Source organism: Massilia sp. ZL223, assembly GCF_018119395.1.
Taxonomy (GTDB): Bacteria; Pseudomonadota; Gammaproteobacteria; order Burkholderiales; family Burkholderiaceae_D; genus Telluria.
Genome location: NZ_JAGPWD010000043.1, coordinates 1 through 48,651, shown reverse-complemented (window position 1 = coordinate 48,651; position 48,651 = coordinate 1). Strand labels below are relative to the sequence as shown.

The 48,651-nt window shown below is 64.0% G+C and carries 36 protein-coding genes; 21 read left to right on the top strand and 15 right to left on the bottom strand.

All coding sequences use genetic code 11. The features are described from left to right. From KBW95_RS21230 to KBW95_RS21215, 4 genes are all read left to right on the top strand, one after another. A partial coding sequence (locus KBW95_RS21230; protein WP_211529288.1) for a TonB family protein occupies positions 1–444 on the top strand: 444 nt, incomplete at its 5' end. 231 nt (positions 445–675) lie between these two features. After that, complete coding sequence (locus KBW95_RS21225; RefSeq protein ID WP_229429926.1) at positions 676–1,797, top strand: polysaccharide biosynthesis/export family protein; 1,122 nt, start codon at positions 676–678, stop codon at positions 1,795–1,797. A 16-nt stretch (positions 1,798–1,813) separates the two neighbouring features. Then, a complete protein-coding gene (locus KBW95_RS21220) occupies positions 1,814–4,102 on the top strand; it encodes a polysaccharide biosynthesis tyrosine autokinase (protein WP_211529287.1) in 2,289 nt (762 codons plus the stop codon). 1,311 nt (positions 4,103–5,413) lie between these two features. Next, positions 5,414–6,448, top strand: a complete 1,035-nt coding sequence (locus tag KBW95_RS21215) for a choice-of-anchor Q domain-containing protein (protein ID WP_211529286.1) — start codon at positions 5,414–5,416, stop codon at positions 6,446–6,448. Positions 6,449–6,878: 430 nt separating this feature from the next. On the opposite strand, the gene KBW95_RS21210 is transcribed toward KBW95_RS21215, so the two are convergent. Continuing rightward, positions 6,879–8,087: an acyltransferase gene (locus tag KBW95_RS21210; protein ID WP_211529285.1), complete on the bottom strand. Its 1,209-nt coding sequence runs from the start codon at positions 8,085–8,087 to the stop codon at positions 6,879–6,881. 698 nt (positions 8,088–8,785) lie between these two features. Here KBW95_RS21210 and KBW95_RS21205 point away from each other — a divergent pair. From KBW95_RS21205 to KBW95_RS21180, 6 genes are all read left to right on the top strand, one after another. Further along, the gene (locus KBW95_RS21205; protein WP_211529284.1) at positions 8,786–10,099 is read left to right on the top strand and encodes an oligosaccharide flippase family protein; all 1,314 of its coding nucleotides are present in this window, start codon (positions 8,786–8,788) and stop codon (positions 10,097–10,099) included. A 3-nt stretch (positions 10,100–10,102) separates the two neighbouring features. Continuing rightward, positions 10,103–11,335 (top strand): O-antigen ligase family protein, encoded by a 1,233-nt coding sequence (locus KBW95_RS21200; RefSeq protein ID WP_211529283.1) that lies wholly within the window; start codon positions 10,103–10,105, stop codon positions 11,333–11,335. A gap of 9 nt (positions 11,336–11,344) precedes the next feature. Further along, positions 11,345–12,601, top strand: a complete 1,257-nt coding sequence (locus tag KBW95_RS21195) for a glycosyltransferase family 4 protein (RefSeq protein ID WP_211529282.1) — start codon at positions 11,345–11,347, stop codon at positions 12,599–12,601. Between the two features lie 251 nt (positions 12,602–12,852). Continuing rightward, positions 12,853–13,419, top strand: coding sequence for a sugar transferase (locus tag KBW95_RS21190; RefSeq protein WP_211529281.1), 567 nt, complete (start codon positions 12,853–12,855; stop codon positions 13,417–13,419). 7 nt (positions 13,420–13,426) lie between these two features. Next, positions 13,427–14,629: a DegT/DnrJ/EryC1/StrS aminotransferase family protein gene (locus tag KBW95_RS21185; RefSeq protein ID WP_211529280.1), complete on the top strand. Its 1,203-nt coding sequence runs from the start codon at positions 13,427–13,429 to the stop codon at positions 14,627–14,629. A 35-nt stretch (positions 14,630–14,664) separates the two neighbouring features. Then, positions 14,665–15,336: a hypothetical protein gene (locus KBW95_RS21180; protein ID WP_211529279.1), complete on the top strand. Its 672-nt coding sequence runs from the start codon at positions 14,665–14,667 to the stop codon at positions 15,334–15,336. 789 nt (positions 15,337–16,125) lie between these two features. On the opposite strand, the gene KBW95_RS21175 is transcribed toward KBW95_RS21180, so the two are convergent. The 11 genes from KBW95_RS21175 to KBW95_RS21125 form a co-directional block, all read right to left on the bottom strand. Continuing rightward, entirely contained in the window at positions 16,126–17,388 is a 1,263-nt protein-coding gene (locus tag KBW95_RS21175) for a right-handed parallel beta-helix repeat-containing protein (protein WP_211529278.1), read from the bottom strand. A 632-nt stretch (positions 17,389–18,020) separates the two neighbouring features. After that, positions 18,021–19,130: a non-hydrolyzing UDP-N-acetylglucosamine 2-epimerase gene (gene wecB, locus KBW95_RS21170; RefSeq protein ID WP_211529277.1), complete on the bottom strand. Its 1,110-nt coding sequence runs from the start codon at positions 19,128–19,130 to the stop codon at positions 18,021–18,023. Positions 19,131–19,298: 168 nt separating this feature from the next. Continuing rightward, positions 19,299–20,078: a hypothetical protein gene (locus tag KBW95_RS21165; protein ID WP_211529276.1), complete on the bottom strand. Its 780-nt coding sequence runs from the start codon at positions 20,076–20,078 to the stop codon at positions 19,299–19,301. Beyond that, positions 20,075–20,770: a hypothetical protein gene (locus tag KBW95_RS21160; RefSeq protein WP_211529275.1), complete on the bottom strand. Its 696-nt coding sequence runs from the start codon at positions 20,768–20,770 to the stop codon at positions 20,075–20,077. The genes KBW95_RS21165 and KBW95_RS21160 overlap by 4 nt, the downstream gene beginning before the upstream one ends. Next, entirely contained in the window at positions 20,742–21,872 is a 1,131-nt protein-coding gene (locus KBW95_RS21155; protein WP_211529274.1) for a glycosyltransferase family 4 protein, read from the bottom strand. Before KBW95_RS21155 ends, KBW95_RS21160 begins: the two co-directional genes overlap by 29 nt. A 448-nt stretch (positions 21,873–22,320) precedes the next feature. Next, on the bottom strand, positions 22,321–23,451 hold the full coding sequence (locus KBW95_RS21150) for a DegT/DnrJ/EryC1/StrS aminotransferase family protein (protein ID WP_211529273.1): 1,131 nt from the start codon (positions 23,449–23,451) through the stop codon (positions 22,321–22,323). Positions 23,452–23,454: 3 nt separating this feature from the next. Next, the gene (locus KBW95_RS21145) at positions 23,455–24,102 is read right to left on the bottom strand and encodes an acyltransferase (RefSeq protein ID WP_211529272.1); all 648 of its coding nucleotides are present in this window, start codon (positions 24,100–24,102) and stop codon (positions 23,455–23,457) included. A 2-nt stretch (positions 24,103–24,104) separates the two neighbouring features. Further along, on the bottom strand, positions 24,105–25,166 hold the full coding sequence (locus tag KBW95_RS21140) for a Gfo/Idh/MocA family protein (RefSeq protein WP_211529271.1): 1,062 nt from the start codon (positions 25,164–25,166) through the stop codon (positions 24,105–24,107). A gap of 17 nt (positions 25,167–25,183) precedes the next feature. Then, positions 25,184–26,512 (bottom strand): nucleotide sugar dehydrogenase, encoded by a 1,329-nt coding sequence (locus KBW95_RS21135; protein WP_211529270.1) that lies wholly within the window; start codon positions 26,510–26,512, stop codon positions 25,184–25,186. Positions 26,513–26,569: 57 nt separating this feature from the next. Further along, positions 26,570–28,267, bottom strand: a complete 1,698-nt coding sequence (locus KBW95_RS21130) for a nucleoside-diphosphate sugar epimerase/dehydratase (RefSeq protein ID WP_229429925.1) — start codon at positions 28,265–28,267, stop codon at positions 26,570–26,572. A 1,078-nt stretch (positions 28,268–29,345) separates the two neighbouring features. Then, entirely contained in the window at positions 29,346–30,293 is a 948-nt protein-coding gene (locus KBW95_RS21125; RefSeq protein ID WP_211529269.1) for an N-acetylmuramoyl-L-alanine amidase-like domain-containing protein, read from the bottom strand. Positions 30,294–30,574: 281 nt separating this feature from the next. Here KBW95_RS21125 and KBW95_RS21120 point away from each other — a divergent pair, with 281 nt between their 5' ends. The 7 genes from KBW95_RS21120 (at position 30,575) to KBW95_RS21090 (ending at position 37,405) form a co-directional block, all read left to right on the top strand. After that, positions 30,575–33,577 carry a TonB-dependent receptor gene (locus KBW95_RS21120; protein ID WP_229429924.1) on the top strand — a complete coding sequence of 1,001 codons (3,003 nt, stop codon included), beginning with the start codon at positions 30,575–30,577 and terminating at the stop codon, positions 33,575–33,577. 310 nt (positions 33,578–33,887) lie between these two features. Beyond that, on the top strand, positions 33,888–34,049 hold the full coding sequence (locus tag KBW95_RS21115; RefSeq protein ID WP_169444569.1) for a hypothetical protein: 162 nt from the start codon (positions 33,888–33,890) through the stop codon (positions 34,047–34,049). A gap of 72 nt (positions 34,050–34,121) precedes the next feature. Next, a complete protein-coding gene (locus tag KBW95_RS21110) occupies positions 34,122–34,295 on the top strand; it encodes a hypothetical protein (RefSeq protein ID WP_211523936.1) in 174 nt (57 codons plus the stop codon). A 226-nt stretch (positions 34,296–34,521) separates the two neighbouring features. Then, complete coding sequence (locus KBW95_RS21105; RefSeq protein WP_211523937.1) at positions 34,522–34,899, top strand: LiaI-LiaF-like domain-containing protein; 378 nt, start codon at positions 34,522–34,524, stop codon at positions 34,897–34,899. Beyond that, the gene (locus tag KBW95_RS21100) at positions 34,889–35,599 is read left to right on the top strand and encodes a LiaI-LiaF-like domain-containing protein (protein WP_211523938.1); all 711 of its coding nucleotides are present in this window, start codon (positions 34,889–34,891) and stop codon (positions 35,597–35,599) included. Before KBW95_RS21105 ends, KBW95_RS21100 begins: the two co-directional genes overlap by 11 nt. Continuing rightward, a complete protein-coding gene (locus KBW95_RS21095) occupies positions 35,599–36,663 on the top strand; it encodes a sensor histidine kinase (protein ID WP_211523939.1) in 1,065 nt (354 codons plus the stop codon). The genes KBW95_RS21100 and KBW95_RS21095 overlap by 1 nt, the downstream gene beginning before the upstream one ends. Before the next feature lie 13 nt (positions 36,664–36,676). Then, complete coding sequence (locus tag KBW95_RS21090; RefSeq protein ID WP_211529268.1) at positions 36,677–37,405, top strand: LytTR family DNA-binding domain-containing protein; 729 nt, start codon at positions 36,677–36,679, stop codon at positions 37,403–37,405. Here the strand turns inward: KBW95_RS21090 and KBW95_RS21085 are convergent. The 3 genes from KBW95_RS21085 to KBW95_RS21075 all read right to left on the bottom strand — a co-directional run bounded on the left by KBW95_RS21085 (position 37,402) and on the right by KBW95_RS21075 (position 42,082). Further along, positions 37,402–39,693 carry an ATP-dependent DNA helicase gene (locus KBW95_RS21085; RefSeq protein ID WP_211529267.1) on the bottom strand — a complete coding sequence of 764 codons (2,292 nt, stop codon included), beginning with the start codon at positions 39,691–39,693 and terminating at the stop codon, positions 37,402–37,404. The two genes, KBW95_RS21090 and KBW95_RS21085, sit on opposite strands and share 4 nt — an antisense overlap. Continuing rightward, complete coding sequence (locus KBW95_RS21080) at positions 39,675–41,321, bottom strand: VRR-NUC domain-containing protein (protein WP_211529266.1); 1,647 nt, start codon at positions 41,319–41,321, stop codon at positions 39,675–39,677. Before KBW95_RS21080 ends, KBW95_RS21085 begins: the two co-directional genes overlap by 19 nt. A 110-nt stretch (positions 41,322–41,431) precedes the next feature. After that, positions 41,432–42,082, bottom strand: a complete 651-nt coding sequence (locus KBW95_RS21075) for a hypothetical protein (RefSeq protein ID WP_211529265.1) — start codon at positions 42,080–42,082, stop codon at positions 41,432–41,434. Between the two features lie 59 nt (positions 42,083–42,141). Here KBW95_RS21075 and KBW95_RS21070 point away from each other — a divergent pair, with 59 nt between their 5' ends. The 4 genes from KBW95_RS21070 to KBW95_RS21055 all read left to right on the top strand — a co-directional run bounded on the left by KBW95_RS21070 (position 42,142) and on the right by KBW95_RS21055 (position 48,575). Next, positions 42,142–42,984: a M15 family metallopeptidase gene (locus KBW95_RS21070; protein ID WP_211529264.1), complete on the top strand. Its 843-nt coding sequence runs from the start codon at positions 42,142–42,144 to the stop codon at positions 42,982–42,984. Between the two features lie 115 nt (positions 42,985–43,099). Next, positions 43,100–46,870, top strand: a complete 3,771-nt coding sequence (gene tssM / locus KBW95_RS21065) for a type VI secretion system membrane subunit TssM (RefSeq protein WP_211529263.1) — start codon at positions 43,100–43,102, stop codon at positions 46,868–46,870. After that, positions 46,870–47,823, top strand: a complete 954-nt coding sequence (gene tagF / locus KBW95_RS21060; protein ID WP_211529262.1) for a type VI secretion system-associated protein TagF — start codon at positions 46,870–46,872, stop codon at positions 47,821–47,823. Before tssM ends, tagF begins: the two co-directional genes overlap by 1 nt. Then, entirely contained in the window at positions 47,820–48,575 is a 756-nt protein-coding gene (locus KBW95_RS21055; protein WP_211529261.1) for an OmpA family protein, read from the top strand. The genes tagF and KBW95_RS21055 overlap by 4 nt, the downstream gene beginning before the upstream one ends. Positions 48,576–48,651: the final 76 nt, after the last annotated feature.

Sequence of the window (48,651 nt, the reverse complement as noted above, 5' to 3'; positions counted from 1 at the left end):
GGCAGCCGCGCCCGCGAACTGCTGCGCGGCGTGACCATCCCGAGCGTGACGCCGCCGGCCCAGCCGGCCGCTATGACGCTAGAGGCGCGCCGCGTGGTGGCCGACGGCGCGGAGCGCGACGTGCCCCTGCGCCTCTATGTCGACAGCGTGCGCCAGAAACTCGAACGCAATGCCGTGCCGGGCGGCGCCCGCTTCTCGCCGCGCGAAGTGCGCATCGATCCCCTGGTCAGCGTGTCGCTGCGCAGCGACGGCAGCATCGACGACGTGACCATCCTGCGCTCCACCGGCCGCCCGGACATGGACGAGGCGGTACGCCGCTTCGTGCGCCTGAACGCACGCTACTCGGCCTTCCCGCCCAACGTGGCGGCGCGCTTCGACGTCATCGAGATCCGCCGCGTGTGGGCTTTTGCCGACGGTCTGAAGCTGATGGAAGAGATGCGCTAGACGCCTGTCCGCACTCCCGCGCCCTCCAACCCTTATCTTTGACGCGCGGCAAAGCCGGGCCTGATAGACGCCGTACGCTGAGTTGAACGACTCAAGTAATGCGTCTATTTTTGATAGGCAACAATCATGGCTGCGTTTTGTTCAGTTGCAATATCGGGTTGCGGAAACGCCTGGTGCACGTCCCGGCTGTCCATGCCGCTGCTGCGGCCACTTGCCCGGCTACTGCCCCGCTTGCTTACCCGGCGCCCGGCACTGCTGCCCTGTCTTGTCATCTCCTGCCTGTTGCTGCCCTTCCTGTCAGGCTGCGCCACCGGGCTTGGTTTCGCGTCCCATGCGGGTCCGGCCGGCGGCGGCGCCGCTCCACCTACCGAGCTCATAACTGAACAACTCATCCAGGCCGAGCAGCAGGCGAAAGCCGGCGCCGCGCGCCAGGATCTCACCCCCCTGTTCGTGGCGCAGCCGCCGCCGTACACCATCGGCCGCGGCGACATCCTGGCCATCGTGGTCTGGGACCATCCCGAGCTGGCCGCGGGTGGCATGAACACGGCCACTGCGCTGGCCGACGGCGGCGGGGCGGCGTCGAACGCGGCGCCGCCGGGCTTCGCCGTCGACCACCTGGGGCGCATCCAGTTCCCCCTGATCGGCCTCCTGAAGCTGGAGGGCCTGACCGAAGAGCGGGCGCGCGACCTGCTCACCCGGAAGCTCGCCCGCTACATCGCCCATCCCAACCTGACGCTGCGGGTCCAGGCCTATCGCAGCAAGCGCGTCTATATCGACGGCGAGGTGCGCACACCGGGCCTGCACCCGATCGACGACATTCCCATGACCCTGGTCGAGGCGCTCAACCGTGCCGGCGGCATGAACCCGACGGCCGACCAGAGCCGCATCGTCCTCGAGCGCGGCGAGCAGCGCTACACGGTCAACCTGCGCGAGCTGGTCCAGAAGGGCGTCAATCCCGGCGCCATCCTGCTCGAGCACGGCGACGTGGTGCGCGTCCATTCCCGCGACGAGAGCAAGGTGTTCGTCTCGGGCGAGGTGATCACGCCGCGGGCGCTGACCATGCACGACGGCCGCCTGACCCTCAACGAGGCGCTGGGCGAGACGGGCGGCATCAGCCCCCTGAGCGGCGATGCGCGCCAGGTCTACGTGGTGCGCAAGACGCCGGAGCGTACCCGCGTGTTCCGGCTCGACGCCCGGGCCAGCGGAGCGCTGGCGATGGCGGAATCCTTCGAGCTGCGCCCCAAGGATGTGGTGTACGTCGCCGCCTCGCCGCTGGCGAACTGGAACCGCCATCTCAGCCTGCTGTTCCCGGGCGCGCTGACCTCGGCCGTCGGCGTCACCACCCGGCCCTGAACGGAGGAGCCTCGCCATGACCACGCCGCACGACCCGCATCCTCGCCCCTTGAGCCACATCTACCACAGCCCGCCGGTACTCTCGGTGCCCTTCGATCCGCGCCCGCCCGAGCCAGTGCCAGAAGAGTCGAGCGTCGACCTCAAGGGCTATCTGAACACCCTGTACGACAGCCGCTGGCTGATCGGCACCATCACCGCCATCATCACCGTGGTCGCGGTCCTGTACGCGCTGGTGGCCAAGCCGGTTTACGAAGCGAACCTGATGATCCACGTCGAGGAAGAGAGCCCCACCGCATCCAAGAACATCCTGAGCGAAGCCTCGTCGCTGTTCGAGACCAAAAAAGCGGCGATCGCCGAAATGGAGCTGCTGCGTTCGCGCATGGTGGTGTCGCGCGCGGTCGACAACCTGCAGCTCTACATCCAGGTGCAACCCGTGTACTTTCCCGTGGCCGGCTCCTGGTTCGCCGACCAGAACGGCGGGGCGCTGTCGCGGCCGGGCCTGTTCGGGCATGGCGGATTCGTCTGGGGAGGCGAGAAGGCGGAGGTGTCGGTGTTCGAGGTGCCGGACAGCTGGCTGAACCGCGAATTCATCATCACCGCGCGCCCCGGCAACCGCTACCATTTCTCCGGCGGCGGGCAAAGGATCGCCTTCGACGCCACGGTCGGGCACCGGTACCGCGTGCGCACGCCCGACGGCCTGGTCGAGATCAAGGTCGACCGGCTGTACGCCAATCCCGGCGCGCGCTTTCGCATCAAGCGCAGTTCGCGCCTGGGCACCATCCAGGCGATCCAGAACGCGATGGTGATCACGGAGCAGGGCAAACAGTCGGGCGTCATCGAAGTCAAGCTGCAGGGCGAACACGCCGAGCGCATCCATGCCCTGCTCAGCGAGATCGGCCGCGAATACATGCGCCAGAACCTGGCCCGCAAGACCGAGGAGGCCGAGAAGTCGCTGGCCTTCCTCAACCAGCAGCTGCCCATCCTGAAGCGCCAGCTGGAACAGTCCGAAGACCGCTACAACCAGTTCCGCAATGCCCACGGCACGGTCGACCTGCGCGAGGAAGCCCGCATGAGCCTGACCCAGGCGGCGGCTGCGCGCACCCGGCGCATGGAGCTGATGCAGAAGAAAACGGAATTGCTGGCCCGCTTCACCGAAGACCACCCGGTCGTGGCGGCCATCAACCGCCAGCGCAAGGAAGTCGACGAAGAAATCGACGCCATCGACAGCCGTATCCGCAAGCTGCCGGTGATGGAACAGGACGAGGCGCGCCTGACGCGCGACATCAAGGTCAAGACCGACCTGTACACCGCGCTCTCCAACACGGCCCAGCAGCTGCGCCTGATTTCGGTGGGCCGCGTCAGCAACGTGCGGCTGGTGGACGCGCCGATGGCGCCCGAGCGGCCCATCAAGCCGAACCGCCCGCTGATCGTGGCGCTTGCGGTGATCACCGGCCTGTTCCTTGGCACCCTGATCGCCTTCACCCGCAAGGCCATGCGTGGCGGCATCGACGATCCCGCCAAGGTCGAGCGCCTGCTGCGCGCCAAGGTGGTCTATGCTTCGATTCCGCACAGCGTCAACGAAGACAAGCTGATGCGCAAGGTGAGGAACGACGGCGTGCTGCCGCTGCTGGCGCAGATCCTGCCGGAAGACCCCGCGGTGGAGAGTCTGCGCAGCTTCCGTGCGGCCTTGCAGTTCTCGATGCCGCACTTCAGGAATAACATCGTGATGTTCGCCGGCCCGACTCGCCGGGTGGGCAAGTCCTTCGTGACGGTCAACTTCGCCGCCGTGATGGCGGCGAGCGGCAAGCGCGTGCTGTTGATCGACGCGGACTTCCGCAGCGGACGCTTGCATCGCTATTTCGCCATCAGCCGCGACCACGGTTTATCGAAGGCGATCAACGGGTCGGCAGCGGTGGAAGATGTCATCCACCATCATGTGATCGACAACCTGGACCTGATCCCCACGGGCTCGATGCCGCCGAACCGTTCCGACTTCCTGCTGCACGCAAACTTCGGCGCCTTGCTCGACAAAGTCAGCGCCAACTACGACCTGGTCCTCATCGACACCTCGCCGCTCTTGCTGGCTGCGGATGCTCTTGTGGTCGGGGCGCGCGCCGGCGCCGTCTTCCTGCTCGCACGGGCGCGGGTGACGACCGATGCGGAGATCACCGAATCCGTCAAGCGGATGAACCACGCAGGCTTGTCTCCACAAGGCGTGCTGTTCAATAACATTACCTATGGCATCGGCCGGTCGCATACGCAGTTCCAGGCTGGGCCCATTGGCCAGCTGAAGTATGCGGAGTAGGGAATAGGCCGGTTTACGGCTGCCGGACCTGTGGTCCCCGGCGTGAAGGCCGGCGCTCGTCTGGGGGCGGGACAGTGTGCAGCCGCTTGGCTGCGACGCTACGGGCTTTTCATGGGCGGAGGAGCCCGAAGAAGAGCGCATGACAAGCTGCATGAACCATGCATCCACCAGCTTGCTGCGTCAGGCAGTATGTGGCGGCAGCCAGGCTATTCAAAGGCAATCTCCTCCGCTCATTCGGCCAGCTTGAGGAAGCGGCGATGTCGCAGCGCACGCTCATCCAGCCGCGCCCTTACCCTCATCCAGCCGCGCCGTCCCCACATCCGTGCATCCCGCGGCCCTATCCCACGTACCTCCGTCCAGAAAGCTGTCTGGTTGCGAGGGTCCCATACACGCCTACCATGCAAGCCTCAGGGCAGTCGTCCCCAATCCCAATGCATGTCAGTCATGAGAAGCCGAGGGCCGACGCTAGTTGGCCGGGACTGCAACATCGCCCTTGTCGAGCCGAGGCACAAGCAAGGACCACGCCCTTGGGTTTCTGGCTCTGGCTCGCGCCCGAACTGCCTCCAAAGCGCCAAAGATGGCCGCGCTGCCTGATCACGTTCGATCCCATCAGTTGAGGGCAGCTTAGCCAATCCGGACTAGTCCTGGAATCTCGGTGCCTCCTTCGTTGCAGGGCCGCCGATACAAAGGACAAACTATTCCAAGGGCAATCTCCCCAAGGCAAGTTCTATTTGTAATTAAATACTCCTGAAAAATTTTTCTGTAAATCCATTGAACTTAGGAAGTTTCCGCAGCTCAAAGCTACTCCTTTACAACATTGGAGCTGTAAAAAAGTCGAAAACGATTCTTTGGGGAAATAAATCTTTCATGTTCGTTATTGCAGGAAATTTTTCCGCAGATCTATTGAACTTTAGAAGTTTCCCTCGCTCAAAGCTACTCCTTGCAACGTCAGGTAGTCAGTAAGCAGGAAGGAAATTCCTCAAAGAAACAGTTCTTTCAAGTTCAATACGTTAAGAAATTTTTCTTCGAAACTATTGAACTTTGGAAGTTTCCCATACTCAAAGCTATTCCTTCACGCAGCATTGATGCAGAGGAACATTCCCGATTGGGAACGACGCTTTGCAGTTCAATATCGCAGGAAATAATTCCTGCAATCTATTGAACTTGGGAAGTTTCTAGTACTTAAAGCTACTCCAACCATTATTAAGGCAGTTTGAAATGCAAAAAGCAGCTAAGTTTGTCCCGAATGTCCGTTTTATCCTGAAGTCGAGCGCCAGCGCAGCAGTTTTGTTCGCTGCATGCGGTAGCGCCATGGCTGCCCATATCTACGTGTCGACCACCGGTTCCGATTCCAACCCGGGCACCCAGACCCGTCCGGTCAAGACGATCACGCGCGCTGACTACCTGGCAACCCCAGGCTCCGTCGTCCACGTGGCCTCCGGCACTTACTATGTCTCGGCGCCGTCGGCCGGTAGCGTGGGCATTCGAACCAGCAAGAGCGGCACTGCAACTGCCCGCATCAAATTCATCTCCGACGTGAAGTGGGGCGCCAAGATCATCGTCTCGGGCACCGGCATCACCTGGGATTCGCGCGGCAGCTATGTCGACATCGAAGGCTTCGACATCTCGGGCAGCGGCCGTCACGGCATCCTGGCTGCAGGCAGCAACCTGAGCTTCCGTCACAACTTCATCCACGACCTGACCGTCAGCGGCGGCTGCACCGGCGGCGGCGGCGCGGCAATCGACACCTACGGCCCGGTCGGCAACGTCGTCATCGACCGCAACATCGTGCGTAACATCGGCTACCGCATGATCGGCACCTGCAACACCGTGCAAGGCATCTATATCGCCAACGCCAACAACGTCGTGACCAACAACATCGTGTCGGGCGTGGCCGCAGTCGGTATCCAGCAATGGCACGGTGCGACGGCGTCGACGATCGTCAACAACACCACCTTCCACAACAAGATCGGCATCTTGCTGGGCCAGGGCGATTCGGGCACCACCACCGGTTCGGCCAACAACTATGTTGCCAACAACATCGTCTACGACAACAAGACCTACGGCATCATCGAAGGCGGGAAGATGGGTGGCAACAACCGCTACGCCAACAACCTGGTTGCTCGCAGCGGCACCAACGTCAAGGTAAGCGGCACCGTCAGCGGCACGGTCCTGGCGGAACCGCTGTTCGTGAACTACCAGCCGACCGGCACCGGCAACTACAAGGTTTACAGCGGCTCGCCGGCCATCGACCGCGGCACCTCGCTGAAGGCGCCGATCATCGACTTCGCAGGCGTAGCCCGTCCGCGTGGCGCTGCATTGGATATCGGCGCTTACGAGTACTAATCCGAGCGGCTCGATCCGTAGCGGACCGGCTGCGTCTCCACCAGGCGCCGCCACGTCCGCGGTTTTCCGTTTAGCAGCCCAACTGGCTCAGCCGCGAATCGACATTGCCGGCCAAAACGGCCAGCACAAGTCACACCCAGGCGGCCAAGTAGCCGGCGGCCAGAACCGCATCGATACGTCGATGCGGTTTTTTTTCGTACGGTGGCTGCCAGAACACGGCGGCCAGTGCGTTTCCTCCCCCTCGTGCCATTCCCCCTTGCGTCGCCGGCAGTGCTCGCTCGATGCTCGCGGCGGATCCAGCCAGGCCGAAGCCGCGCACCAGGTGGGCAATCCATGCGGCATCGTCGTCCGGTGTCGATCATCACACAGGCCAAATCTTGGCCGGAAAAGGCGGCATGCGACGGCCTCTCGCCGACTGCTCGCCGATTCTTCAGCGCTCGAGTTCCGTCGACAAGACACTCCCGTCCGGTCGCGAGGCAGGACGGCGCAAAATTCTTTTCTTGAGCCCATTCCGTATGCGGTAAGTCCTGGACTCGAACAGCAGATACGACAAGTAGGCTGCGACGATCAGCGTCGCGAGCATCCCGAAGTAGACCGCAGTGTGCTGGGGCGAGGCGGGTGACAGCTGGCGCAAGCCGAGATGGGTCGTGCTCCAGTGCTGCATCAAGCCAATCAGGGGCACGTGCGAGACGTAGAGGCTGAAGGAGAACTCGGCAAAAAACTTGCCGGTCTTGCGCACGTGATGCGCGACGCGGGCGCCCGGCGCGGCCTGGAACTGCAGGCTGGATAACAAGACGAGGTAGAGGACGCTGCAGATCAGGTCCTGCCCAAGGGTAGTCAGTTCGAATTCGTCCAGTTCTCCCGTCAACCTGAAATACCCGGCGCCTGCGAGAACGAGCAGGAACCAGCCCCAGCGCGCCCGGTCGCCGCATTCGATCCGGATGCGGGAGAATCCGACGCCCAGCAGCCAGACCAGAAAATAGCCGGTGATCGAGGTCGGCAGGAAGTAGGCGACCAGGAAGAGGGCCGCGGCGCATGACAGGCGGGCCGTCTTGTTTGGCGTCGTGCACGCCCCGGCCAGCAAGGGGAACAGCAGGTAGTACCAGGTTTCGTTAGCAAGGCTCCATAGCGGGAAGTTCCCCCCAAAGACAGGCACCAGCACGCGTTGCAAGCCGACCAGGTTGCCGGCGAAGGTCGTGACCGAATAGGGGTTGGAAGCCGATAGATCGATGGTCCGCAGGCTGGCAGCGCCGATGCCGAGTGCGAAAAGCAGGGTCAGCAAGAAGGTCGGGATCAGCACAGTCCACAGGCGTGTCAGCCGGTCGATCGCGTAGCCGGCGATCGCATGTGCCTCCCCAAGACGGTTCAACAGGCTGCCCCCCACGAGCCAGCCACTGATGACGAAGAAAACAAGCACTGCCTGATGCGCAAAGCCGCTGACAAATGCGAGTCCCTGAAACCACAGCGGGGGATCGGCCACGTCCCGGACTGCCGGATACATTGCCGCACGCAAGTGGGCGGTAGCGACGATGAATGCCGCCAGGCCGCGGAGTAGGGAGATGAGTATCGAGTGCCAGCTTGCTTCGTCAAATTGGCCGTGACGCTGGAATGCCACCCTGGGCATGTTAGGCAAGTGCATTGTGTCTCCTGGCTTGAATAAGCCGCCAGTCATCCCCTGCGGAGGGGAAACCGGGCCGCTGACGGCAGCGGCGAACATTCGCACGCCGGACAAGCGCGAAGGGCGCTTTCCAGCTGAAATGCTCGCTGCTTATTCGCGTAATCAGGCCGAATAAATCGAGGATTCGGGTTCAAAGTACAGTTTCGACCTTAACAAACCAGTACTGCCACGTTTTGAATCGACTCAAATCGAAGGAAAGAAAGCGGTCGATGCCCGGCGAATGCCGGAGAATGAATAAGGCGGGGAACATATTCAACGATGTTTAAAGCGGGGATTTTCCGAGCAGGAAATTGCATTAATTCACTGTATTTTCATTCGGAAAAAATGTTGTGGCTGGGACAGAGTTTGCCAGCCCGTTAATCCGCGCAACCAGGGGGCTGGCCTTCTCGATTGAGGCTAATCAATCCTGTAATTTGGCAGCCAGAACATAATCATGACGAAAGGCGATCGGTGGGCATGTCAAGGCGAATGCCAAATTCTCGAGATTATTATCCGTAGAAATAGAGGCGGCGAAATAGCGAAAAGAATGCTTGCTGTTTTTCGATCCGCGAAAAGCCAGATCTCGCACTATTCGACTGGTCTTCACTTATCTCATCATCGGTTTAATTTATGTTCACATGCGCTCGAGGATACATAGTTCGAAACCATGGCAGTCAACCATGAATCTATCCCTGCCTGTCTTCTGGAAGCACGCTACAACAGTTCTGACCGGCACGGTCGTGGCCCAGGCCGTCCCGCTACTGGTGGCTCCGCTGATCACCCGTTTGTGTACACCAGCGGATCTGGGAGAATTCAGCGTGTGGCTGGGCGTGATCGCAATCGCTTCCACAATCGGAACACTCCGGCTCGAGGCAGCGATGATCCTCGATCACGATTCCGACGAGCAGCAAACCTGTTTCAGCGTGGTGGCCTATTTCTCGACCTTGCTGGCAGTTTTCATTACTTGCGCCTTGATCTTTGCGCGCCTCACCGGCATTCCACAGGCGCAGAAAATATCCTGGTTCGGCTTGATGACCATCGGAGTGGGCGCGTGGCTGACGGCGTATAACCAGACGGTGCTCGCTTACGCGACGTCTTACCGCGCCTTCGGCAAGGCGGCAATGGCCAAAGTGTGCGGCGCTGGGACCATCGCGCTGGGGCAACTGGCCTTTTTGCTGATTGGCGCGGGAGGAACTGCCTTGTTAGGCGGGCAAATCCTTGGCCTGTGCATCGGTCTGGCGGCTGCGATATATCTCCTGTCTCCGCCGCTTCCGAGGTTTTTCCTGGTGCCGACACGCTCCCAGCTCGGGTATCTCAAGAAGCATGAATCGTTTTGGCGCTTTTCCTTGCCTGCGGGTCTGTTGAATACTGCGGCCGGTAAATTCCCATTGTTCCTGGTCGGCGCAAAATATGGACTGTTCGCTGCAGGCTTGTTTGCCCTGACTGAAAGGATACTAACCGCACCTGTTTCCCTGATCGCAGCGTCGGTGCTGGAGGTCTTCAAACGGCAGTCGGTCCATGAATTTCAAACACTGGGCAACTGCAAGGCGGCCTTTCTCAGCACCTTCAAAGCACTTGTACTGCTCGGATGCGTACCAGCCCTCGTCATCTTTGCCTTTGCGCCGGACCTGTGTGCCTGGGTGTTCGGCGAACCTTGGCGCGAAGCCGGCGAATTTGCGCGGATTCTGGCCCCCCTGTATTTCCTGAACTTCGTCGCCAGTCCACTGAGTTATGTATTTTTTGTCGCCGGCAAACAAAAAGTCGAGCTCTTATGGCAGATCGCCTTGTTCATCACGACGATTAGTATCTTCATTGCCCCGATCCCTCTCCGGGAGGTGCTTCTGCATTACACCATTGCCTATTCGATTCTGTACATCATTTATCTACACCTGTCCTATCGGTTCTCGAAGAACGCACCTGCGGGAACGGCAAGCTTTCGCGGACCCGCGCCCGGCCCTGCTGAGGCCGATAGCAGGCATAAAACCGGCAGATGAACCATGGAAGCAACTGGTATTGCGACAAGCCGGCGGAAGAGGAGGATCAGCCCGACCTTCGTGGCGCATTCCGCCTTCCTGTTGTTGTTTCCCGGCTTTTTCTTCTACCAGACCTTGCTCGGTATCGGCGCCATTCCCGCCTTCCTGGGCGGCTACTTCACCCTGGTGGCGATGGTGTTGCTGCTGCCGCTGGCAGCAGCCTTGTTCTGTGCGGTAAAGCGGGACAGGGCGTATGCGACGTCCCTGGACCTGTGCCTGGTTCTTCTTGCCCTCTACTACCTCCTCGTTCTCGCGGCAAACTTCGCCTCGGGCGCTACGACGATCATTGTCGAACGATATGTCGCGAGCGTCCTCTTTTGCTTCGAGACCTACGTGATCTTCAGGATGATCGACTTTACCGACAAGAACTTCTTGAAAATCATCGTCGTCTCGCTGCTCGTCATGTCGGTCATTACCTACTATTTTTCCGTCGGCGGCTTCTTCTTCCTGCAGGCCTTGGGAGAGGCCAAGGATCCGGCCAGCTTGGCGACCTACCAGGGCTTCGCACGTTCCTACATCTACACTTATCTGATAGTCGCCTCGATCACCAGGTCGATGGCCTTGCGCTACCTGCTGTACGCGGTGGCAACCAGCGCCTTGTTCCTGAATGGAGCTCGCAGCGAATTCTCGGCCGTCATGTTCCTGATTCCGGTAGTCGAACTGTATTACGCGAAGCAGCGCCTGTATGCCATCTTCGCGCTGCTGCTGCTGTCCATCGTTCTGGTCGGCGGCGTCGAAACGATCGTCACCGCGCTGCCGGAAAACAGGATACTGCAGCTGCTCGACCTCTCTCATTCGAGTTCGGCAATCACCAGACAGCGGTTTACAAGCGATGCCTTGCGCACGATCTGGACGAATCCCGTGTTCGGCGACTTCGCCAGCTATCCCGATGGCCACTATGCCCACAACGTGCTGACGACCTGGGTCGACTTCGGCTTGTTCGGTTTTGTCTTCTTTTGCTCGCTGCTGGTGTGGCACGCCGCCTGGCTGTTCTTCAATGGATTCTTTTCAAAGACAAAGAGCGGCGATTTCGTCCTGGCCGGGTCCTTCGTTTGCGCGGTGATCCTGTGGGCTGTCACAGCGAAAAACATGCCTGACATGAGCGTGGGCGCGGCCCTGGGAGCCTTCGCCCGATACCGCTACAAGCAAAAGCACCCGCTTAATACCCAAATCGTATCGTTCGCCATCGGGAGATAAGGCCTGCTCATGCGGATTCTCTACATAAATCATTACGCCGGCTCGCCGCGCCACGGCATGGAATACCGTCCTTATTACCTGGCGCGGGAATGGGTGCGCTCCGGTCATGAAGTCAGCATCGTCGCTGCGGACCACTCGCATCTTCGCGTTCAGCAGCCGGAGCTCGAGGGACGCATCCGCCTGGAAGAATCTATCGAAGGTGTCCGGTATACCTGGCTCAAGACGCTTCCCTACCACGGTAATGGCATCGCCAGGGTACGCAATATCGGCGCGTTTCTATATCGCCTGTACCAGGAGGGCAGCCGTCTTGCAGCGGAGGTCAAGCCGGATGTGGTCATCGCGTCCAGCACCTATCCAATGGACATTTGGCCGGCCCATCGGATTGCCAGGCTGGCAGGCGCGCGGCTTGTATTCGAAATCCACGATCTCTGGCCCCTGACGCCGATGGAACTGGGCGGGATGTCGAGATGGCACCCATTCATCATGGCCGCGCAGGCGGCCGAGAACTATGTCTACCGGAATGCAAGCACGGTGGTTTCCATGCTTCCGAGAGTGCATGCCCACGTTGCAGCGCGTGGCTTGACAATGGAGAGACTGCATATTGTCCCGAACGGCATCGATCCCGGTGAGTGGCCTGCCAGCATTCCGGAACTGGGAAAAGAAGCGGCGGCCACGCTGGCGCGGATAGCCGGCACGGGAAACGCCATCGTGGGCTACGCCGGTAATCACGGCATCTCGAATTCGCTCGATACGCTGGTCGACGCGGCGAACAGCATGCGCGACGAGAATGTCTCCTTCGTGCTCGTGGGCGGCGGCCCGGAAAAGGAGGCGTTAAAACGCCGGGCGCAGTCGGCGCAATTGAACAATGTCCATTTTGTCGACCCGGTGCCCAAGTCGCAGGTACCGGCCCTGCTCCAATGGTTTGACGTCGCCTTTATCGGCTGGAAGCGGCAACCGTTGTACCGGTTTGGGATCGCGCCGAACAAGCTCATGGATTACATGATGGCGGCCCGCCCTGTGGTACATGCGGTCGAAGCGGGAAACGATCCGGTGGGAGAGGCCGGCTGCGGATTGACCGTTGCGCCGGAAAGCCCCGAGGCAGTCGCACATGGCATTCGCTCCCTGGTCGGCTTGAGCGAGGCCGAGCGCCTAGCCATGGGCGCGCGTGGCAGGGAATGCGTCATGCGCCACTTTACCTACCCAGTCCTGAGCAAGCGTTTCCTCGAGGCCTGCGGAGGTTCAGAGCGCCTGACAGCACCGCCATGACTGCGTTGTAGCACAACGCCGTACGCAGACCTGTCTTCGGCGCGCGCGTGCCCTGACGGTTTTGTCAGGCGCTTCAAGCGCCCCGTCCCGCATCTCGGTGGTGGGCGGCGCACGATTGCAACCGAGTGCTGTTTGCAGTGACGCCATGTCTTGGGGCTGTTGAAATATGTCTGCCCACTTGTGCAAAACCGTCTTTCTATTGAACGTCCTGGGTGAATGCAATGTCACGCACAGATAGCTTAATCAAGCGAATGTTCGATATCGTCACGTCTTTGCTTGGTTTGGTATTGGCCATGCCAGTCATCGGCATTTGTTGGATTGTCGCGGCGATAGAAACAAGGAGTAATGGATTTTTCATCCAAAAGCGCATCGGACGACATGGGCGCCCAATACGTGTCTGCAAAATCAAGACCATGTATTCGAGCCAAAGCAAAAGGAGCCAAATCGCCTCTGATAATATTTCTTCCGTCACCCGTTCTGGCGCATTCTTCAGAAAATATAAGCTCGATGAATTGCCGCAACTGTTCAACGTACTCCTTGGGAACATGAGCATTGTCGGCCCACGACCCGACGTGCCTGGCTATGCCGATACGCTCACAGGAAGCGACAGGATCATCCTGTCATTGCGGCCTGGTATTACCGGCCCAGCGTCAATCAAATATAAGAATGAGGAAACGGTGCTGGCTGGTGTCGATGATCCGGCTTTTTATAACGATCGCATCATCTGGCCCGACAAGGTCAGGATTAACAAGGAATACGCCCAAAATTATTCCTTTTGGCGCGACATGAAATACATCTTGCAGACGATTTTCTCGTGAGGCGTACATGAAAACCTTATGCACCACCTGGCCCAGTTTCTCCGAGGAAGAGGCCCTGGCTGTCAAGAATGTCATCCTGTCGAACAAAGTGAATTATTGGACCGGTACCGAATGCCGGGAATTCGAAAGAGAATTCGCGGCATGGGTGGGGACGGAGTTTGCGGTGTCGCTTGCCAACGGGACGCTGGCGCTCGACTGCGCGCTCAAGGCGCTGGGCATCTCGGCGGGCGACGAGGTGATCGTGACGCCCAGGACCTTCCTAGCATCGGCAAGCTGCATCGTCAATGCCGGCGCCATCCCTGTGTTCGCCGATGTCGACCGGGACAGCCAGAACATCACCGCCGAGACCATCAGGGCCGTGCTCACGCCTCGCACCAAGGCAGTTATCTGCGTTCATCTGGCCGGGTGGCCATGCGACATGGACCCGATCATGGAGCTCGCCGAGGCGCATGGCCTGTTCGTCATCGAGGATTGCGCACAGGCGCACGGAGCGCGCTACAAAGGCCGGATGGTCGGAAGCATCGGGCATATAGCCGCATGGTCCTTCTGTCAGGACAAGATCATGACGACAGGGGGAGAAGGGGGCATGGTCACCACGAACTCCCGCGAATGGTGGAAGACCATGTGGTCGTACAAGGATCATGGGAAGTCATGGGATGCCATGTACGAGAGACAGCATCCGTCCGGGTACCGGTGGGTCCACGAGTCTTTCGGTACGAACTGGCGGATGCTGGAGGTGCAGGCCGCCATCGGGCGCATTCAGCTGCAGCGGATGCCCTTGTGGATGGCGCAACGAAAAGCGAACGCACTCAAGATCGCTCAGGTATGCCGGCAGATTCCTGCGTTGAGAATGCCCGTCGTCCCCGCCAATGTGGAGCATGCGTTTTATAAGTTTTACGTGTTTGTCGAGCCGGAGATGCTGGCGGAAGGATGGACCCGGGACCGGATCATGGACGAGATCTCCGTCAGGGGCGTCTCATGTACCCAAGGAAGCTGTTCGGAACTGTATCTGGAAAAATCCTTCGATAACACGGCGTTTCGTCCGAAGTCCCGCCTCAAGGTTGCGAAAGAGCTTGGCGAGACCAGCTTGATGTTCCTCGTGCACCCTAGCTTGGCGAGCGCCGATCTGGACCTGACCTGCCGGGTCATCATGGAAGTGTTTGCAAGGGCCGGGAAGCAAGCCTGGAGCTCCGTCTTCCTGCCGCATTGAGCAGGTCGGAGCTTCTGTCGATGGAGATGCCTGCCATGATTCCCTGGATGTCCATCGTCGATCTAGGCCATACGGCGGTCATGATCCCGGCAGCAGGGGCGGTTCTCGCCTGGCTTATCGTGGGAAGGGCATGGAAGCTGGCGCTGTGGTGGAGTCTGATCCTCGCCGTTGGGCTGAGCGTGGTTGCCTGGTCGAAGATGGCGTTTCTCGGCTGGGGATTGGAGATACGCCCTATCGGTTTCCAGGCGCTGAGCGGCCATGCCTGGCGGGCGACAGCCATTCTTCCGGTGTTGTTCTTCGTTGTGCTGGACCGGGCGCCGTTCGCGTGGCGGATCAGGGGAGCGCTGTTTGGCGGCGCCCTCGGCTTGGCCCTGGGCGTCTTGCTCGTGATTTTCACATTCCACATGGCCTCTGAAGTAATTGCCAGCAGCTTGCTCGGATGTGCCGCCGCCTTCGTCATGATCCGCGTCGCCACGACATCGCCGCCGCCGAGGATCACACCGTGGGCCGCGCCGGTGACTATGCTGGCATTCGTGGCGATTGCCGGCCTGAAGCCGTCTTCGCTCAATCACCGTTTGGTCGATGTGGCCCTCTACGTTTCCGGACGCGACGAGCCTTACCGATGGTCGCGCCAGATCGACCCCTCTGCATCGCAAGCAGGCGACAGGAAGACGCTGAAAACGTGTGAGGCACGCATCGTGCGTTAAGTGCACCAGTCCGAGAGAAACATGGCAAGCTATTGGTCTGGAAAGCCCGGAGCAAGCTAGCGGTTTGGCAGGCACGCGGCGCGCTCGCTGTTTGGGAGCCACGCGGCAAGCTATCGGTCTGGGAGAGGCGCGGCAAGCCCTCGGTCTGTGAGGTACGCAGCGAGCGATCGGGATGAGAGGTACGCGGTAAGCTGTCGGACTGGGCGCCCCGTGGCAAGCTCTCGGCTTAGGAAGTACGCGGCAAGCTATCGGTCTGGGAGGTACGCGACAAGCTACTGGACTGGGCGGCCCGTGGCGAGCTCTCGGTCTGGGATGCACACGGCAAGCTATCGGTCTAAGAGGTACGCGGCAAGCCATCGGTCTGGGATGCACACGGCGAGCCATCGATCTAAGAGGTACGCGGCAAGCCATCGGTCTGGGATGCGCACGGCGAGCCATCGATCTAAGAGGTACGCGGCCAGCCATCGGTCTGGGATGCACACGGCGAGCTATCGGTCTAAGAGGTACGCGGCAAGCTATTGGTCTGGGCGGCACGCGGCGAGCTATTGGTCTGAGAGGTACGCGGCAAACTATTGGCCCCGGGTAGCCCGCGGCGAGCTCTCGGCTTGGGGGCACGGGGCAAGCTTTCGGTTTGGGAGGTACGCAGCAAACCATCGGTCTGAGGCGCACGCGTCATGCCATCGGTCGGAGAGCCACGCCGCCCGCCATTGCTCGGCGCTCTGTTGTGGAATAAGAAAAGCCAGAGCGATTCTGAATAATGGATATGTCGCGACTATCCAACGTCTTCCTCTACTGCGCAACGGGTCCGTTTTGGTAAGCACCGAGCCGGGGCGGCATCTTTTCTGCAGAATGCGAAGCGTGGGCCGGACCGGCGAGCGCAGGATCGCCTCGCAGAGCTGGTGAACCTGGCTTCAGACGGTAGTCACCTGTCCCGTCCTTTTGGTAGTCGAGGAACTGAGGCTCGGTGAGCATCGTGCCGCTCACTTGGCCGCCCACGCGGATAGCGGTTCCGCTGGAATGGATCAGGTTGTCGGTATAACGGTTATTTGCGCCCACCTTGCCGCCCTCGACGATGCCGTAAGTGATATTGTCATAGACGATGTTGTTCGCGACCACGTTGTTTTGTGAGCCATGGGGCAAGACCCCAGCGTCGCCGCCTCCGATCAGTATGCCGACTTTGCATCGGAACACGGTGTTGTTGACGATCGTTGAATCGGTTGCGCCGTGCCACTGCTGGATCCCTGCTGCCGCGACGCCGGAGACAATATTATTGACGACAGTATTGTTCGGATTCGCGATATAGATTCCCTGCACGGTATTGCACCTTCCGATCATTGCATGGCCGATGTTCCTGATGACGTTGCCCTGGATGAGCACGTTTCCAGGGCCCCCATTCGTATCGATCGCCGCGCCGCCGCTGCCGGTGCACCCGCCGCTGATGGTCAAGTCATGAACGAAATTGTTTGTGATTTTCAAGTCGGCTCCGTCGGCCAGGATGCCATGCCTGCCGCTTCCGCTGATGTCGAAACCGTCGATATCGATGTGATTGCCTTTCGCGCGCCACGCGATACCCGTGCCGGAGACAAGGATTTTCGCGGCCCACTTGGTATCGGAAACGAACCTGATTCGGGCCGCAGCGGTACCGCTACGAGTGGTGAGGATGCCGGCGCTGTGCGGGCTTGGCGCCGACACCAGGTAGGCGCCGGGGGCGACGTGAATGGTATAGCCGGGAGCCGCGGCGGCGTCCGCGCGTGCGATGGTCAGGAAGGGAGAGGTTTTCGTGCCTGGGTTGCTGTCGGCCCCGTGCGGGGCTACGTAGAGGTGCGGGCTCGGCGTGCACGCGACAAGTAAGGAGCTCAGGCCGGCGTAGCACAGGAAGTGGCCAAGCCGCCGGCACCTGGGGGAGCGGCCGCATGGGATTAGCGTAAATGCGACTGCAGTGCGTGCCGGGCCCGCATGCAGCCGCGCTTCGACAGGGCCAGGCGAGTTGCGGAGGCTGCCAGGATTTGCCGGCATGGCGCTTCGGGGGATCAATAGGGTTGTCATGTTCATCTACATCCGATCAGTGCGTCGCTTGAATCGAAAAGGCTGTCTGTGGTCCTGGAGCAGCGAATCAGTGCATCGCTTGAATCGAAAGCCGTCTGTAGTCCTGAAACATCGAATCAGTGCATCGCTTAAATCGAAAAAGCTGCCTGTGGCCCAGAAACATAGAATCAGTGCATCGCTTGAATCGAAAAGGCTGTTCGTAGCCCTGGAATATCCCATCACTGCATGGCCGGGAATCGAAAATCTGCGTGACGGGCCGGACAAGGCAGGAGGAAGGGCTGTTTCAAGAAACCCACTGCCGAGGTGGTGCACGGCCATGAAGAAGAAGTCGAAAAGCATGAAGCTTGTCGAGGACTTGGCGTTTGATCGTGCTTCTAATGTTGATGAGGCTGAGTTGATCTCCTTAAAACATGATGAGGACCGGGGCATTGCTGATATCCCCCAAACTGCGGCATCCAGGGAGACTGGCGCCTCAGGAGAGATGTCCCGTCACGCTGTTAAGAGCGCCACAGCGGAAATGCTTCAGCGTGAGCAACTGCTAGGCTTCGGCGAACACCAAAGGAACAGCAACCGAATGCCGAAGGCGGAGCGGAAGCCGTCCATGGCGGCAATCAGGCGGGGCTCGACGGCAGGACGGACTAGTGCAGGTCGCGCAGCAGCCGCGCCACGATGCGCTTGGCGGCGTCACCGGCGCCGTAAGCGTCCAGCTCCGCTCCCTTGCTGCCGAGACTGGCATGCAGGCTGGACAGCAGGGTGGCGGCCTCGGCGGGCGGCGCCAGCCGGTTCCAGCCTGCGTCGAGCAGCTCCACCCATTCTGTCTCATCGCGAAAGGTGACACAGGGAACACGGTAAAAATACGCTTCCTTTTGCACGCCGCCGGAGTCGGTCGCGATGAGAGCGGCGTACTTTTCCAGCTGCACCATGGCCAGGTAGGACTGCGGTTCCATCAGAATGACTGCCCGCTCGAGCGCATCGAGCCGGCCCTGCTGCGCAAGGACACTGCGGGTGCGTGGATGCAAGGGCAGCACCACCTTGATCTCCTTCGAAAAATGGGTGAGCGCTTCGACGATGGCAGTCAATCGCGCGGGATGATCGGTATTCTCGGCCCGGTGTATCGTGGCGAGGCAATAGGCGCCAGGCCGCAGGCCGTATATCCGTCTCAATTCGCCGAGCACACCACCATGCTCGTCGACGCGCGCGCCATGGTGCAGGGCCACGTCGAACATGACGTCACCCACCTGATCGATGTGATCCGCCCTGGAACCCTCGTGCCGCAGGTTCGCGCCCGCCGCGTTCGTCGGTGTGAATAGCCAGCGCGAGACCCGGTCGGTCAGGATACGATTCACTTCCTCCGGCGAACGCACGTTGAACGAGCGCAGGCCCGCCTCGACATGCGCGACCGGTATATGCAGTTTGACTGCCGCCACGGCGCCCGCGAGGGTCGAGTTGGTGTCACCATAGACCAGCACGGCGTCAGGCTGCTCGGCGAGCAGCACCTTCTCGATGTCGACCAGCATCCGCCCCGTCATCTCGCCGTGAGAACCGCCGTGGACGGCGCATTGATGGGCGGGCGGCGCCATGCCCAGCTCCTCGAAGAACACGTCAGACATGTTCGTATCGAAGTGCTGCCCGGTATGGACGACGACTTCACGCATGCGCTCGTCCTGGCGCAGCAGCGCAGACACGGCGCTGGCCTTGATGAACTGGGGACGGGCGCCGATCACAGTGACGATTTTCTTCGGGGGCATGAGTGGTTCCGCTGATGTTCAGGATTGGAGTAGGGGCCTGGCCCGCAGCGCCTGGCAGCACCATCATGGATGCAGTGCGCCGCATCGTGCTGCGACAGCACTGAAGTCGAGGATGCGTTCTACCACTGCGGCGCTTGCCCTGAAGGTGTTGTCGGACACTCATGGCATCTACCAGGTCACCGCTTCGTAAAAACGGAAAAGATTGGCCTTGGTGTTTTCCTTCCAGTTGGTCTCGACCTGGCGCGGATGCGTCACCAGGCAGATCCGGTCATGCTTGCCGATGACGTCGAATGGCGAGGCAGGGCAGTAATACTGCGGAGGGGGGCGATCGGCGATGTACATGTCGATATGGTCCAGGAGGGCCGCGTCATAGGCTTCGCATTCGATGCCGCAGTCTTTGCGCAGCTGTCCATCCGTGAGGATTTCTGCGTTGTTCAGCTTGAGGCGGCGATTGGCGAAATCACCATGGCTCGCGACCGTCCTGATCTTTTTGCCGAGCTTTTTTTCGATCCAGTCGAAGTTCTTGCGGAACTCTTCGCGGATCTCCGGGAGACGGCTTCGGACCAGGGCGGGATCCTTGATCTTGTGCTTCTTTGCGAAGGCGGCCAGTTCCTCGTAGTGGTAACTTGCCTCGCCACCGTACTCTTCGATTTCATGCATCAGGTCGAAGTCGAGCGTCGACAGCCGGAAGTAGTAGGTGGACTTGATGCCGTGCTTCTTTTCGATCTGGAGCAGCTTCCTGGTGGTGCGCAGGTCCGTGTCGATATCGTGCCGGTGCACGATGAACTTGTTCGCGGCGCACTGACCGGCCTTGGTGATGTCGAAGAAATCGCGCACCGAGGTCTGGACGAAGCCGGCGTCGCGCCCTGAACGAATCAAGCGCTCGTGCATCGCCAGCCGGGAAGGCATGCCGTAGTCGCTGTAGAGGCGCCTTAGTAGGGCTTTCATTGGAGTGAATATTTCACGCGGTAAGGTTCGAAACCGAGCATCTTTTTGAAAGTCTGTAGCCCAGGACTTGCACCAAAAAAGGTGTCGTACATCAGATAAGAATAATTGCCGCTCTCAATCATTTGGCTGACGATCTCGGTGACCATCAAATGCATCATGCCGTCGTTGTTGCGCACGCCGAGCACGCGATCGAAAGCCACGAAATTGCCGTAGCAGCCGAGGTTGCTATAGGCCATCAGCTTTCCTGCAGCACTTAGCACACCAAAATACTTGTAGTTTTTCTCGCGCGGGTAGTGGGTCTCTTTGCGCATGTAGACCTGATCCATCGGCCGGCCCTGGCGCGTATCGAGTGAGGTATTGATATCGTGGAGGTCGTCAACGAAATCGTTTCTGTCGATCTCCATGACCACATATCCGCGTGATTTCGCCTTCCTAGCATGATGCTCACCCGAGTTGCGGCCCTTGATCTTCCCCATATAATCATCGCGGCTGCCGAAGCGCTTCAGGTCGACCAGCGCGGCACCCAATGATTTATTCTGGAAGAGCTTGTATTTGGGATGGGGCTTGGTGAAATGGGCATGCATGCGCCTGACGTCATCCGGATTCATGGCCAAACGGAATTCCAGGTTCGCAACCGGAAGCTTGGTGACGGTGACGGCGAGGTCAAACAGCTGCGACAGTTTGCCTGACATGGGATAGCGCTCCGTAGAAGTCGGTTAGCCTGTTCGCCTGAACAGTCCAGTTGTAGTGGTCCAGCACGGCCTGGCGGCCTTTCTGCCCCATCGATCTGGCGATCTCCGGATGGGTCACCAGGTAGTCGATCGCCTCCGCGATCGCTCGCGGGTCTGCCGGGTCGACGCACAGTCCGCAGCCAGCTCTTTCGATAGTCTCGCGCCACAAGGGAAAATTCGAGGCAATGACGGGGATACCGGCGGACATGTACTCGAACATCTTGGTCGGCAGGGAGTCGAGATGATTGGGCAGGCGGTGGAAGGTCACGATCCCGGCAAGGGAACGCTGCATCACCTTGCGCACGCCGGTGCGGTCGAGGAAGCCGGACGGGGTCACCCGGTGCCATCCAGGGTGTGCCTGCAGCTCAGCTTCAAGCTGAGGTTCGGAGAACTTGCCGACCAGGTTGATCCGTGCCGACGAGCGTAGGTACTGGCCCGCATGGACTAGTTCACGGATGCCCCGTATTTCGCCGATCCCGCCGACGTAGCACACTTCGTTGTGTTTGTCGGCCCAGGGTGTTGCACTGTCGAGCTCACCGATCATCGGGAAATTGTTGACGTCCAGCGTAACCGGGTGAATGCCGAGGAATTTTTCACGGATGAAGGGCGTGGCCGCGATGATGCCGTCGAAGCGGGCGCAGGCGTAGCGCTCGACAAGGGAAAACGTCGCCGAAATGAGCTTGCCTGATAAGGGACCGAGATAGGGTTTGCTCAGCAGCTGGCGCGGGACATCCTCGTGGGAATCGAAAATGACGGTCTTGCCGCGCCGTTTGAGCGCCAGGCCAGTGGGGAGCAGTTCGGGATCGTGGAGCTGGTAGATGTCGGCGTCGAGACTCAATGCCTTGTCGCGCACCCGCCGCGTGGTCGAGAAGATACGCCTCATCCGGCCTGACAGGCGGCCGACGTCGACGATGCGTACCCCATCGCGTCGCTCGTCACCCTGGCCGTCGGCGACGACCAGGGTGACATCGTACCCATGCGCGGCCAGGGTTCGGCACTGCTTGATGAAGATGCGTGTGTCGTTGCGCGGATGAGCTGATGTGAGATGAACGATCTTTTGCATGAGAGAACCTCGAAATGATCACGCGACCCTGGCGCAAGCGAAGGGCGCGGGCCACACCCACCAGCCGCTTGCAACTGCCACCGGCGACCAGTCACCAGCGACCAGCCGCCACCTACCGGACACCAGCAATTGGCCACCAGCGGTCAGCCACCAGTCACCACTCACCACTCACCAATCACCAGTCACCAGCCACCTGTTATCTCGGTCTAGCCGACGGTTAGAGGGCTGGAATGGCGGCTACCGCACACCAGCGCTCGCGCTCCGTCAAGCGGACTCTGTGAACCGCATGGCACATGGTGCATGTCGCCCGTCGCCCGCCGATAGCTGCATGGCGCAAGTATTCCGGCAGATGGTGCGGAAGGTCTGGCGCGTTGCCGGCACAGGTGAGCCCACCGGCCACGACGAAAGCTCGGCGCACGGAAAGCAGACAGTGGAGCTGTGGCCGAATCTACTTCGACATGGCTTCAGCCTCCACCTCGCCTGCTTGCCGAAGCCCGACGGCACGCAGCAACGTATTCGCCACTTGCTGAGCCTCGGTCGCCGATAAGTAGGGGCCCATCGGCAAACTGAGTACGCGCGCCGCCATGTCTTCCGACACCGGATAGCATTCCCCAGCGGCGAGATGGGCGTAAGCGGGTTGCTGGTGGATCGGCACCGGGTAATGCACTGCGGTCGGGATGCCGGCGGTATCCAGCACGGCGCGTACGCGATCGCGCTCTTCGACCAGCACGGTGTACTGCGCGTAAACACTGGTTCGATCAGCCTGGCAGGCCATTACCGGCACGTGCGGATGCAGCATTTCGTCATAGGCGGCAGCCACGCGGCGGCGCTGCTTGATTTCCCAAGCGAAGCGCTCGAGCTTGGCTAGCACGATCGCGCATTGCAGCGTGTCCATACGCCCACCGACGCCCAGGCGCGTATGCACATAGCGGCGGGATTGGCCGTGGACCCGAATTTCGCGCATCGCGGTGGCGAGTGCGTCGTCGCTGGTGAACAGGGCGCCGCCGTCGCCATAGCAACCGAGCGGTTTGCTGGGGAAGAAGCTGGTGCAGCCGATGGTGGAGAGGTCTCCGCTCTGGCGCCCGCGGTAGGTCGCGCCGAAGCTTTGGGCGCCGTCCTCGATCACGGCCAGCGAATGACGGGCAGCGACCTGGTTAATGGCGTCCATATCGGCCGGCTGGCCATACAGGGAGACCGAGATGATGGCGCGCGTCGCCGGCGTGATTTTTTCTTCGATCAGGCGCGGGTCGATGTTGCAGGTCTCACGCTCCACATCCACGAAGACAGGACGGGCGCCCACCAGCAGCACCGCTTCGGCGGTGGCGATGAAGGAAAATGGTGTGGTGATCACTTCGTGGCCAGGGCCCACGCCCAGCGCCATCAGCGCGATCACCAGGGCTTCGGTGCCGGACGAGACGGTGACGCAGTGCCGCGCGCCGGTATAGTCGGCCAGGCGCTGTTCGAGCTCGGCCACCTCGGGACCCATGATGTATTGCCCGTGGTCGAGAACGGCCTGGATACGGCTGTTGATCAGGTCGCGCGAGGCCTTGTATTGCGATTTGAGATCGATAAATTCCATGAATTATCCTTGTTCGGGAGGGAGCGCCTGTGTCGGGGCGCGGTCTTGGATACGGCCTGGTACTGGTTCCCGGGCCTCGGCGGGGCGGCAGACGCCGGCGCGCAGGATGTAGGCCTCGCCGGTATGCGGGCAGCGGGCCTCGCCGTCGCCCCGCAGGGGAAGTGCGAGCCGTTCGCCGTAGCGGCTGATCCAGCCGATCTGGCGCGCAGGCACGCCGGCCACCAGGGCGAAGGCGGGGACGTCGCGGTTGACGACCGCGCCGGCGGCGACGAAGGCGAACTCGCCGATCGTCACCCCGCACACGACGGTGGCGTTGGCTCCGATGCTGGCGCCGCGCCGCACTAGGGTGCGCCGGTACTCGTGCTTGCGCGGCACGGCGGCGCGCGGGTTGTAGACGTTGGTGAAGACCATGCTCGGTCCGCAGAACACCTCGTCCTCGAGCGTGACCGCGTCGTAGATCGAGACATTGTTCTGGACCTTCACCTGGTCGCCCAGCCGCACGTCGTTGCCGACGTAGACATTCTGGCCGAGCGAGCAATGAGCGCCGATGCGCGCGCCGGCGCAGACATGGGCGAAATGCCAGACCCGGGTGGCTTCGCCCAGGACGGCGCCTTCGTCGACGATGGCGCTGGGGTGGATGAGTGCGTCCATGCTCAGTACTCCAGGGGGAGGGCGACGCGCTTGCCGTCGCGCGCCGAACGGTAGGCCGCCACCAGGATCTCCAGCGACTTCAGGCCTTCGCGTCCATCGGTTTCGGGTTCGGCGTCGCCGCGCAGCACCCGGATCACGTTGTCGTAGTAGAGCGGATGGCCGAAGCCATAAACCGAGGTGGTCTGGTAGCTGGCGTCCTTGATGGCGGCGTCGTCCGGGTCGGGGCTGGCGAATTCCCACTGCTCGACCTGGTTGACCGCCACCCCGGCGATGCGTGCGGTGCCGCGTTCGCCCAGGATGGTGATCGAGCCTTCCATGTTGTGCGGGTAGGTGAGCATGGTGACGTTCATCGAGCCTAGGGCGCCATTGCGCCAGCGCAGGCTGATGACGCCGGTGTCCTCGACCTCGATGTCGCGCGCCAGCGTCGCGGTGTAGGCCTGCAGGCTCTCCACCGGACCGACGATCCAGTCGAGCAGGTCGACATAGTGGCTGGCCTGGTTCATGAAGGCGCCGCCGTCGAATTCCCAGGTGCCACGCCAGCGCGCCGAGTTGTAGTACTCGTCGGGCCGAGTCCAGAACACGTTCAGGTTCACCATGTAGATGCGGCCGAAACGCTTCTTGTCGACGGCGCGCTTGAGCAGCTGCAGGGTGGCGTTGCGGCGATTCTGCTTGACGACGAACAGGCGCACCCCGGCCTCGTCGGCGGCGGCGACCATGCGCTTGCCATCCTCCCAGCGCGTGGCCATCGGCTTTTCGGTCACCACATGGCGTCCGCTGCGCGCGATGTGGACCGCCTGCGCCGGATGGAGGCCGGAGGGCGTGGCGATCACGACCGCATCCGCCTCGCAGTGCGCCAGCATCGTGTCCAGGCTCGCATAGGGGCGGGCGCCGGTCTGGGCCGCGGCTTCTTCGAGCGCGCGCGGGTCGATGTCGCACACGCCGGCCAGTTCGCAGCGTTCGTGGTGGGTGCGGATGGCGTTGATATGGTTCTTCGCGATGCGTCCGCAGCCGACCAGGGCGAAGCGGATCTTGCGGTCGAGGATGGCAGGTGGGTAGTTGCGCATGGGATCTCCGGACGGAATCAGGCTTTGACGACGTGGGGCAGGCGGTCGAGATAGACGCCGCGGGTATCGACGATCAGGTTGGCGTACTGGCGGATCAGCGCGTAGTCGAAGGCGCTGTGGGCGGTCGCCACCAGCACCACGTCATAGGACGCGATCGCGTTGGGCGTCAGGTCGACGCTGGCCAGGTCGAAGCGGTGCTCGCGCATGGGTGGGAAGACCGGGACGTGGGGATCGGAATAGTCCACCTGAGCACCTTTGTCGCGCAGCAGTTCCATCAGCGCGACCGAGGGGGATTCGCGCATGTCCTCGACATCCTTCTTGTAGGCGATCCCGAGCACCAGTACGCGGCTTCCCATGATCGAGCGCCCGCGTGCGTTGAGCGCGTCGGCCAGCTTGCCGATCACCCAGTGCGGCATGTCGCTGTTGATCTCGCCGGCCAGTTCGATAAAGCGGGTATGCAAGCCGTACTGGCGGGCCTTCCAGGTGAGGTAGAAGGGATCGATGGGGATGCAGTGGCCGCCCAGGCCGGGGCCCGGATAATAGGGCGTGAAGCCGAAGGGCTTGGTGGCGGCCGCGCGGATCACCTCGTGGATGTCGATGCCCATGCGGTCGGCGATGATCTTCATTTCGTTGACCAGGCCGATGTTGACGGCGCGGTGGATGTTTTCCAGCAGCTTGGTCAGTTCGGCCGCGCGCGTGGAGCTGACCGGGACCACCGTATCGATCGCCTGGCGGTACAAGGCCAGGCCGGCGTCCAGGCAGGCTCCCGTGGAGCCGCCGCAGACCTTGGGAATGGTGCGGGTGTGGAAATCGGGATTGCCGGGGTCCTCGCGCTCGGGGGAGAACACCAGGAAGACGTCCTGGCCAACCGTGAAGCCGCGGGCTTCCAGGCGCGGGCGCAGCTCTTCCTCGGTGGTGCCGGGGTAGGTGGTGCTCTCCAGCGACAGGATCTGGCCTGCGCGCATGTGCGGCAGCAGGGCGTCGGCCGTGCCCAGCACATAGGACAGGTCGGGCTCGCGGTAGGGGCTCAGGGGCGTGGGGACGCAGATGATCAGCGCGTCGGCCTCGCTCGCGCGGGCGAATTCGGTGCTGGCGCTGAAGCCGTGGGCGCGCGCGGACTGGATGGTGTCCGCCTGGATGTGGGCGATATGGCTGGCCCCGCGGTTGAGTGTCGCCACCTTGGCGGCGTCGATGTCGATGCCGAGAACCCGGAAGCCTTCGGCGGCATAGCGCAGCGCGAGCGGCAGGCCGACATAGCCGAGGCCCACGATGCCGATCACGGCGCTACGGTCTTGCAGCCGGGCCAGCAGCTGCTTCAGGTGGTCTGATTGGTTCTCGTCTCGCATGGATATCCTCGCCGGTGGCTTCAGAGTGATGGGTGGTCAGGTGTCGATCGCTTGCGCTCAGATGCGCTCGATTCGGAAAGGCACGAATTTTCTGTTCAGGCCGGCGCTCTCGGCGGTATGTTCCTCGGCCTCCGGGGCCGCTTGCGGGGCCTGGGGCACGTATTCGGCCACGATGGCCTTGACCATCGATTCGATGGTGCCGCGCTCGTGGGTTTCGCAAGCCATCATCAGGCAGGTGATGCAGGTCTCGAGCACGCTGGGACGCAGCGCGCTTTCCTTCATGCGCATGATGCGCGGATGCTCGCTGGGGAAGACCACGCCGTCGGTCAGCAGCTCCTCGTGCAGTTTCTCGCCCGGGAACAGGCCGACGAACTGGATCTCGATGTCGCCGCGCGGAATCTGCGGGTTGCGCTCGGTCAGGCCATGCATGGCAATCATGGTGCGGGCCAGGTCGACGATGCGCACCGGTTCGCCCATGTCCAGTACGAACACGTCGCCGCCCTTGGCCATGGCGCCGGCCTGGATCACGAGCTGGGCGGCTTCCGCGATCAGCATGAAATAGCGCGATACCTCGGGATGGGTGATCGTGACCGGGCCGCCGCGCGCGATCTGGCGCTGGAACAGCGGGATCACCGAGCCGGACGAACCGAGCACATTGCCGAAGCGGACCATGCAGAAGGTGGTGCCGGCGCCGCCGCGGGCCGCGGCGGCCTGGAAGATCAGCTCGGCGATGCGCTTGCTGGCCCCCATGATGTTGGTCGGACGCACCGCCTTGTCGCTGGAGATCAGCACGCAGGTGCGCACGGCATGGCGGGCGGCGCTGGCCGCGATCACCTGGGCGCCCAGCACGTTGTTGCGCAGCCCTTCGACGATGTTGGCTTCCACCAGGGGCACGTGCTTGTAGGCGGCTGCATGGTAGATGGTGTCGACCTTGCCCTCGCGCAGGATGCGGTCGACCAGGTCGGCATTGCAGACCGAGCCCAGGTGGGCCTGGATGGGCAGCTCGGGAAAGCGCGTGGCGAGCTCCTGGCGGATGGTGTACAGGGCGAATTCGGAGTGGTCCAGCAGGTGCAGGCGCGCCGGAGTCAGGGTGACGATCTGGCGGCACAGCTCGCTGCCGATGGAGCCGCCCGCGCCCGTCACCAGCACGCTCTTGCCGCGCACGCAGCGGGCGAACAGGTCCATCCGCGGCGGCACCGGCGGCCGGCCGAGGAGGTCTTCGAATTTCAGTTCGCGGATGGCTTCGCGCGGCGCGGCCTTGTCGCCGTCGAGGTCGACCAGCCGGCCGAGGATCTTGGCCGGCACGCCAGCCTGGCCGAGCCGCTGCATGATGTCGCGCACGCGTTCCGGGGCCGCCGTCGGCAGGGCAATGACGGTCGTGCGGATGCCCAGCTCGGGCGCCATCGCGGCCAGGCGGCCGGTCGGGAACACGCGCAGGCCGGCGATGGTGCGCTCATGCAGAGTGCGCTTGTCGTCGAAGAAGCACAGCGCGCGGTAGTCGTCGCTGTCGCGCAGGGCCTGGGCCAGCCGGGCCCCGGCCTCGCCGGCGCCGTAGATCGCCACCGGCACCGCCGTGCCGTTGCGGCTGCGGTAGGTCCGCAGCAGATTACGCAGGCCAATGCGGGAAACCACGACATATGAAAAGGCGATAAACCAGTAAATCGTGAGCGCACTGCGCGGAAAACTGATTTCGTTCAACGCCAGCAAGGCCAGGTAGGCGCAGAAAATCGCGATGGCCAGCGATAATCCGGACATGGTTAATAAGCGATGGTCGATAAAACGAATTACGGCCCGGTATAAATCGGCCATGGAAAAGGCAAGAACAGTCAGGGCGGCAATCAGGAAATAGGAGCCTGGCCCAAATTCCATAGCCAGTTTTAAATCCCCACCGCGCAATATCATGGCGATAAGAAAACAGAGCGGCAGCATTACCAGGTCTGCCGCGACCATCAGCGTCATCTTGGCCCTGCGGTTCATCTGTACCAGGCGCGCGCACAGCACGCTGAAAACTTTGCGGCTTTGAATGGACATGGTTATGGCTTTTCAGGTGAGTGAGCATGGCGCGCGCAATACGCTGCCTGCGTAATGCCCGCATTTACTCAAGGCTTTTCCTGATAAAAATAATGCCTCGATTAGACTTGACGTTTATTTGTAAGTTTATTATCTCGCTCGAATTGGACGCTGAGTTTGAGTTCACTCAACCGGGCCGGAGGAAATTCCCCGAATGTCTTCCAATTGGAAATAGGAAATTGGGAATTGGAAATATCTCAGAATAAGATTTCTAGTTGTTTATTTCTTATGGGAAGAAATTAAAAAGCTCGGGGAATGGAAGAGCTGGACGCGGAGCCGGACCAGTGGGGGAGAAATTGGAAAGGCAGTGGTTGCGGCCGAGGGGAGGGCCGCCGTACAGGCGGCTCGGGCTGCGAGGCTGCGGGAGTACAGGACTACAGGACTACAGGACTACAGGACTACAGGACTACAGGACTACAGGACTACAGGACTACAGGACTACAGGACTACAGGACTACAGTACAGGACTGCGGGACTGTGGCGTTGCGGGGGCTGCGGGGGGCACCGGGGCTTGGGACGCTGCAAGCCTACCCTGGTCGTGACTCGCGCTGCAATGGAAGCCGGCCGCAACCGCCAGGCGGATCGGCAATGTGGGCGCACGCGCCGGGAGTGTCCGGATGCAGGCCAGTGGGCCCGGCGGCCGGAATGCGGCGCGCCGGCAGACGCCCAGGTGCAGGTGCCAGTCCCGGCGGCCACCGACGCCCGGGCGCCAGCGATACGCCGCAACCCAGGCGGCGTCGCGCCGGCGCCCAATGTGCGGCGCCTAAGCCCCGCCGCTGCGCCCCGGACGCGGCTGCGGCGCCATCGGCGGCACATCGATCCGTTCGTTCAGGCGCAGGAACTTGAAGCCCGCCAGCACCTGGCCGCGCTTGCCTTCCCTGGCGTTGCGCGCCTCGCGCTCGGCCGCGCGCGCCATGAAGGCGCCGAAGCTTTCTTCGCGCACCATCGGTTCCGCCGAATGCAGGAAGCGCCGCTCGCCGTCCGGGCCGAGCACCACCAGGCCCACGTGGGAGGCCCAGTACTCGCCGTCGCGGGTCGAGATCACATTCACGAAATCGCCTTCCTGCAGCTGGGCGGCGACGGTCGCCACCTGGTCCTTCGGCACGTAGGCCTGGCGGCTGGTCTCGACCGGGATCTCGCGCACCGTGTTGTGGCGGGTGCGCAGGAAGCGCGCGCGGTCCACCTGCATGTCGTAGGTGGGACCGCCAGCGCCGGCCAGCTCGGCGCTGATGTCGGTGAGCAGCCAGCGGTTGGCCACGTTCCAGTCCATCTCGGTGTAGTGGTTGCGGGTGGCGACGCCGATCACGCCGTCGCGGTAGCGGATGCGCTGCAGCATCCAGAAGAATTCCTCCCACGATTGCGACAGCGCCATCGCATACGTGTGCTCGGCGAACACCACGCAATCGCTCTGCGCCAGGCTGAACAGCGGCAGCTGGTCGTGGATCTCGTAAGGAAATTCGCCCAGCAGGTGCAGGGAGTAGGGCTGGCCGATGTTCTTGCGGCCGATCGCCGCGATGCGCTTGCGCAGGTCCGGTTCGGCCTCGTGGATGTGGGCGATGTAGCGCCCCGCCTCCATCGGGCTCATCTGATAGATCTGCTTCTGCAGGATCTCCGCCAGGGACGGGGGAGCCGCAGGCGCGCTCGGAGTAAGGGGAGGGGAGGCGCAGCCGGCCAGGGCCGCGGCGGCAAGGAGCAGGGAGGCGAAACGCATGGCGAGGTCCCAAAGTGTGGTGAAAAAACATCACGCTACCCCTTCAAAAGGGATCGTAGGTAATGATTTTTTAGCATGTTCCCATAACTAGTGGAATGGTAGCGGTATGCAAGCGGTCTGCACAGGGGCTTGCAGCCAGGAAGCCGAATATGTACATTCCTCCAAGTTATATAACCGTTAACACAAGTCATTATTCCCTCATTGACGGATCATCAATACTCCAATGAGGGCAGCCTGTCGTCTGCCTTTGCAAGATCTATAGCACCCTTTCCAGGAGAGAGATGATGTTCAAACAGAAGCCGCTCGCCGCGGCGGTGTCGATGGCTGTGTGGAGCCTGGCGACGCTACCGGCCATGGCGCAGGAGATTCCGGCCGGAACCCAGATCCAGACGGTCGAAGTGACCGGTATCCGCGCATCGATGGCCAAGTCGCTGGCCGTGAAAAAAGATGCCTCCGCCAACGTCGAGGTGATCACCGCCGAAGACGTGGGCAAGATGCCGGACAAGAACCTGGCCGACTCGCTGCAGCGCCTGGCCGGCGTGGCGGTGCGCACCGACTACGACGAAGCCGAGAAGGTGTCGATGCGCGGCACCAACCCGGACATGTCCCTGATCATCTTCAACGGCCACGCCGTCTCCAGCGCCGACTGGTATGTCGCCGACCAGGCTTCGAGCTCGCGCTCGACCAGCCTGTCGCTGATGCCTTCGCACGTGCTGAACCAGGCCGTGGTCTACAAGACCTCGCAGGCCAACATCGTCGACGGCGGCCTGGCGGGCACCATCAACGTCACCACCCGCAAGCCGCTGTCGCAAAAAGAACGCGTCTCGGGCGTGGTCAGCGTGGGCGGAAGCTACGTCGACCTGGCCGACCGCTATGCGCCGGACCTGAACGGCTCCGTCACCTGGAAGAACGAAGCCAGTACCTTCGGCGTGATCGCCTCGCTGTTCGCCGAAAAGCGCTTCGTGCGCCGCGATTCCGTCTCGCGCTTCGCCTACGGCACCAGCAGCGGCTGGGACGTGATCAACACCGCGACCATGCTGGGCATCACCGACGCCTCGCTGGCCGGTACCGGCTACAAGGCCTCCGACCTGAACGGCGTGCGCATGCCGGGTTCGATGAGCTCGGAATTCGTGGAATCGGTGCGCGACCGCAAGGGCGGCATGATCGCGCTGCAGTTCAAGCCGAACAACGACCTCGAAGTGAACGTCACCGGCTTCCACTCCTCGCTGGACGCGGACAACCACGGCCGCCTGACCTCGAGCGCCATCTACTCGATGCTGCTGGGTAAGAACCACCCGCTGGGCGGCACCGGCGCCTCCGCGATCAACACCAATTCCAACGGCCAGCGCGTCTACGCCCAGATCCGCAATCCGGTGATCGTCAACGAGACCACGGTCTACGGCCACCAGCTGCGCGTGCTGAAGGCGGCCGACATCGTCTACCCGGACGGCACCACGCCCCAGTACGTCGGCAACTCGGAAGGCTTCTTCCGCGACGGCGCCAACGCCACCAGCTCCTTCCTCGACCTGGACGCCAAGTACCGCGTCAACGACGACCTGACCGTCAAGACCCTGCTGTCGGCCACCCGCGGCGTCGGCAAGACCGAACTCGACCAGGGCCTGACCCTGGCCCGCTACGGCACCGGCATCTCGTACGCGCTGGGCGGCCTGCACGATGCGCCTTACGTCAAGTACCACGGCGCAGGCAACAACCAGCCGGGCCTGAACCCGGACGGCAGCGGCTACCGCATCGTCGACCGCGCCGCGTCCGGTATCCGTACCGAGGACAAGGAGTGGAGCGCCCAGATCGACGCCGAGCACAAGCTGAACTTCGGCTGGATGCAGTCGCTCGAGACCGGCGTGCGCATGTCCGAACACAAGCGCACCAGCGGCCGCTGGGGCCCGGCCTTCCGCGCCAGCCTGGTCAACGGCACCACCGGCGCGCTGATCGGCAATCCGGTGACCCCGACCGAGGGCTGGCAGCCGTATCCGGGCGACTTCGGCGCGGACCTGGGCGGCGGCTTCTGGGACAACACCGGCTTCACCTATACCCGTGACGCGACCAAGGACTACATCGCCGCCAACACCAAGGAGACGACGCCGGAGTGGGAGCGCCGCGTCGGTTCCGAGATCGACATGAAGGAGCGCCAGGCAGCCGTCTACTGGATGGCGAACCTGGAGGCGGACCGCTGGTCGGGCAACGTCGGCCTGCGCTTCGTGCGCACCAACGTCAAGGCCAATATCGCCACCCCGGTCAATCCGCGCAGCGCCTGCCTGCGCTCGGCGCCGGGCACGCCGGCCACCACCTGCGCCGCCTTCCCGGGCGCGATCACGAACGCGGGCGACGCCGTGGGCATCCCGGACGGCGCGCCGTTCGATCCCCTGAGCGGCACGATGTACTACAAGACGCCGACCGACCGCCACTTCGACAACTGGCTGCCGAGCCTGAACCTGCGTTACGAGATCACCAAGGACATGATCGGCCGCTTCGGCGCCAGCCGCACCATCGGCCGCCAGAACTACAACGTGCTGGGCAGCGGTTTCGGCACCCCGACCTGCGACGCCCAGGGCTGCCGCGTGACCGGCCCGAATCCGGACATGGAGCCGCTGACCTCGGATAACGTCGACCTGTCCTGGGGCTGGTACTTCGCACCGCGTTCGGCCGTGTCGGTGAGCGTGTTCCACTCGAAGATCAACGGCTATCCGAAGACCGGCGCCACCGGCACCTCGACCATCGAGCTGACCGACCCGCGCGACAACGCCGTCAAGACCTTCGCGATCAACACCGCCTCGCAGCAGGGCGCGAAGATCCACGGCATCGAGGTCTCGTACGAGCAGCCGTTCGGCAAGACCAACTTCGGCTTCACCTCGAACGTCAGCCGCGCCAAGACCAAGGTCGACGACGGCCGTCCGATGGTCGGCGCCTCGGAATGGGCCGGCAACATCGGCCTGTACTACGAGGACGACAAGCTGTCGACCCGCCTGGTGGCCAACTACCGCGGCGAGTACGTGAACAGCAGCACCGCGCCGTCGCCGACCGCGAACAGCCAGGGCCTGTCGACCATCAACGGCATCCTGATGCCGACCGCGCCGACCTATGCCGACGGTGTGACCACGCTTGCATTCAACGCGAACTACTACATCGCGCCGAACCTGGAACTCGCGTTCAGCGCGACCAACCTGACCAACGCCAAGCGCGCTCAGTACCGTTACAGCACGGAAGAGCAGCAGAAGCTGGACGTCAGTGGCCGCCAGTACTTCCTGAACCTGCGTTACAAGTTCTGATCGCCTGACGCGGCGCCGCAACGAGAGGGGAGCTTCGGCTCCCCTTTTTTCATTCTCCTGATCTGTTGCCTCGACGTTAAATCCGCTGTCATGCGGACGGCGTGTCGTCTGACAAACAAGTGTGCGCCACCTAACGGTCACGCAGCCGCTGCGCCATTATCATGAAGCCGTGTGAGTGAGGGACGTGCGATTCGGTTCTGCGTGTCCCGACACCTCAGCAGGTTAGCCGGTCGCCTCGAGGACCGGCACCAGAATTCGGGCCGGCGCGGCCACCAGGATGCGCCGGCCCTACAACGAAGCGGAGGTCGCCATGTCCGACGTGAAGCACCCACCGAAGCATCTGGTTCGCGAATACCTCGAGCGCCGCTCGCGCGATCCGAAACCGCCCCCAACCCCGGAGGAAATCCGGCGCCAGCTTGGCTGGGGCATGCTGATGCCTGCGGACCTCAAGATGGGCACCAACCGCTCGTAACATGCACGGCACGGTGGCGCGCAGCGAAGCGCCCATGGCCGGCACTCTATTCCGCATACCATAGGAGGCATCATGACCCACAAGATCGGCAACAAGAACGAAGCCCAGCACCGCGGCAAGAAGGAAAGGCTCGAGATCAAGCGCGCGAACGTCGCACGCGAAGCCGTGCGCCAGGCCGAGGCCCGCGCCAAGTACCGCAACCAGCCCAAGGGGCAGGCTGCACGCGAGGCTGCCGCCTCCGCCTGATTCATCTTCGGTTCCGAAAAGCCCGCCCAGATGAGGCGGGCTTTTTTTGCCTGCTCTTTACCCGCAGCGCATACTCCTCGCCGCCGTTCGCCGCCTTCCCTTCGCGGCCGGCCGAATTCTTCGCCATTCGCCGCCCGCCGCCCGCCATTCGCCGAAAACCGCTTCCGCTCCCGTCCGGGCATCCGGTATCGTGCATCCAGTTCGATCACACACAGGGAGCAAGAACATGAATTCGGAAGACGCGTATCGGTTGCGCAAGCAGGTCGTATGGGGCCTGCTCCTGATCCTGGTGGGCGGCGCCGTGCTGCTCGACCGCATGGGCTACATGGACATCGAGTCGCTGTGGCGCTATTGGCCGCTGCTGCTGGTCGTCATCGGCATCAACCAGACCATCGGCTATCCGAGCCCGAAGGAATTCGGCGGGGGCCTGTGGCTGGTCTTCATCGGCCTGTGGCTGTTCGCCGTGTTCGAGAACCTGTTCGGCCTGACCTTCCGTAACAGCTGGCCGCTGTTCATCCTTGCCTGGGGCGTGAAGCTGGTGTTCCAGCCCTTCATCGCCCGCCGCTTCGCCAACAACCAATCGGGGAACCGTCATGAAAGATAATATCCAGCCGCGCAGCGGCATGACCAGCCAGGTGGTCCTGGGCTTCCTGGTGATCGCGATGGGACTGCTGTTCCTGCTCGATAACCTCGGCATCCTCGACATGCACCAGGCGGTCTCGTTCTGGCCCACGCTCTTCATCGTGGTCGGCACCGTCAAGCTGTGCGACACCGCCACGCCGGGCGGACGGCTGGTGGGCGGGATCCTGGTCGGCATCGGCGTGCTGCTCACCCTGGACCGCATGGACATCATCGACTTCAGCTGGCGCGCGGTGTGGCCGCTGGCCCTGATCGGCCTGGGCGCCCTGATGCTGGTGAAGGCGGCGCGCGGACGGCGCCTGGTGGCCGAAGGCGCGAAGGACGGCATCGCCGACGATATCATCGACAGCACCGCGATCATGGGCGGCTTCGAGCGCCGCGTCAGCAGCCAGGCGTTCCGCGGCGGCGAGATCACGGCGGTGATGGGCGGCTGCTCGCTCGACATGCGCGGCTGTGCGATCCAGCCCCAGGGGGAGGCGGTGATCAATGTCTTTGCCTTCTGGGGTGGAGTGACCATCAAGTGTCCGCCCGACTGGACCGTCATCCTGCAAGGCACCCCGATCCTGGGCGGCTTCGAGGACAAGACCATCCAGCCGCCGGACGGCGCCAGGCGCCTGGTCATTCGCGGCTACGCAATCATGGGTGGCGTGGAAGTGCGCAACTGATGGGCGAAGGCTTCTGGGCGCGGCGCAGCGCCGCGCTCTACCTGCTGGCCTGGCTGATGCTGGGCCTGCTGCTTTCCGGCCTGATCAAGGCGACCACCGGCGCGAGCATGCTCGCCAGCCTGCTGTTCGCGGTGCCCTTGAGCATGGTCTACGCCAGCGCCTGCGGCTTCTCGGCGTATTACCTGTGCCGCGCTTTTCCGCTGGCCGGCAAGCCGCTGGGATCGGTGCTGGCCGTGTTCTCGATCAGCGCGGTCACGGCTTCGGTGCTGTGGTGCGCGGCGGGCGCGGCCTGGGCGGGGGTGTGGCAGGCGCTGGCGCCGGACTGGGAAGCGGTGAGGATGTCGCGGCCCTTCGCGGCGGTGATGTTCGGGGTCGGCGTGCTGCTCTACGGGATGGCTGGCGCGGCGCACTATCTGGCGCTGGAATTCGAACGCGCCCGGCGCGCCGAGACGCGCGAGCTGGAACTCAAGCTGCTGGCCCAGGACGCGGAACTGCGCATGCTGCGCACCCAGATCGATCCGCACTTCCTGTTCAACAGCCTGAACTCCATCAGCGCGCTGACCGCCATCGATTCAAGCCGCGCCCGCGACATGACCCTGAAACTGGCGGGCTTCTTTCGCCATACCCTGGGACTGGAAGCGCACCGCAAGGTGGCGCTGGCGGACGAAGTAGCCCTGGTCGAGCAGTTCCTGGCGATCGAACAGGTGCGCTTCGGTCCGCGCCTCGGCTTCGCGAGCGAGATCGGTCCGGAGGCCGCGCGCTGCCTGCTGCCGCCGATGATCCTGCAGCCGCTGGTGGAGAACGCGGTCAAGCACGGCATCGGCCAGCGGCTGGAAGGCGGCGTCATCACCGTGAGCGCGCAACGGGCCGGCTCGCTGCTGCGCATCCGGGTCGAGAACGATGCCGACGACGATGCCAGGAACGCGGCCGGGACCGGCATCGGCCTGGTCAATGTGCGCCAGCGCCTGGCGGCGGCCTATGGCAGCGAAGCCAGCGTACACTGGGCGCGGGAACAACAATTATTCCGGGTAGACCTGGTGCTGCCCGCCGAAGCAGGCGACTGAGGGAGAGTGAGGAATGCGGGTATTGATCGTCGACGATGAACAGCTGGCGCGCATGCTGCTGCGCGAATTCCTGGCCGAGCACGCGGACATCGAGATCGTGGGCGAATGCGCGAACGGCTTCGAGGCCGTCAAGGCGATCGCCGAGCACGATCCGGACCTGGTCTTCCTCGACATCCAGATGCCCAAGCTGGACGGCTTCGAAGTGGTAGAGCTGGCCGGCAGCAAGCCGCACTATATCTTCGCCACGGCCTACGACCAGTTCGCGCTGCGCGCCTTCGAAGTCCACGCGATCGATTACCTGCTCAAGCCGTTTTCGCGCGAGCGCCTGGCCCAGGCGCTGGCCCATGTCCGGGCGCGCGCGCCGCAGGCGGCCCAGGTAGAGGCTGTGGTGGCCGAGGCGGCCCAGCGCCACGCGCCGCTGGAACGCATCCTGATCCGCGACGGCGCCCGGGTGCACGTGGTGGCGGCGGCAAGCATCGACTACATCGAGGCCCAGGACGACTATGTGCAGATCGCTGCGGAAGGAAAGCACTGGCTGAAGAACCAGCGCCTGTCGGAGCTGGAGGGCCAGCTGGATTCGGCTGCTTTCGTGCGCATCCACCGCTCCTACATCGTCAAGGTCGGCGCGATCGCGCGCATCGAGGCGGTCAGCAAGGACAACCACTGTGCCGTCCTGCACAGCGGGGCGCGCCTGCCGATCAGCCGCGGCAGCTACCCTAAAGTGCGCGAACGGCTCGGCTAGGCCGGCGCATCCAGTTCCCACCAGGCCGGCATCAGCGCGCGGATGCCCGGCTGGGCGAAGCGGTCGTCGATCAGCCAGACCACGCCGCGGTCGCTCTCGGTGCGGATCACGCGGCCAGCCGCCTGCACCACCTTCTGGATGCCGGGATAGAGATAGGTGTAGTCGTAGCCGGCGCCAAACAGCTTCTGCATGCGTTCGCGCAGCTGCTCGTTGACCGGGTTCACCTGCGGCAGCCCGAGGGTGGCGACAAAGGCGCCGATCAGGCGGTTTCCCGGCAGGTCCACGCCCTCGCCGAAGGCGCCGCCCAATACCGCGAAACCCACGCCTGCGCCGCCGGGCGCGAAGCGGTCCAGGAAAGCCTGGCGCTCGGCCTCGCTCATGCGCCGTTCCTGGCGCCAGGCCGGGACCTCCGGATGCTTGTCGGCCAGCTCGGCCGCCACCTGGTCGAGGTAATCGAAGCTGCTGAAGAAAGCCAGGTAATTGCCGGCCTGTTCGCGGTACTGGCGCGCGATCAGGTCGGCGATGGGGCCGACGGAGGCCTTGCGGTGCTGGTAGCGCGTCGAGATCGTGCTGGCGAAGTGGACCTGGAGCTGGTGGGCCTGGAAGGGCGATTCGACGTCGACCCAGGCGGTGTCCGCTGGCATGCCGAGCAGGTCGCAGAAGTAATGCCAGGGGCTGAGGGTGGCCGAGAACAGGGTGGTCGAGTGGGCGAAGGCGAAGCGCGGGCCGAGGAAGGGTGCGGGCACCACGTTGCGGATGCAGATCGTCGAATCCCGCAGTGTCGAACCAGCGCCGTCGCGCGCCAGGTCGCACAGCGAATGCTCGCCGAAGGATTCGGCCAGGCGCACGAAGGCGAGGGCGTCGAAGTGGAAGCGCTGCAGGTCGGGGTCGAGCGGTCCGGGGAATTCGGCCAGGTAGTCGTTGACGGCGCTGCCGGCGTTCTGCAGGGCGTTGACCAGCTTTTCCGGTACGCCGTCCAGCACCTGGTAGGGCGCGGCGGCGCCGCGATCGACATCGGTCCAGGCGCGGCCGACCTTTTCCAGCGCTTTCTTGAGCACCGGCGGCGCGCCGGCGCGGGCGCTGCGCAGCAGGCCGCGGCTGATCTCGGCCGTGTACATGGAGCGTGCGCGCGACACCATGTTATGCGCCTCGTCGACCAGGACGCTGAGCTTCCAGCCGTTGTTCAGGCCCAGCGCGTACAGCATGGCGCCGCCGTCGAAGTAGTAGTTGTAGTCGCCGACCAGCAGGTCGGACCAGCGCGCCATTTCGCTGCCCAGGTAGTAGGGACAGACTTCGTGGCGCGCGGCCACCTCGCGCAGCGCCTGCTGGTCCAGCATCGGCACGGTGGCGGCATCGGCGCGCGCGGCCGGCAGGCGGTCGTAGAAGCCCTTGGCCAGCGGGCAGGAATCGCCGTGGCAGGCCTTGTCGGGATGCTCGCACAGCTTGTCGCGCGCGGTCAGCTCCAGCACCCGCAAGGGCAGGCCCCCTGGCCCGGCGCCCAGACTGGCGGCGGCGTGCAGGGCCAGCTGGCGTCCGGGCGTCTTGGCGGCCAGGAAGAAGGCCTTGTCGATGCCTTGCTGCGGCATCGCTTTCAGTACCGGGAACAGGCTGCCCACGGTCTTGCCGATGCCGGTCGGGGCCTGGGCCAGCAGGCAGCGCTTGCCGGCGTTGGCGCGGTAGACGCTTTCGGCAAGCTGGCGCTGGCCGGGACGGAAGTCGGCATGCGGAAAGCGCAGCTCGCCCAGGGCGGTGTCGCGTGCGGTTCGGTGTTCCGCTTCGCTGGCGGCCCAGCTCGAAAAGCGTTCGCACAGCTGCTCGAAGTGCTCGCGCAGCCAGTCCGCGTCGCGGCTTTCGCGCAGCACGGTCTCGATCCCGCTGCCGATGTCGTAGTAGACCAGGGCCAGGTTCACGCGCTCCATGCCCAGCTCGACGCAGATCAGGTGGCCGTAGACGCGCAGCTGGGCCCAGTGCAGGTGGCGGTGGTTGTCGGGGATGGAATCGACCTTCCCGCGGTGGGTCTTGACCTCTTCGACCAGGTTTTCGTCCGGATCGTAGCCGTCGGCGCGGCCGCGCACGGTCAGCTCTTTCCACTGGCCGGACAGCGCGACCTCGCTGCGGTAATTGCCGCCGCGCCGGGACGCGACCACCGCATGGCCGGCGATGCCTTCCTGGGCGCTGGGGGAGGGCGTGAAGCGCAGGTCGAGGTCACCCTGCTTGGCGGTGAACTCGCACAGGGCGCGCACCGCGACCGCGTAGTTGGCGACACCGGTCAAGCGGCCTGCTCCCATTGCAGGTAGCACACCGCCACCGGCATGTCGTGGGCCGCGCAGTAGTCGATCCAGCGCAGCTGGTTGTCCTGCAGGCGGTCGCCCGGGCCCTTCACCTCGATCATCGTATAGCGGCCTTCGCGCGGCCAGAACTGGATCAGGTCCGGAAAGCCGCTGCGGTTGGTCTTGACGTCGGCCAGGATGCGCTCGCACCAGCGGCGCAGATGGCTGGCCGGGATGCAGGCCAGGGCCAGGTCGAGCAGTTCCGGCGTGAGCGCGTCCCAGTACACGAAGGGCGTGCTGATGCCGAACTTCTCGGCGTAGTTGCGGCGAATCGTGTCCTGGTAGCGTCCGTCCTCGAGTTCGGCCAGGCAGGCCGCGAATTCGCTTGCCCGGCGCTGGTGGAAGTCCAGGCTGTGCAGGTCCGCCGGGCCGCGGTGGAAGGGGTGGAAAAAGGCGCCGGGAATGGCCGCGAACACGGCGCGCCAGCACAGCAGGCCGAACAGGGAATTGGCGAGCGCGTTCTCGACATAGAACACGGGCGCCTCCTCGAGCGCCAGATGGTCGCGCACCACGCCTTCGACCCACCAGTCATCAAGGGGGAGAGGCAGGCACAGGTCGATGCGCCTGACCGCCTGGCTGCGGCGTGGCGCAAGCTTGGCGTGGCCCAGCTTGCGCGCCAGGCGCGGGGCGATGCGCGCCAGCTGCTGGCGCTCGGCCTCGCTCTCGGGCGCGGCCTGGGCAGCCGAGAGGAGCTCGTAGGCCAGGTCGAAGCGCTCGTGCTTTTCCAGCACACGGATGGCGCGGCCGCGCGCGCCCGGGAAGCGGCAGCGCGCATACACGCCGTAGGCCTTGTCCCAGTCCTTCAGCTTTTCGTAGTGCTGGCCGATCTGGAACAGGAGCTTTTCGCGGCGGCTGTCCAGCCAGTCGTTGTCGAAGGCGTGCCAGGGCAGGTCTTCCACCACGTCGTCGAGCGGCTCGCCTGCCGCGAATCGCTCCTTGCAGGCATGGAGCTGCAGGTAATGGTCGACGTCGCGGCGCTGGCGGAAGCCGCGCGAATCCGGCGAGAACTCGACCTGCTCGTAGCGGAACAGGCCGAGGTCGGATAGCACGAATTCGGTCCAGTCCTGGTGCAGGTTGCCGAAGAAGATCAGGCGCAGGCGGTCGCACAGGGGCTTGACCAGGATGCGCAGCGCCAGGTCGGGGCAATCCTTGTACCAGTGCGAGAAAGGCAGGCTGTCGGCGCAGGCTTCGCGCAAGGCCTCGAGCTGTTCGGCCTTGCGCGCGTTCTTCACGCGCAGCCGGGACCCGAAGGCTTCGAGGATCTCGGGCTTGGACAGCAGGTCGAACAGCTCGTCGAGGGTGAGCTCGGGATCGGCCACGACCCAGCCCGTGCCCAGCAAATGACCGGCGGCCTCGACCGGGCAGCCGATCTCGACGTAGTTCAGCTTACTGGCGCGGAACAGCTCGCCCTTGCGCATGACCATGCGCACGAACAGCGCGCGCGCATTGCGCGGCAAGACGGGGAAAGCGGCCAGGAAAGCGTGCTCGTCCTCGTCCAGCAGATCGCCATAGCGTTCGCCGATCCAGTCGAGGACGCGCTGGAAGTTGTCCAGATAATAAAACTCGTTTTCCAGAACCCTGATCATGACGGAACGCCTTACTGTGCTTATGTACAGTATAACGTTCCGCGCAGCGAAGACCCAGCAGTTTCGCCCTGTTAAGACCAGGACGCGGGCTTTTTACCACGCACCGGGGCTCAATCCCGGGCGCGGGCTTCCTCCTCGCGTGCTTCCGCGTGGCCGTTGGCGTGCACGATGACGGCCGAGATCAGGGCGACGTCGCTGTCCACCGGCGCCTCGGCCTGTTTTGGCGGCGCTGCCGTGCGTGCGGGACGCGTTGCCGGACGCGCGGCGGGCGGGCGCGGCTTTGCCGCCGCCACCGCCTTCGGCCGCGCAGCCTGGATCGCGAGGGCAGCCTTCGGCGCAGGGAGACGCTGTTCCGGAGCCGGTTCCGGCGGAGGCGCGGCCATTCGCGGGCCCTCCAGCAGGCGCAGCGGCGGCGGCGGGGGAGGCGGTTCGTCGATGAGGGCGGCGGCGCCCGGCTGGTGTGGCGCTGGCGCCGTCACCGGGTGCGGCGCCTCGGGAACGGCGGCCTGGGCCAGCATCGGCTGCGACTTGCCGTTGTCGGCGGCCAGCCAGGCCAGCGTGCCCGTAAGGGCGACCGCGAGCATGGCGCCCGCGCCATAGCCGATCCTGCGCAGCAGCCTGCGTCCGCCCTGGCGGCGCGCGGGATCGCGTTCCAGCTTGGCCAGGATGCTGTCTTCACCGTGGCGGCTGGCGCCTGGCCTGGATGCCGACATCAGGTTGGGGCGCGTGGAGGTGGCTTGATTTTCGTCTGAAGGACGCACGGCAGTACTCCTAAGATGGGCTTTCCTGGTTCTGATTAGAAACAATTTAGGGAGTCCTGATGCTGATCTTTGTCGCCCTTCTGTACGTTTGCCTGGCGTCCATCGCGATCTGGCTTGTGCTTTTTCCAAGGGGACGGAGCGCGATCGCGCGCGGACTGCTCGGCCTGCGCAGCCGGCTGGAACAGCGCACCCGCGCGTGGAGGTATGCGGGTGAGCGCTACGCCGGCCTGCTGCGCGAGGAGCCGGCGCCGGATGCCGGGGAGCGGCTGCTGCGGTTCGTCAAACAGCACAAGCCCGCTTTCGCGATCGGCATGCCGGTGGTGCTGATTCCACCCTTGCTGGCGCTGGCCCTGAGCAACCCGGCCATGCTGCCCGTCTACGAGAGCGCGGAGGTGCTGCCCGACGCCCAGGTGGCGGCCCTGCTCAAGGGCGAGCACCTGGTCCCGCCCGTCGCGCTGCCGCCGGTGGTCTTCACCACGCGCGAAGTGGAGCTGGTGCGCCCGATGCTGGCCGGCGCCAGCCGCAACTGGGGCCTGCTGCACCCCGATTTCAGCCAGCGCCTGCTGCTGGCCTTCAAGATCATGAAGGAAAAGCATGGCTACGACATGGCCCTGCTGGAAGGCTACCGCAGCCCCGCGCGCCAGGACCAGCTGGCCCAGGCCGGCGGCCACGTCACCAATGCGCGCGCCTTCCAGAGCTGGCACCAGTACGGACTGGCCGCCGATTGCGCCTTCCTGCGCGAGGGCAAACTGGTGATCTCGGAAAAAGACCCCTGGGCCATGCGCGGCTACCAGCTGTATGGCGAGGTGGCCGAATCGCTGGGCCTGACCTGGGGCGGACGCTGGACCATGATGGACTTCGGCCATATCGAGCTGCGCCTGAGCGGCGTAATGCGGCGCTGATCCACCCTGATGGCATGGGCTTCCGGGTCAGTTGCGCAGTCTCAAGTGACGGCCGGCGCAGGCGTGCGAGCATTTCCTGTAGGACTTATTTCGCAACCCTCAACCATATCCCGTCATGGCACGACTCTGGCAGTTTCTGACCGACAGGCGTGTGCTTGTCGCGATCGGTGTGGCCGCGCTCGCGGCAATTCTGGTGATCGGCGCCGAACTGACCGGCGCCGGCATGATCTGGGCCGCGATCGCCGGCCTTGCCCTGCTGGCCTGCTGGGGCACATGGTGGGCCGTGCGGCGCTGGCTGCGCGGCCGGGCCGCGCGCCGGCTCGGCGAGGCGATCGCGCAAGGCGAAGCGGGGAAGGACTCAGGTAAGGACACAGGCAAGGACGATGTTGCGGTCCTGCGCAAGAGCCTGACCGAAGCCATCTCCACGATCAAGACCTCCAAGCTGGGCCTGACGCGGGGCGCCGCGGCGCTCTACGAGCTGCCCTGGTACATGATCATCGGGAACCCGGCGGCCGGCAAGAGCAGCGCCATCGTCCACTCCGGCCTGAGCTTCCCGATCCCCGGCAACAAGGCCTTGCAGGGCGTGGGCGGAACCCGCAACTGCGACTGGTTCTTCACCACCGACGGCATCCTGCTCGATACGGCGGGACGCTACTCGGTGCAGGAGGACGACCGCGCCGAGTGGTTCAGCTTCCTCGACCTGCTGAAAAGACACCGCGGCCGGGCGCCGATCAACGGCATCCTGATCGCGGTCAGCGTGGCCGAACTGGTGGCCGGCCCCACCAGCGCTTCGCACGAGCTGGCGAAGAACCTGCGCACCCGGGTGCAGGAACTGACCGAGCGGCTGGGCGTGCATGCGCCGGTCTACGTGGTGTTCACCAAGGCCGACCTGGTCGCCGGCTTCACCGACTTCTTCCACGATACCGAGCGTGCGGAACGCGACCGCATCTGGGGCGCCACCCTCCGCTACAACCGGCGCAGCGCGCCCCAGGACGTGCTGGGCTTCTTCGACGAGCATTTCGACGAACTGCACGACGGCTTGAAGGAGATGAGCCTGGCCAGCATGGGCGGCGCATTGGGCAAAGGCGGCAGCGCCATGCGCCCCGGCGTGTTCACCTTCCCGCTGGAGTTCGCCGCCATCAAGACGCCGCTGCGGGCCTTCCTGGCCACGCTGTTCGAGGAGAACACTTACCAGTTCAAGCCCGTGTTCCGCGGCTTCTACTTCACCAGCGCGCTGCAGGAAGGCAGCGTCCAGGACCTGTCGAGCAGGCGCGTGGCCAGCCGCTTCGACCTGGCGCTGCGCGAGCGCAGCGCCAGCGAGGTGGAGGAGCAATCCGGCTACTTCCTGTTCGAGCTGTTCCGCAAGGTGATCTTCGCCGACAAGGAGCTGGTCAAGCGCTACACCAACCCGGCCGCCAGCCGCTGGAAGATCGCGGCCTTCTTCGGCGCCACCGTCCTGCTGGGCGCGGCCATGGGCGCCTGGTCCTGGTCCTACATGGGCAACCGCCAGCTGGTGGGCAACGTGCAGTCCGACCTGGACAAGGTGAAGAAGCTGCAGGCCAGCCGGATCGACCTGCAGGCGCGCCTGGAAGCGCTGGACATCCTGCAGGACCGCATCGAACAGCTGGAGCGCTACGGGAACGACCAGCCCTGGGCGCTGGCCTTCGGCCTGTACCAGGGCGGGACCCTGGAGCGCAAGCTGCGCGACGAATACTTCGCCGGCGTGCGCGCGGTGATGGTGGAGCCGGTGACGGCGGCGCTCGAAACCATGCTCCAGGAGGTCAACGCCAACGCCGGCCAGCTCGACCCGGCCAGCCAGGCCGGCACGCCCTCGGTGAAGCCCGGCCAGCCTTACCAGGACGTCTCGCCCACCAGCGTGGGCGACGCCTACAACGCCCTCAAGACCTACCTGATGCTGGGCGATAAAAGCCATGCCGAGCCGGGCCACCTGAACGACCAGCTGACGCGCTACTGGCGCAACTGGCTGGAAGCCAACCGCGGCGCCATGTCGCGCGAGCAGATGATCCGCAGCGCGGAACGCCTGCTGACCTTCCACCTGGCCCAGATCCAGGACCCGGCCTGGCCGCAGGTCACGCTCAAGCTCGGCCTCCTGGACGGCACCCGCGAGCACCTGCGCCGCGTGGTGCGCGGCACGCCGGCGCGCGAACGGGTCTACGCCGACATCAAGACGCGCGCCGCGACGCGCTTCCCGGCGGTGACGGTGGCGCGCATCGTGGGTGAGCAGGACCAGGCCCTGGTGGCCGGCAGCCACGCGGTAAGCGGCGCCTTCACCCGCGCGGCCTGGGAAAAGTTCGTGCTCGGCGCGATCCGCGACGCCTCCAACCGCGAGCTGAACACGGTCGACTGGGTGCTCAAGACCGCCGCCAAGGACGACCTGACCCTGGAGGGCAGCCCCGAGCAGATCCAGAAGGCCCTGATCGACATGTACAAGGCCGAGTATGCGAAGGAGTGGATGAAGTTCGTGCAGGGCGTGGCGATCGCCGACCTGAAGGGTTTCGACGGCAGCGTGCAGGCCATGAACCGCCTTGGCGATCCGCAGACCTCGCCGATCGCCAAGTTGCTGCAGACCATCTACCAGGAAACGGCCTGGGACAGCCCCGGCGGCGTCCAGGTCACGCTGGGCAAGACCGAGCGCGGCGTGGTCCAGTGGTTCAAGGAAGTGGTGCTGCGCCGGGCGCCGTCCGACGCCCGTACCCTGGCCGACGCGGTCGATCCGGCGCAGTTGCTGGCGCAGCAGCAGGCGGGCGCGGGACCGATCGGGCGCGAGTTCGCGGCCGTCGCCCGCCTGGTCGGGGCCAAGGAAAAAGAAGCCTCCCTGATGACGGGCTACCTCGACGCGCTGTCGCGCCTGCGCACGCGCCTGAACCAGCTCAAGAACCAGGGCGATCCCGGCCCGGGCGCCAAGCAGTTCATGCAGCAGACGCTGGAAGGCAAGGACTCGGAGCTGGCCGAGGCGCTGCGCTACGTCGACGAGCAGATGCTGACCGGCATGAGCGACAGCCAGAAGTCGGCGCTGCGCCCGCTGCTGGTGCGTCCGCTGATCCAGACCTTCGCCATGATCGTGCTGCCGTCCGAGGCGGAGATCAACAAGACCTGGCAGGCGCAGGTGGTCGAACCCTTCCAGCGCACCCTGGCCAACAAATATCCTTTCGATGCGGCCTCCAAGGTGGAGGCCAGCCCGGCCGAAATCGGCCAGGTGTTCGGTCCCGAGGGCGCGGTGGCCAAGTTCGTCAACACGGCCATGGGACCGCTGGTGGTGCGGCGCGGCGACGTGCTGGCCGCGCGCACCTGGGCCGACATCGGCATCAAGCTCGAACCGCAGGCGGTGGCGGCTTTCCCGGGCTGGGTGGCGCCGCTCTCGAGCAATGGCGTGGCCACGGCCGCCGCGGACCAGACCGTATTCCAGCTTCTCCCCAAGCCCGGGCCCGGCCTGATGGAATACACGATCGAAGTCGACGGCCAGCAGCTGCGCTACAAGAACACTCCCCCCAGCTGGACCAACATGGTGCATCCGGGCCCGCAGGGTGTGGCGGGAGCGCGCATCACGGCGGTGACCTTCGACGGGCGCACGGTGGAGCTGTTCAACGAGCCGGGACAGTTCGGCCTGAAGCGCATGGTGGCCGCCGCCCAGCGCAAGCGCAAGGACGACGGCTCCTTCGAGCTGCGCTGGGCCGCCGGGAATGGGGCCAATGCGGCGGCGGTGTCGGTGGACCTGAAGATCGTCAGCAGCCCGGACGCGAGCGGCGGCGGATCCCAGGCCTCGAGCAAGGGCTTCCACGGCATGCGCCTGCCGCCGGCCATCGTCGGACGGGCCGCGCCGGCCGAAGCGCCGGCCGCCGTGGCCAGCCTGAACGGAGCGCCGTGATGCGGAACGAGCGGATCGGCTACTTCGGCAAGATCCCGGCGCGCGCCGATTTCGTCAAGCTGGCGCCCGACACGGCGGCGATCGGCATGCTCGATCAATGGTTGGCGCAGGTGATGACCCTGTTGCCGTCGGATGCGCGCTGGCGCATCAACTACGACGCCATGGCCCCGGCCAGTTTCGCCCTGGTGGGGCCGGCGCGGCGCCATGCGCTGGCCGGCCACCTGGTGCCGAGTCGCGACCAGTCGGGACGGCGCTTTCCCTTTCTCGCCGCCCGCACGCTGGAAGTGGCCGATCCGGCGGCTTTCGTCGCGCGCTGTCCGCTGGCCTTCGGGCCGCTGTGGATGTTCCTGGAGCAGACCTGTCCCAAGGTGCTGGCCGCGAGCGACCCGGCGCCCTGGCTTCAGGCCATCGCGGAGGGCGCCGTGGCGCCGGGCGACGAAAACGGCCTGGCGCGCCTGCTGGCCGAGGGCACGGTCGGCTCGCTCGACGCGATGCTGGGCCGCTGCGGCGCGGCGCGCCTGGTGCTAGCGCTGGGCCTGCTGCTGCAGCCGGTGATGCACAGCCAGCCGGCCGAGCTGCACAAGAGCCTCGTCCTGCCGCTGCCGGCGGGGCAGGAGGAACGGCACGCGGTGGCGGCGCTGTGGCTCGAACTGATCGCGCCTTTCCTGCGCCGCTCCAGCTTCGACCTGGCCTTGTTCCTGACCCGCCAGGACGAGCGGCCGGTGCTGGTGGTGGGTTTTTGCGGCGCCCTGGCCCAGACCCTGCGCGCGATGATCGATCCGCTGGTCGGCGCGGAACTGCAGGTCCGGCTGGAGGACACCGGCTGGATCGACGAGCAGCTGCAGTTCGACACCGACGTGCGCGAGCTGGCCAGCTACCTGGCCCAGTCCGACCTGCCGCTGTATCTGGCGCGCGAATTGTTCATGAAGACCTTCATTGGAGGCGCGGCGTGAGACTTCATCGCATCTTCCTGCTGCTGGCGCTGGCGGCCGGCGGCGCCCAGGCCCAATCCGAGGCCCCCGTCGTGGTGAGCGGCACCGTCGCCGACGAGGCCAGCAAGGCGGCCTTGCTGGAACGCCTGCGCACGCTGTACGGCGCGTCGCGGGTGGTGGACCAGCTGGCGGTCGGCACGGTGTCGACGCCGGCCAACTGGAACGACTACGTACAGCGACTCGTGGGGCCCAACCTCAAGCTGATCAAAGGGGGCCAGCTCAAGGTGGACGGCAACAAGGTCAGCCTGCGCGGCGATGTCGAGAGCGAGGAGCAGCGGCAGAAGATCGCCGGCGATATCGCGGCCAGCCTGAATCCGACCTATACGGTGAACAACGGGCTGCGGGTGGCGGTGTCGCAGCAGAGCGTGCTGGACGAGGCCCTGGCCAACCGGATCATCGAGTTCGAGTCGGGCAAGGCGGCCCTGACGCCGGCGGGCATGGCGGTGCTGGACCAGATGGCGGCGGCCATGCTCAAGCTGAAGGGCGTCAAGGTGGAGGTGATCGGGCATACGGACAATTCCGGGTCCAGGGCCAGCAACCTGTCGCTCAGCCAGGCGCGGGCGGAGGCGGTCAAGGCGTATGTGGTCAGCCATGGCGTGGCCGAGGATTCGGTCGCGGTGTCGGGGGAAGGGCCGGATCGGCCGGTGGCGGATAACCGGACGGCGGAAGGGAAGGCGAGGAACCGGAGGATCGAGTTCAAGGTGGTGCAGTAAGCCTTAGCCACCACCATCAAAACCGTGGGGGGGGGGGGGGGGGGGGGGGCGGGGGGGGGGGGGGGGGGGGGGGGGG

Excerpts from the sequence above, each read along its gene's own strand:
- KBW95_RS21220 (WP_211529287.1), top strand. The coding sequence starts at position 1,814 with ATGACCACGCCGCACGACCCGCATCCTCGCCCCTTGAGCCACATCTAC.
- KBW95_RS21215 (WP_211529286.1), top strand. The coding sequence starts at position 5,414 with ATGGCTGCCCATATCTACGTGTCGACCACCGGTTCCGATTCCAACCCG.
- KBW95_RS21210 (WP_211529285.1), bottom strand. The coding sequence starts at position 8,087 with ATGCACTTGCCTAACATGCCCAGGGTGGCATTCCAGCGTCACGGCCAA.
- KBW95_RS21205 (WP_211529284.1), top strand. The coding sequence starts at position 8,786 with ATGAATCTATCCCTGCCTGTCTTCTGGAAGCACGCTACAACAGTTCTG.
- KBW95_RS21200 (WP_211529283.1), top strand. The coding sequence starts at position 10,103 with ATGGAAGCAACTGGTATTGCGACAAGCCGGCGGAAGAGGAGGATCAGC.
- KBW95_RS21195 (WP_211529282.1), top strand. The coding sequence starts at position 11,345 with ATGCGGATTCTCTACATAAATCATTACGCCGGCTCGCCGCGCCACGGC.
- KBW95_RS21190 (WP_211529281.1), top strand. The coding sequence starts at position 12,853 with ATGTTCGATATCGTCACGTCTTTGCTTGGTTTGGTATTGGCCATGCCA.
- KBW95_RS21185 (WP_211529280.1), top strand. The coding sequence starts at position 13,427 with ATGAAAACCTTATGCACCACCTGGCCCAGTTTCTCCGAGGAAGAGGCC.
- KBW95_RS21180 (WP_211529279.1), top strand. The coding sequence starts at position 14,665 with ATGATTCCCTGGATGTCCATCGTCGATCTAGGCCATACGGCGGTCATG.
- KBW95_RS21175 (WP_211529278.1), bottom strand. The coding sequence starts at position 17,388 with ATGAACATGACAACCCTATTGATCCCCCGAAGCGCCATGCCGGCAAAT.
- wecB (WP_211529277.1), bottom strand. The coding sequence starts at position 19,130 with ATGCCCCCGAAGAAAATCGTCACTGTGATCGGCGCCCGTCCCCAGTTC.
- KBW95_RS21165 (WP_211529276.1), bottom strand. The coding sequence starts at position 20,078 with ATGAAAGCCCTACTAAGGCGCCTCTACAGCGACTACGGCATGCCTTCC.
- KBW95_RS21160 (WP_211529275.1), bottom strand. The coding sequence starts at position 20,770 with ATGTCAGGCAAACTGTCGCAGCTGTTTGACCTCGCCGTCACCGTCACC.
- KBW95_RS21155 (WP_211529274.1), bottom strand. The coding sequence starts at position 21,872 with ATGCAAAAGATCGTTCATCTCACATCAGCTCATCCGCGCAACGACACA.
- KBW95_RS21150 (WP_211529273.1), bottom strand. The coding sequence starts at position 23,451 with ATGGAATTTATCGATCTCAAATCGCAATACAAGGCCTCGCGCGACCTG.
- KBW95_RS21145 (WP_211529272.1), bottom strand. The coding sequence starts at position 24,102 with ATGGACGCACTCATCCACCCCAGCGCCATCGTCGACGAAGGCGCCGTC.
- KBW95_RS21140 (WP_211529271.1), bottom strand. The coding sequence starts at position 25,166 with ATGCGCAACTACCCACCTGCCATCCTCGACCGCAAGATCCGCTTCGCC.
- KBW95_RS21135 (WP_211529270.1), bottom strand. The coding sequence starts at position 26,512 with ATGCGAGACGAGAACCAATCAGACCACCTGAAGCAGCTGCTGGCCCGG.
- KBW95_RS21130 (WP_229429925.1), bottom strand. The coding sequence starts at position 28,267 with ATGTCCGGATTATCGCTGGCCATCGCGATTTTCTGCGCCTACCTGGCC.
- KBW95_RS21125 (WP_211529269.1), bottom strand. The coding sequence starts at position 30,293 with ATGCGTTTCGCCTCCCTGCTCCTTGCCGCCGCGGCCCTGGCCGGCTGC.
- KBW95_RS21120 (WP_229429924.1), top strand. The coding sequence starts at position 30,575 with ATGATGTTCAAACAGAAGCCGCTCGCCGCGGCGGTGTCGATGGCTGTG.
- KBW95_RS21115 (WP_169444569.1), top strand. The coding sequence starts at position 33,888 with ATGTCCGACGTGAAGCACCCACCGAAGCATCTGGTTCGCGAATACCTC.
- KBW95_RS21110 (WP_211523936.1), top strand. The coding sequence starts at position 34,122 with ATGACCCACAAGATCGGCAACAAGAACGAAGCCCAGCACCGCGGCAAG.
- KBW95_RS21105 (WP_211523937.1), top strand. The coding sequence starts at position 34,522 with ATGAATTCGGAAGACGCGTATCGGTTGCGCAAGCAGGTCGTATGGGGC.
- KBW95_RS21100 (WP_211523938.1), top strand. The coding sequence starts at position 34,889 with ATGAAAGATAATATCCAGCCGCGCAGCGGCATGACCAGCCAGGTGGTC.
- KBW95_RS21095 (WP_211523939.1), top strand. The coding sequence starts at position 35,599 with ATGGGCGAAGGCTTCTGGGCGCGGCGCAGCGCCGCGCTCTACCTGCTG.
- KBW95_RS21090 (WP_211529268.1), top strand. The coding sequence starts at position 36,677 with ATGCGGGTATTGATCGTCGACGATGAACAGCTGGCGCGCATGCTGCTG.
- KBW95_RS21085 (WP_211529267.1), bottom strand. The coding sequence starts at position 39,693 with ATGGGAGCAGGCCGCTTGACCGGTGTCGCCAACTACGCGGTCGCGGTG.
- KBW95_RS21080 (WP_211529266.1), bottom strand. The coding sequence starts at position 41,321 with ATGATCAGGGTTCTGGAAAACGAGTTTTATTATCTGGACAACTTCCAG.
- KBW95_RS21070 (WP_211529264.1), top strand. The coding sequence starts at position 42,142 with ATGCTGATCTTTGTCGCCCTTCTGTACGTTTGCCTGGCGTCCATCGCG.
- tssM (WP_211529263.1), top strand. The coding sequence starts at position 43,100 with ATGGCACGACTCTGGCAGTTTCTGACCGACAGGCGTGTGCTTGTCGCG.
- tagF (WP_211529262.1), top strand. The coding sequence starts at position 46,870 with ATGCGGAACGAGCGGATCGGCTACTTCGGCAAGATCCCGGCGCGCGCC.